The sequence below is a fragment of the Streptomyces sp. NPDC001204 genome (assembly GCF_053598035.1).
Map to the genome: position 1 here is coordinate 1 of NZ_JBSFJL010000020.1, position 53756 is coordinate 53756.

The 53756-nt window shown below is 71.4% G+C and carries 57 protein-coding genes and 6 pseudogenes (1 of these 63 running past the window's edge); 28 read left to right on the forward strand and 35 right to left on the reverse strand.

The annotated features are described in order from the left end of the window. The 3 genes from ACWC91_RS25275 to ACWC91_RS25285 all read right to left on the reverse strand — a co-directional run. On the reverse strand, positions 1–176 hold a 176-nt coding region (locus tag ACWC91_RS25275; protein WP_450726059.1), incomplete at its 3' end, for a GTP-binding protein. Positions 177–182: 6 nt separating this feature from the next. Continuing rightward, complete coding sequence (gene rpmF, locus ACWC91_RS25280; protein WP_141367375.1) at positions 183–353, reverse strand: 50S ribosomal protein L32; 171 nt, start codon at positions 351–353, stop codon at positions 183–185. A 146-nt stretch (positions 354–499) separates the two neighbouring features. After that, on the reverse strand, positions 500–802 hold the full coding sequence (locus tag ACWC91_RS25285; protein WP_225077203.1) for a hypothetical protein: 303 nt from the start codon (positions 800–802) through the stop codon (positions 500–502). A 240-nt stretch (positions 803–1042) separates the two neighbouring features. On the opposite strand from ACWC91_RS25285, the gene ACWC91_RS25290 reads away from it, so the two are divergent. Further along, positions 1043–1684: a superoxide dismutase gene (locus ACWC91_RS25290; RefSeq protein ID WP_450641017.1), complete on the forward strand. Its 642-nt coding sequence runs from the start codon at positions 1043–1045 to the stop codon at positions 1682–1684. Between the two features lie 225 nt (positions 1685–1909). Here the strand turns inward: ACWC91_RS25290 and ACWC91_RS25295 are convergent, their stop codons facing one another. Continuing rightward, a complete protein-coding gene (locus ACWC91_RS25295) occupies positions 1910–2728 on the reverse strand; it encodes an isocitrate lyase/PEP mutase family protein (protein ID WP_450641015.1) in 819 nt (272 codons plus the stop codon). A gap of 180 nt (positions 2729–2908) precedes the next feature. Between ACWC91_RS25295 and ACWC91_RS25300 the strand changes: the two genes are divergently transcribed. Then, positions 2909–3217 (forward strand): hypothetical protein, encoded by a 309-nt coding sequence (locus ACWC91_RS25300; protein WP_450641014.1) that lies wholly within the window; start codon positions 2909–2911, stop codon positions 3215–3217. Continuing rightward, positions 3198–4304 (forward strand): barstar family protein, encoded by a 1107-nt coding sequence (locus ACWC91_RS25305; protein WP_450641013.1) that lies wholly within the window; start codon positions 3198–3200, stop codon positions 4302–4304. The genes ACWC91_RS25300 and ACWC91_RS25305 overlap by 20 nt, the downstream gene beginning before the upstream one ends. 22 nt (positions 4305–4326) lie before the next feature. On the opposite strand, the gene ACWC91_RS25310 is transcribed toward ACWC91_RS25305, so the two are convergent. After that, the gene (locus ACWC91_RS25310; RefSeq protein WP_450641011.1) at positions 4327–5802 is read right to left on the reverse strand and encodes a multicopper oxidase family protein; all 1476 of its coding nucleotides are present in this window, start codon (positions 5800–5802) and stop codon (positions 4327–4329) included. 300 nt (positions 5803–6102) lie between these two features. After that, positions 6103–6588 (reverse strand): carboxymuconolactone decarboxylase family protein, encoded by a 486-nt coding sequence (locus ACWC91_RS25315; protein WP_225077197.1) that lies wholly within the window; start codon positions 6586–6588, stop codon positions 6103–6105. Positions 6589–6716: 128 nt separating this feature from the next. On the opposite strand from ACWC91_RS25315, the pseudogene ACWC91_RS25320 reads away from it, so the two are divergent. Next, positions 6717–6845 (forward strand): annotated as a pseudogene (locus ACWC91_RS25320) (RNA polymerase subunit sigma-24); the annotation flags it as partial. 76 nt (positions 6846–6921) lie between these two features. Then, complete coding sequence (locus ACWC91_RS25325) at positions 6922–7791, forward strand: alpha/beta fold hydrolase (RefSeq protein WP_450641010.1); 870 nt, start codon at positions 6922–6924, stop codon at positions 7789–7791. 91 nt (positions 7792–7882) lie between these two features. On the opposite strand, the gene ACWC91_RS25330 is transcribed toward ACWC91_RS25325, so the two are convergent. The 6 genes and pseudogenes from ACWC91_RS25330 to ACWC91_RS25355 form a co-directional block, all read right to left on the reverse strand. Next, positions 7883–8479 (reverse strand): hypothetical protein, encoded by a 597-nt coding sequence (locus ACWC91_RS25330; RefSeq protein WP_225077195.1) that lies wholly within the window; start codon positions 8477–8479, stop codon positions 7883–7885. Next, positions 8367–9779: an amidase gene (locus ACWC91_RS25335; RefSeq protein WP_450641008.1), complete on the reverse strand. Its 1413-nt coding sequence runs from the start codon at positions 9777–9779 to the stop codon at positions 8367–8369. Before ACWC91_RS25335 ends, ACWC91_RS25330 begins: the two co-directional genes overlap by 113 nt. Next, positions 9767–10324 carry a pyridoxamine 5'-phosphate oxidase family protein gene (locus ACWC91_RS25340; protein ID WP_225077194.1) on the reverse strand — a complete coding sequence of 186 codons (558 nt, stop codon included), beginning with the start codon at positions 10322–10324 and terminating at the stop codon, positions 9767–9769. The genes ACWC91_RS25335 and ACWC91_RS25340 overlap by 13 nt, the downstream gene beginning before the upstream one ends. A 203-nt stretch (positions 10325–10527) precedes the next feature. After that, a complete protein-coding gene (locus ACWC91_RS25345) occupies positions 10528–11487 on the reverse strand; it encodes a DUF5996 family protein (RefSeq protein WP_376499940.1) in 960 nt (319 codons plus the stop codon). Between the two features lie 165 nt (positions 11488–11652). After that, positions 11653–11783, reverse strand: a pseudogene (locus ACWC91_RS25350) (alpha/beta hydrolase); the annotation flags it as partial. 31 nt (positions 11784–11814) lie between these two features. Further along, positions 11815–12261, reverse strand: a complete 447-nt coding sequence (locus ACWC91_RS25355) for an anthrone oxygenase family protein (RefSeq protein ID WP_450641052.1) — start codon at positions 12259–12261, stop codon at positions 11815–11817. A gap of 344 nt (positions 12262–12605) precedes the next feature. On the opposite strand from ACWC91_RS25355, the gene ACWC91_RS25360 reads away from it, so the two are divergent. After that, positions 12606–13262, forward strand: a complete 657-nt coding sequence (locus tag ACWC91_RS25360; protein WP_225077193.1) for a class I SAM-dependent methyltransferase — start codon at positions 12606–12608, stop codon at positions 13260–13262. Between the two features lie 14 nt (positions 13263–13276). Here ACWC91_RS25360 and ACWC91_RS25365 read toward each other — a convergent pair whose 3' ends face one another. Further along, positions 13277–13777 carry a DUF6083 domain-containing protein gene (locus ACWC91_RS25365; protein ID WP_450641007.1) on the reverse strand — a complete coding sequence of 167 codons (501 nt, stop codon included), beginning with the start codon at positions 13775–13777 and terminating at the stop codon, positions 13277–13279. A 372-nt stretch (positions 13778–14149) separates the two neighbouring features. On the opposite strand from ACWC91_RS25365, the gene ACWC91_RS25370 reads away from it, so the two are divergent. Further along, positions 14150–14566, forward strand: a complete 417-nt coding sequence (locus tag ACWC91_RS25370) for a VOC family protein (protein ID WP_225077191.1) — start codon at positions 14150–14152, stop codon at positions 14564–14566. On the opposite strand, the pseudogene ACWC91_RS25375 reads toward ACWC91_RS25370, so the two are convergent. Both ACWC91_RS25375 and ACWC91_RS25380 read right to left on the reverse strand, forming a co-directional pair. After that, positions 14563–14661: pseudogene (locus ACWC91_RS25375) on the reverse strand (IS982 family transposase); the annotation flags it as partial. The gene ACWC91_RS25370 and the pseudogene ACWC91_RS25375 overlap by 4 nt on opposite strands. A 133-nt stretch (positions 14662–14794) precedes the next feature. Beyond that, positions 14795–15232, reverse strand: a pseudogene (locus ACWC91_RS25380) (ABC transporter permease); the annotation flags it as partial. Here ACWC91_RS25380 and ACWC91_RS25385 point away from each other — a divergent pair. Together ACWC91_RS25385 and ACWC91_RS25390 are read left to right on the forward strand one after the other, a co-directional pair. Continuing rightward, a pseudogene (locus ACWC91_RS25385) lies at positions 15202–15444 on the forward strand (winged helix-turn-helix domain-containing protein); the annotation flags it as partial. The pseudogenes ACWC91_RS25380 and ACWC91_RS25385 sit on opposite strands and share 31 nt — an antisense overlap. An 86-nt stretch (positions 15445–15530) precedes the next feature. Beyond that, positions 15531–16592: a sensor histidine kinase gene (locus ACWC91_RS25390; protein ID WP_450641005.1), complete on the forward strand. Its 1062-nt coding sequence runs from the start codon at positions 15531–15533 to the stop codon at positions 16590–16592. A 28-nt stretch (positions 16593–16620) separates the two neighbouring features. On the opposite strand, the gene ACWC91_RS25395 is transcribed toward ACWC91_RS25390, so the two are convergent. Both ACWC91_RS25395 and ACWC91_RS25400 read right to left on the reverse strand, forming a co-directional pair. Then, positions 16621–18111, reverse strand: a complete 1491-nt coding sequence (locus ACWC91_RS25395; RefSeq protein WP_450641004.1) for a glycosyltransferase family 39 protein — start codon at positions 18109–18111, stop codon at positions 16621–16623. A gap of 36 nt (positions 18112–18147) precedes the next feature. Then, positions 18148–19185 carry a polysaccharide deacetylase family protein gene (locus ACWC91_RS25400; RefSeq protein WP_450726049.1) on the reverse strand — a complete coding sequence of 346 codons (1038 nt, stop codon included), beginning with the start codon at positions 19183–19185 and terminating at the stop codon, positions 18148–18150. A 44-nt stretch (positions 19186–19229) separates the two neighbouring features. Between ACWC91_RS25400 and ACWC91_RS25405 the strand changes: the two are divergent. Then, positions 19230–19448, forward strand: a pseudogene (locus ACWC91_RS25405) (response regulator transcription factor); the annotation flags it as partial. Between the two features lie 95 nt (positions 19449–19543). Further along, positions 19544–19975, forward strand: coding sequence for an SRPBCC family protein (locus tag ACWC91_RS25410; RefSeq protein ID WP_225077301.1), 432 nt, complete (start codon positions 19544–19546; stop codon positions 19973–19975). A gap of 60 nt (positions 19976–20035) precedes the next feature. Here the strand turns inward: ACWC91_RS25410 and ACWC91_RS25415 are convergent, their stop codons facing one another. Together ACWC91_RS25415 and ACWC91_RS25420 are read right to left on the reverse strand one after the other, a co-directional pair. Next, positions 20036–20716: a response regulator gene (locus ACWC91_RS25415; RefSeq protein WP_450641001.1), complete on the reverse strand. Its 681-nt coding sequence runs from the start codon at positions 20714–20716 to the stop codon at positions 20036–20038. Then, on the reverse strand, positions 20713–22035 hold the full coding sequence (locus tag ACWC91_RS25420; protein WP_450726051.1) for a sensor histidine kinase: 1323 nt from the start codon (positions 22033–22035) through the stop codon (positions 20713–20715). The genes ACWC91_RS25415 and ACWC91_RS25420 overlap by 4 nt, the downstream gene beginning before the upstream one ends. 331 nt (positions 22036–22366) lie before the next feature. On the opposite strand from ACWC91_RS25420, the gene ACWC91_RS25425 reads away from it, so the two are divergent. Together ACWC91_RS25425 and ACWC91_RS25430 are read left to right on the forward strand one after the other, a co-directional pair. After that, a complete protein-coding gene (locus tag ACWC91_RS25425) occupies positions 22367–22939 on the forward strand; it encodes a GlcG/HbpS family heme-binding protein (RefSeq protein WP_281156690.1) in 573 nt (190 codons plus the stop codon). A gap of 247 nt (positions 22940–23186) precedes the next feature. Further along, the gene (locus ACWC91_RS25430) at positions 23187–23837 is read left to right on the forward strand and encodes an ankyrin repeat domain-containing protein (RefSeq protein WP_281156691.1); all 651 of its coding nucleotides are present in this window, start codon (positions 23187–23189) and stop codon (positions 23835–23837) included. 106 nt (positions 23838–23943) lie between these two features. Here ACWC91_RS25430 and ACWC91_RS25435 read toward each other — a convergent pair whose 3' ends face one another. From ACWC91_RS25435 to ACWC91_RS25450, 4 genes are all read right to left on the reverse strand, one after another. Further along, a complete protein-coding gene (locus tag ACWC91_RS25435) occupies positions 23944–24456 on the reverse strand; it encodes a nucleoside deaminase (RefSeq protein WP_225077184.1) in 513 nt (170 codons plus the stop codon). 9 nt (positions 24457–24465) lie between these two features. Next, entirely contained in the window at positions 24466–24966 is a 501-nt protein-coding gene (locus tag ACWC91_RS25440; RefSeq protein ID WP_450640499.1) for a nucleoside deaminase, read from the reverse strand. Positions 24967–25049: 83 nt separating this feature from the next. Then, entirely contained in the window at positions 25050–25520 is a 471-nt protein-coding gene (gene cynS, locus ACWC91_RS25445; protein ID WP_225077182.1) for a cyanase, read from the reverse strand. 123 nt (positions 25521–25643) lie between these two features. Then, positions 25644–26237 carry a carbonic anhydrase gene (locus ACWC91_RS25450; RefSeq protein WP_225077181.1) on the reverse strand — a complete coding sequence of 198 codons (594 nt, stop codon included), beginning with the start codon at positions 26235–26237 and terminating at the stop codon, positions 25644–25646. 124 nt (positions 26238–26361) lie between these two features. On the opposite strand from ACWC91_RS25450, the gene cynR reads away from it, so the two are divergent. The 3 genes from cynR (at position 26362) to ACWC91_RS25465 (ending at position 28949) form a co-directional block, all read left to right on the forward strand. Further along, positions 26362–27273 carry a transcriptional regulator CynR gene (cynR, locus tag ACWC91_RS25455; protein ID WP_225077180.1) on the forward strand — a complete coding sequence of 304 codons (912 nt, stop codon included), beginning with the start codon at positions 26362–26364 and terminating at the stop codon, positions 27271–27273. 261 nt (positions 27274–27534) lie between these two features. Further along, positions 27535–27828, forward strand: coding sequence for an SCO4225 family membrane protein (locus ACWC91_RS25460; RefSeq protein ID WP_225077179.1), 294 nt, complete (start codon positions 27535–27537; stop codon positions 27826–27828). A gap of 197 nt (positions 27829–28025) precedes the next feature. Further along, positions 28026–28949: a GNAT family N-acetyltransferase gene (locus tag ACWC91_RS25465; RefSeq protein ID WP_450640502.1), complete on the forward strand. Its 924-nt coding sequence runs from the start codon at positions 28026–28028 to the stop codon at positions 28947–28949. Positions 28950–29000: 51 nt separating this feature from the next. On the opposite strand, the gene ACWC91_RS25470 is transcribed toward ACWC91_RS25465, so the two are convergent. The 3 genes from ACWC91_RS25470 to ACWC91_RS25480 all read right to left on the reverse strand — a co-directional run bounded on the left by ACWC91_RS25470 (position 29001) and on the right by ACWC91_RS25480 (position 32150). Further along, positions 29001–30245 carry a vWA domain-containing protein gene (locus tag ACWC91_RS25470; RefSeq protein WP_450640500.1) on the reverse strand — a complete coding sequence of 415 codons (1245 nt, stop codon included), beginning with the start codon at positions 30243–30245 and terminating at the stop codon, positions 29001–29003. Between the two features lie 143 nt (positions 30246–30388). After that, the gene (locus ACWC91_RS25475; protein ID WP_374113962.1) at positions 30389–30562 is read right to left on the reverse strand and encodes a hypothetical protein; all 174 of its coding nucleotides are present in this window, start codon (positions 30560–30562) and stop codon (positions 30389–30391) included. A 100-nt stretch (positions 30563–30662) separates the two neighbouring features. Next, the gene (locus ACWC91_RS25480) at positions 30663–32150 is read right to left on the reverse strand and encodes a peptidoglycan D,D-transpeptidase FtsI family protein (RefSeq protein WP_376499822.1); all 1488 of its coding nucleotides are present in this window, start codon (positions 32148–32150) and stop codon (positions 30663–30665) included. A 416-nt stretch (positions 32151–32566) separates the two neighbouring features. Here ACWC91_RS25480 and ACWC91_RS25485 point away from each other — a divergent pair, with 416 nt between their 5' ends. Continuing rightward, positions 32567–32767, forward strand: coding sequence for a dehydrogenase (locus tag ACWC91_RS25485; protein ID WP_450640495.1), 201 nt, complete (start codon positions 32567–32569; stop codon positions 32765–32767). A gap of 221 nt (positions 32768–32988) precedes the next feature. Here ACWC91_RS25485 and ACWC91_RS25490 read toward each other — a convergent pair whose 3' ends face one another. Further along, positions 32989–34749, reverse strand: a complete 1761-nt coding sequence (locus tag ACWC91_RS25490; protein ID WP_450640494.1) for an MOSC domain-containing protein — start codon at positions 34747–34749, stop codon at positions 32989–32991. 393 nt (positions 34750–35142) lie between these two features. Between ACWC91_RS25490 and rox the strand changes: the two genes are divergently transcribed. Then, entirely contained in the window at positions 35143–36579 is a 1437-nt protein-coding gene (rox, locus tag ACWC91_RS25495) for a rifampin monooxygenase (RefSeq protein ID WP_450640492.1), read from the forward strand. A gap of 113 nt (positions 36580–36692) precedes the next feature. Here the strand turns inward: rox and ACWC91_RS25500 are convergent, their stop codons facing one another. From ACWC91_RS25500 to ACWC91_RS25510, 3 genes are all read right to left on the reverse strand, one after another. Beyond that, positions 36693–37589 carry an RNA polymerase sigma-70 factor gene (locus tag ACWC91_RS25500; protein WP_225077173.1) on the reverse strand — a complete coding sequence of 299 codons (897 nt, stop codon included), beginning with the start codon at positions 37587–37589 and terminating at the stop codon, positions 36693–36695. Positions 37590–37714: 125 nt separating this feature from the next. Next, positions 37715–38920, reverse strand: coding sequence for an NAD(P)/FAD-dependent oxidoreductase (locus ACWC91_RS25505; RefSeq protein ID WP_450640491.1), 1206 nt, complete (start codon positions 38918–38920; stop codon positions 37715–37717). Positions 38921–39103: 183 nt separating this feature from the next. Further along, the gene (locus ACWC91_RS25510; protein ID WP_281154864.1) at positions 39104–39619 is read right to left on the reverse strand and encodes a CGNR zinc finger domain-containing protein; all 516 of its coding nucleotides are present in this window, start codon (positions 39617–39619) and stop codon (positions 39104–39106) included. A gap of 116 nt (positions 39620–39735) precedes the next feature. Between ACWC91_RS25510 and ACWC91_RS25515 the strand changes: the two genes are divergently transcribed. Genes ACWC91_RS25515 through ACWC91_RS25525 form a run of 3 tightly spaced genes read left to right on the forward strand, consistent with a single transcriptional unit; the run spans position 39736 to position 42683 of the window. Next, the gene (locus tag ACWC91_RS25515; protein ID WP_225077170.1) at positions 39736–40392 is read left to right on the forward strand and encodes a TetR/AcrR family transcriptional regulator; all 657 of its coding nucleotides are present in this window, start codon (positions 39736–39738) and stop codon (positions 40390–40392) included. Further along, on the forward strand, positions 40389–41756 hold the full coding sequence (locus ACWC91_RS25520) for an MFS transporter (protein ID WP_450640489.1): 1368 nt from the start codon (positions 40389–40391) through the stop codon (positions 41754–41756). The genes ACWC91_RS25515 and ACWC91_RS25520 overlap by 4 nt, the downstream gene beginning before the upstream one ends. Before the next feature lie 57 nt (positions 41757–41813). Continuing rightward, positions 41814–42683, forward strand: coding sequence for an alpha/beta fold hydrolase (locus ACWC91_RS25525; RefSeq protein ID WP_450640487.1), 870 nt, complete (start codon positions 41814–41816; stop codon positions 42681–42683). 6 nt (positions 42684–42689) lie between these two features. Here ACWC91_RS25525 and ACWC91_RS25530 read toward each other — a convergent pair whose 3' ends face one another. After that, positions 42690–43649 (reverse strand): GlxA family transcriptional regulator, encoded by a 960-nt coding sequence (locus ACWC91_RS25530; protein WP_225077167.1) that lies wholly within the window; start codon positions 43647–43649, stop codon positions 42690–42692. Between the two features lie 115 nt (positions 43650–43764). Here ACWC91_RS25530 and ACWC91_RS25535 point away from each other — a divergent pair, with 115 nt between their 5' ends. The 3 genes from ACWC91_RS25535 to ACWC91_RS25545 all read left to right on the forward strand — a co-directional run bounded on the left by ACWC91_RS25535 (position 43765) and on the right by ACWC91_RS25545 (position 46321). Further along, a complete protein-coding gene (locus tag ACWC91_RS25535) occupies positions 43765–44403 on the forward strand; it encodes an HD domain-containing protein (RefSeq protein ID WP_281154861.1) in 639 nt (212 codons plus the stop codon). A 165-nt stretch (positions 44404–44568) separates the two neighbouring features. Beyond that, on the forward strand, positions 44569–45039 hold the full coding sequence (locus ACWC91_RS25540) for a cation:proton antiporter regulatory subunit (RefSeq protein ID WP_141367452.1): 471 nt from the start codon (positions 44569–44571) through the stop codon (positions 45037–45039). A gap of 4 nt (positions 45040–45043) precedes the next feature. Then, positions 45044–46321, forward strand: coding sequence for a cation:proton antiporter (locus ACWC91_RS25545; protein WP_450640486.1), 1278 nt, complete (start codon positions 45044–45046; stop codon positions 46319–46321). A 399-nt stretch (positions 46322–46720) separates the two neighbouring features. Here the strand turns inward: ACWC91_RS25545 and ACWC91_RS25550 are convergent, their stop codons facing one another. The 3 genes from ACWC91_RS25550 to ACWC91_RS25560 form a co-directional block, all read right to left on the reverse strand. Further along, complete coding sequence (locus tag ACWC91_RS25550; RefSeq protein WP_225077164.1) at positions 46721–47011, reverse strand: DUF3040 domain-containing protein; 291 nt, start codon at positions 47009–47011, stop codon at positions 46721–46723. Between the two features lie 428 nt (positions 47012–47439). Beyond that, the gene (locus tag ACWC91_RS25555; protein ID WP_281154859.1) at positions 47440–47598 is read right to left on the reverse strand and encodes a hypothetical protein; all 159 of its coding nucleotides are present in this window, start codon (positions 47596–47598) and stop codon (positions 47440–47442) included. A 311-nt stretch (positions 47599–47909) separates the two neighbouring features. Continuing rightward, complete coding sequence (locus ACWC91_RS25560) at positions 47910–48659, reverse strand: esterase/lipase family protein (protein WP_450640485.1); 750 nt, start codon at positions 48657–48659, stop codon at positions 47910–47912. 592 nt (positions 48660–49251) lie between these two features. Here ACWC91_RS25560 and ACWC91_RS25565 point away from each other — a divergent pair. After that, positions 49252–50217 (forward strand): nitronate monooxygenase, encoded by a 966-nt coding sequence (locus ACWC91_RS25565; protein ID WP_450640484.1) that lies wholly within the window; start codon positions 49252–49254, stop codon positions 50215–50217. Positions 50218–50404: 187 nt separating this feature from the next. Here the strand turns inward: ACWC91_RS25565 and ACWC91_RS25570 are convergent, their stop codons facing one another. Beyond that, complete coding sequence (locus tag ACWC91_RS25570) at positions 50405–50725, reverse strand: hypothetical protein (RefSeq protein WP_450640482.1); 321 nt, start codon at positions 50723–50725, stop codon at positions 50405–50407. Between the two features lie 365 nt (positions 50726–51090). On the opposite strand from ACWC91_RS25570, the gene ACWC91_RS25575 reads away from it, so the two are divergent. From ACWC91_RS25575 to ACWC91_RS25585, 3 genes are all read left to right on the forward strand, one after another. Continuing rightward, a complete protein-coding gene (locus ACWC91_RS25575; RefSeq protein WP_450640481.1) occupies positions 51091–51588 on the forward strand; it encodes a HupE/UreJ family protein in 498 nt (165 codons plus the stop codon). A gap of 154 nt (positions 51589–51742) precedes the next feature. Beyond that, complete coding sequence (locus ACWC91_RS25580; RefSeq protein WP_225077159.1) at positions 51743–52927, forward strand: acyltransferase family protein; 1185 nt, start codon at positions 51743–51745, stop codon at positions 52925–52927. Positions 52928–53114: 187 nt separating this feature from the next. Then, a protein-coding gene (locus tag ACWC91_RS25585; protein WP_450640479.1) for a hypothetical protein crosses the window boundary here: on the forward strand, positions 53115–53756 show its 5' portion. It continues 579 nt past the right edge of the window; 642 of the gene's 1221 nt are visible here — the first part of the coding sequence; its start codon is at positions 53115–53117; its stop codon lies beyond the right edge, outside the window.

Sequence of the window (53756 nt, forward strand, 5' to 3'; positions counted from 1 at the left end):
AGGGCCGCCTCGCCGCCGCGCACCAGGGCGGCGTCGATGTTGACCTCGCTCATGTCGTTGACGATGACCGCGACGCGCAGTCCCTCGCGGTTGCCCAGGACATGGTTGAGGAGGGTGGTCTTGCCCGCGCCGAGAAAGCCGGACAGGACGGTGACGGGGAGGCGGTCGGAAGCCATGGACGGTCAGCCCTCGGGGCGCAGCAGCCCGCGCTCGTAGGCCTTCACCAGCCGCTGGGGCACGAGGTGCGCGACGCCGTCGACGGTGATCGGGACGAGCGCCGGCGTGGCCGCCTTCCACTGGGCGCGGCGGTGGCGGGTGTTGCTGCGGGACATCTTGCGCTTGGGAACGGCCATGGGGTCCTCCTGGTTCGGTCATCACCTTCGGTGAGCAACCAGGAGGCTACATGAAAACGAATCTCATTACTATTTTGTTGTGAGGTGGGACTTCCGGGGCCGGCGCCCTCGGGAGGTCGCCGGCCGCTCGAGGTCTGCCGGCTGCGTCAGTGGTCGTCCCAGTGCCCCTCGTGGGCGGCGTGGCGGTGTCCGTCGTGCACGTAGTCGACGTGGCCCTCGTGGGGTACGGCCATGTGTCCGCAGCCCTCGCCGTGCTGGTGGTCGTGGTGGGCGTGGGTGGTGTGGCCGGCGGTCACGCACTCGTCGGTGTGACCGTCGTGGGCCTTGTGGAGGTGCCCGTCGTGCACGTAGTCGACGTGGTCGCCGTGCGGGAAGGCGGCGTGTCCGCAGCCCTCGCCGTGGGTGTGGGCGTGGTTGTCATGGGTGCGGTGTTCGGCGGCGGTGGTCATGCGCTGCTCCTGGGGGGTGCCGTTCGGCGACCGGCGGTTGGTCGTGCCGCGGGCCGTGCGTCGTGAAGTCAATATAGGGCGATTCATTCATATCCGCGGGAAATGTCACGGTGGCTGAGGTGTGCGGCCGGCCGTGTCGACGGGTCGCGGCAGCTGTTGCCGGGTCAACACTCGAGCGCATTGTTGCTGCTATTGTGCACTTGCAACTCATGCGCAATAACTCGAAGGATGATGTCGGACATGGCGGTCTACACACTCCCGGAGCTCCCGTACGACTACTCGGCGCTCGCCCCGGTCATCAGTCCCGAGATCGTCGAGCTGCACCACGACAAGCACCACGCGGCCTACGTCAAGGGCGCCAACGACACGCTGGAGCAGCTGGCCGAGGCGCGGGACAAGGAGTCGTGGGGCTCGATCAACGGTCTGGAGAAGAACCTGGCCTTCCACCTGTCCGGGCACATCCTCCACAGCATCTACTGGCACAACATGACCGGCGACGGCGGCGGTGAGCCCCTGGAGAAGGACGGCGTGGGGGAGCTGGCCGGCGCCATCACCGAGTCGTTCGGCTCCTTCGCGGGCTTCAAGGCGCAGCTGTCCAAGGCCGCGGCCACGACCCAGGGTTCGGGCTGGGGCGTGCTCGCGTACGAGCCGCTGAGCGGGCGTCTGATCGTGGAGCAGGTCTACGACCACCAGGGCAACGTCGGGCAGGGCTCCACCCCGATCCTGGTCTTCGACGCCTGGGAGCACGCCTTCTACCTCCAGTACAAGAACCAGAAGGTGGACTTCATCGAGGCGATGTGGCAGGTCGTCAACTGGCAGGACGTGGCCAAGCGCTACGCCGCCGCCAAGGAGCGCGGCGACAGCCTGCTGCTCGTACCGTGACGACCGTCGTGACGACGTAGTCCCGCGGATGTCCTGCTAGTGATCGTCTTCTCACCCGTCACCGGCAGGCGCACAGCGAAGTGCTCCCCCTGGCACGCTGCCCGGGGGAGCACTTCCGCTTCCCCTCAACCGACGAATGTCTCGAAGCCCGAGCCGTCGGAGTGGGACGCCGCACGGGCCTCGGCCCCCGGGTCCGTCCGTTTCCTCACCAGGCCCATGCTGCTGTCAACGGGACCCGGAGAGCAGTGCGTTGAGTTCCGGGAAGGTGATGCCGCCGGACAGGGAGTCGTAGTCACCGGTGTCGAAGAGCTCCCGCGCGGCGCGGCGGGCGGCGGCGTACGCGGCCTGCGCCACGCCCGGGCCGAGACTGACGCGGGCCACACCGAGGGCACCCAGCTCGGCGACGCTCGGGGCGCCGGGGCCGGCCATGACGTTCAACGGCACGGAGACGTCCTCGGCCAGCGCCGCGATCGTGGCGGTGTCGGAGACACCGGGAACGAAGATGCCGTCCGCGCCGGCGTCCACGTACCGGCGCGCCCGGGCCAGGGTCTCCTCCAGCCGGGTGGCCGGGTCCCCGAGCCCCAACAGGTACGTGTCGACACGGGCGTTGAGGAAGAGCTCCACTCCCGCGCGCTCGGCGCTCCGCCGGGCGACGGCCAGCCGCGTCGCGAGCTCGTCCGGGGCTCGGGTGCCGTCCTCGATGTTGACGCCGACAGCACCCGCCGCGAGCACCCCGGTGATGGTCTCGGCGACCTCGGCCGCGTCCTGCCCGTACCCGCCCTCGATGTCGGCGGTGACCGGAACCGCGACCGCGGCGGCGACGCGGGAAATCAACCCCAGTGCTTGATCGCGGGCGAGGACGTCACCGTCCGGCGAGCCCAACGACCAGGCGACGCCCGCACTCGTGGTGGCGATCGCGGAGGCCCCCGCGGACTCGATGACCCGGGCACTCGCGACGTCCCAGGCATTGGCGAGCGCGAGCGGCGTGCCGGGCGTGTGCAGAGAACGGAAGAGCTGGGCTTTGGCCGACTGCGTGGTGGTCATGCACGGAGTCAAACACGCCGGCCGGTCGTTCTCCGGCAAGAAACCGACACCGACGTCGACTCCTCCACCGCCCCTCCGTCCTACGTCGCTTCTGCGCCAGGACGCTTGATGACCTGCTGCTCGTGCCGGATCGAGTCGACGACCCAGGACGCCGAGATCGCGGTTGGGTACCGGCGGGGCATGACGACCGACCCGGCCGAAGCGATATCCGTATCCCCCGGACAGGGGCGGCCGGGCCAGCGGATCGCCAACGTCCTTGCCTGGTGGACCACGCCCGTTCTGGTGGTCGTCCCGGCGATGCTCGTGCGGGCCGGCCTGGTCGGCGACGGGCTGTGCCTGCTGGGGCTGTTCTCGCTCCTGCTTGGTGCCACTGCTCACCAGCGTCCGCGCCTGCGCCGGCGTCGACGGTCGCGGCACGATCTGCGCCACCAAGGCCGCCTCCGCCATTCCACGGTTGTGATGACCGGGCATGATTCCCACCGTGGGTGAGGAACATGAGGAAGAGGACCGTCGCGGACGGGCGCGGTACGCGCTGACGGATACGAAGCACGGCCAGGTCTGGGGTGTCTGCGCCGAGGTGGAGGGACTGTTCGGGGAGCCCCGGCGCGGCACGTACGAACTCTTCGGCTGGGTTCCTGAAGGAGACGAGGTACGTGGCTGGGCCGGCGGGCGGGTATGGCTGGTGCCGGAGGACGAGGACCTCGGGCCCTGGCTCCTCGAAGACGCGGAGAGCCTCGGTCGACACCCCGGGACGGACGGCCTGGTGCTCACCGGTCTCGACGACTGCGAGGGCCCGCCCGTCGGGCACCGGGGTTCCGTCCGACTGCACGACCAGCACCGATGGCTGGGCACCTGCCGGGAGTTCGCCCGTGTCCTGCCGCCCGAGCGGGTCGAACCCCCGCTGGTCCTGCGGGACCTCGTCCCGGGTGAGGCGCTGCGGCGAGCGCTGACGGCGGGGACCCGGCGGGCACTGGACCTGGGGGAGGCCGCCCTGGTGATACGGGACGACAGCGGCGAGCCGCTCGCCCGGCTGCTGCTGTGGACCAGGGTCGACGCGTACCACCCGTCCGCACCCGAGGCGGGCTTGATCGAGTTGGAGCTGGACGGCCGGTTCTTCACGCCCGTGCCCGAACATGCCCGGCCGCTCTGGGAGCAGTGGCTGGCCGGGCCGCCGGAGACACCCGGTGTGTGGGCCGGCCTCGACACCCGGCGGCGCGGGGCCTGGCTGGACGTCGTCCAGGAGCGGGCCTGCCGACGCCCGCGCCCCGACCAGCCGGCCGGTCAGGTGTACGAGCTCGACGGCCGGCACATCACCGACGTCCCGGGGCTCCATCTGGCCCTCGGCGAGGCCGTGAACGGGCCGGGCGGCTACTTCGGCGGCTGCCTGGCCGCCCTCGACGACTGCCTGCGCGGCAGGTTCGGCTACACCTCTCCGGGAAGGCTGCTCTGGCGGGACGCGGCAACCGCGCGCGAGCACCTGTCCCGCATCTTGGCGCCGGACGGACGGCCGTACGACCTGTTCGCCGGAGTGCTCGACACTCTGACCGGGGGCGGGATGCGCGTCGACTTGGCCTGATCGCTGACGGCGAGAGCGCGGGTCAGGCGCAGTGCAGCAGGGTCATGAAGCCGTAGTCCATGTGGAGTTGCTGGTGGCAGTGGAACAGGGACGGGCCCGGCTGGTCGGCGGTGAAGTCGAAGTCGAGGGTCTGGTAGCCGCCGAGCATGACGACGTCCTTGTGCAGACCGTGGGTCGGGGTCCCGGCGATGTGGGTGACTTCGAAGGTGTGGCGGTGCAGGTGCAGGGGGTGGATGTCGTCGGTCGCGTTGCGGAACCGCATCCGGCAGCGGCTGCCGCGGTCGATGTCCAGCACCGGCTTGTCGGTCTCCATGGAGAAGGGCACGCCGTCGAGGGTCCAGATGTTGAAGCCCTTGTCGGCGGCGTTGCGTTTCTCCACCAGCAGGTCGAAGGTGTGGTCGGGCCGCCGGGCGGTGGCACCCGCGCGGGCGAAGGTGCGGTAGTCCCAGGTGGATGTGCGCGGTGCGGTCCACTGCGGGGAGCCGCCTCGGCCGGCGTACTCCACCACGGTGCCCATGCCGTTCTTCCGGTCGTCGTCGGCCAGGTCCCCCAGTACCCACACACCCGGATGGTTCATCTCCACCAGGGCCGAGACGCGTTCGGCGGTGCCGATCCACAGCACCGGCACGTCGGCGCGGCGGGGTACCGGATTGCCGTCGAGGGCGACCACTTCGAAGGTGTGGCCGGGCAGGGCCAGACTGCGGATCTCGGTGGCGCTGGCGTTGAGGACGTGGAACAGCACGCGCTGCCCGGACTTGACCTTGATCGGCGGGCCGTGGCCCAGTTTGCGGCCGTTGACACTGAACGCGGTGTAGCCGACCTCGTAGCCGTGCGGCATCCCCCGGGCCAGTGAGCCGGCCATCGCCTTCTCACCCCTGCGCTTCAGGGCCGGCACCTCGGAGCCGGCCAGAAAGTTCTGGGCCATGTCCCCGCCCTGGCTGAAGGCGGGCCCGAACTCCTTCAGCACCAGGAAGACCTCCTGGTCGTAGGCGCCGGGGTGGGCCTTCGGCTCGATGTGGACCGGGCCTGCCTGACCGGTGTAGGTGCCCAGACTCAGGTCGTCATGTGCTGCCACATGAGTGTGGTAGAAGCGGAAACCGGCCGGTCCGGGCGTGAACGACAGGCGCCGCGTCCCGTGCGCGGGGATGTACGGGGTGCCCTCCTCCGCCGCCCCGTCCACTTCGGCGGGAACCCGCTGGCCGTGCCAGTGGAGCAGCTCGGGGGTGCCGGTGTCGTTGTGGACGTCGACCACGACCGGGCGGCCTTCGGTGAACCGCAGCAGCGGGCCGGGGAACTGTCCGTTGTACGTCGTGGTGGACACGATCGTGTCCGGCGCGAGCTCGACGAGCCCGGTCGCGATCCGCACCGTGTAGTCCGCCTTGCCCGGAGCATCGGGCAGGGCGGACGGCGCCGTGGAGGCGGAAGTCGGCCTTGCGGCGCCACCGGCCAGCAGAGCCAGGCCACCGAGCTTGAGGACGTCGCGACGGGTGATCTGCACGGTCTGCTTCCTTCCTGGTCAGGACCCGAGGAAGCCCCCAGCAGACATCGGGCCCGGATTCGCCCCTTTGTGGCCAGTGTCCGCCTCCATGGAAGTGCCGGGCGAGATCGAGAATCCGGGCCCCCTCCGTCCGGTCTCGCCTTCTGTGTCGCCCGAGCCGCTGCTCTCAGCTGGGGGCCGGGGGCTGTACGGAGTGTCACCGCACCGTCGGGCTTCGGCGTGCGCCGCGCCGCGCTCGGACCTCGGTGGGCCCGGCCCCGGATCGAATGATCCCGGGCCGGGCCCCCATGCGGCCGCAGCTCAGTCGAACGCGGCGGCGAACATGCCGGGCTCGTAGGAACCGCCCTGCTGGTGCACGATCACGGCGAGCCGGTTGGCCGCGTTGATCAGGGCGACCAGGGCGACCAGTGCGGCGATCTGGTCGTCGTCGTAGTGCTTGCGCACCTGGGCCCAGGTCTCGTCGGACACGCCCTGACAGGCGTCGGCGAGCCTGGTTCCCTCTTCGGCGAGCGCCAGGGCGGCCTGCTCGGCTTCGGTGAACACGGTGGACTCGCGCCAGACCGCGACGAGGTTGAGCCGTACGGCGGTTTCACCGGCGGCCGCCGCCTCCTTGGTGTGCATGTCGACGCACCAGCCGCAGCCGTTGATCTGGCTGGCGCGCAGCGCCACCAGCTCCTGCGTGGACCTCGGCAGTGGCGACTGCTGGACCACCAGGCCGGCGCCTGCGAACCGCTTGGCGAACTTGGCCCCGATCTCGTTCTCGAACAGGTTGAACCGAGCGTTCATGATGTCGTCCCCACTCGTCACTCGCTGGTTGTCGTGTTGCGCTGGACGAACACGAGATGCCGGCGACCCGCTCCTTGTGACGGAACGGCGATGTGACGTGCGCCACACATCCGCAGGTCATTGTCTGCCCGGCCCTGATCCTCCGGATCAACGGCGCGCTCGACACCGTCGTGGTCCTGCGCATCGAGGACGGCCTCGTCACCGGGCTCCATGCCGTGCGCAACCCCGAGAAGCTCTCCCGCATGCACCGGGAAACCCCCTGCCCACCGCTGAGCGAGCATGGGCGTGGGGCGGGGTGCGATGAGTTCTGGGCGCCGCGGGGGTCCAACGTTCATGACGAATCGGATCCTCCAGACTCCCGAAGCCGACCTCGCCTACGACGTCCACGGCCCGCTGCCGACCGCCGACGGACGCCCACCGCTGGTCATGATCGGCCAGCCCATGGACGCCGGCGGCTTCCGCACCCTGGCGTCGCACTTCCCCGACCGCACCGTGGTCACCTACGACCCGCGCGGTCTCGGCCGCAGCACCCGCAAGGACGGCCGGGTCGACCACGTGCCCGAGCATCAGGCCGCCGACGTGCACGCCGTGATCGAGGCGCTCGGAGCGGGCCCGGTCGAGATGTTCGCGAGCAGCGGCGGCGCCGTGACCGCGCTCGCCCTCGTGGCGGCGTACCCAGACGACGTGACCACCCTGGTGGCGCACGAGCCGCCGCTCATCCCGGTACTGCCCGACGCCGCGGCCGCCGAGCGTGCCCGGGCCGCCGTCCGGCAGGCGTACCAGGACAAGGGCTGGGGTGCCGGCATGGCGGCGTTCATCGCGATGACCTCGTGGCGGGGCGAGTTCACCGACGCGTACTTCGCCCAACCCGCCCCGGATCCGGCCGCGTTCGGGATGCCGACCGAGGACGACGGCTCCCGTGACGACCCGCTGCTCTCCGACCGGTCCTGGGCGGTCAGCGGCTACCGGCCCGACATCGACGCCCTGAACTCCGCGCCGACGCGGGTCCTGATCGCCGTCGGTGAGGAGACCCTCGACACCTTCACCGGACGCACCTCGGAGGCGGCGGCCGAACTGCTCGGCCGGCAGGCGACGGTGTTCCCCAGCCACCACGGTGGCTTCCTCGGCGACGAGTCCGGCTACGCCGGTAAGCCCGAGGCCTTCGCGCGCAGGCTGCGCGAGGTCCTCGACGACGCTCGCTGACGACCGTCCTCCCTCCCGGCCCGGTGCGACCGGCAACGGGCCGGGGTGAGGCTCCGGGTGTGGCCGCCGCGAAGAGCTCGGGGAAGACCCCTCAGAACTTGCCCGTCTGCCCCGCCGTTCGGTGCCCCAGCCGCCGGCTGAACTCCGCGCTGAAGCCGGCGGAGAGCGGCGGCCATCCCCAGAAGTCGAAAGCGAGGGCGCCCACCGCGAAACCGGAGTCCCACCGCCACTCGGTGACCGGGACCGAGGCACCGCAGGCGGAGCAGGGGACACCGCCCTCACCCGTGTCCTTCCAGGCGGCGATGCCGTCCCTGAACGTGCGCCAGACCTCCTCGTCGGCCTCGAACTCCTCGGGGTAGCCGATGATCACGGTCCTGGTCTCGCACCGAGGGCAGACGGCGTACTCCGCTTCGTCCACTCCCTGACCCCCGCAGTGGTGGTCGCGTCCGACGATCACGGCCACCGGGCCCGGCCGCCAGTCCGGGTCCGAGGAGTCGGCGACGGCCCGCGCCCAGTTCGGGCCCGGCACATGGCCCTCATCCACGTTCAGGCTGTACACCCCGTCGCCGGACGTCTCACGCGTGATCAGGCCCTCGGTGACCAGCCAATCGACCATCCGATCCGCGAGCGGCCCGGCCTCCTCGCCGGTCACCTCGACGTCGACGATCCGCTCGAAGAAATCCCCCATCGCCCCTCCACCCCTCTCGATCGTTGTCCGTCACTGTGCCACCACCCTCTGACAACGCCGCGCCACCGGCGCGGGCGCCGAAACCACCCCCGAGCGACCGGGGGACGGCGCCCAGCCGGGTGGCGCGGTCGGCGACGTCGAGGAGCTGTCGCTCCTCGTGGTGGCGGGCGACGAGCTGGAGACCGACAGGCGCTCCCTGGGCCGTGATCCCTGCCGGAAGGCTGAGCGCTGGATGACCGCTGAGGTTGAACGCCCAGGTCAGGGCGACGCTCATCCGTGCCCCTGGCCCGTCGTGGCCGTGCGGCGGGTGGGGTGTGGTGGGCGTGAGGACGAGGTCGGCTCGCTGGAAGCAGTCGCGCAGTCGCTCCTCGTTGGTGCTGACGACCCTGCTGACACCCTCGGTCGGGGAAGGCCGCCCCGCGCGAAGGGCCGTCCAGGCGGGGGCGGGGTCGGCGAGTGTCAGGCCGGAGTCTTCGGCCAGGGTGATCAGTCCGGCCTCGGCGAGGTTCTCCGCCGAGCGGCGGGCGACGGCCGCGACCGCCGGATCGGTGTCCGCGTATCCCAAAGTGGCCGACCAGACCGCTGGGAGCGGGTACGTGGAGCGGACGTCCGGCACCGGCGACCCGGTCACCGCGGCGAGATGGGCGAGGGCGTCCCGCGGGTCGCCCACCAGGACGCCAGGCGAGTTCAGACCCGCCCGATCACGGGCCGGGAGCAGGCCGTTGGTGGGCTTGAATCCGACGATGCCGCACCACGCGGCGGGGATGCGCACCGATCCGGCGCCGTCGGACCCACTGGCGAGGGGGACGAGTCCGGCGGCGACCGCGGCCGCCGAACCCGCGGACGAGCCGCCGGGCGACCACGCAGGATCGAGCGGGTTGAGGGTGGGACCCCGGTCCGTGTGCCCGTAGGTCTGCCAGCCGCGGCTGGTACGCGGCACCGAGGTCGCACCCACCGGCACGCATCCGGCTCCCACCAGCCGGGTGTTCTGGTGGGAGCCGGGGCCTTCGCTCGCCTTGACGCCGATCGGCACACCCGCGAGAGGCAGTACGGCGCCGCGGGCCAACCGGGCGTCGACGCCGGCCGCGTGCGCGAGCGCCCGCTCGGCCCAGACCTCGGTGAACGCGCGTACGCCATCGTCGACTTCGGCGATACGGGCCAGGGCGGCCTCGACGACGTCGACGGCCGTCATGTCGCCGTGCCGCACATGACGGGCGATGTCCAGGGCGGACAGATCCGCGTACTCGCCGGTGCCGATCACCTGCGTCCTCCCCTGCTCGGACTTGCTCAGAACCTCCACCGCGTATGGGTGTACACCCCGTCGTCCCGGCCGAAGCCGTACGCCGTTGCCGGAGACACCGCGAACACCACCGCGTCCCCCTTCCGGAACGCGTCCCCGATCCCGTGGAAGGTGCCCTCGGGGGAGGTGATGTGCGGCCCGTACTTGGCTTCGTACGCCGCGATCACCTCCTCCAGCAGCGCCGGATCGGCAACCTGTTCCGCCTTGCCCTCGACCACGAGGTCGAGCCCTTCGGTGAGCGAGTTTCCCCCGGTCGTCAGTGCGCAGTGCGCGTCATGAGCGAGGTTCCTCGCCTTCTGTTCCGCCGGGCCGGTGGAGAAGTACAGCACCCCGTCGTGCCAGGCGGCGATCACGGGAGTGACGTGCAGCCGGCCGTCGGGCCGCACCGTGGACACCCAGAAGATCTCGGCGGACTTCAGCAGCCGCTGGGCCTCGGTCCACTCGGTGGCGGCGACCTCCGTGGCACCCGGGCGGGGATTCAGAGCGGAGCTGTAGCGGGCGTCGAACTCGGTCGTGGGTTGCTTTGAGGTTCCCTGTGTCGGCATGGCGGATCTCCTTTCCCTCACCCATAACGACCGGCGGCCCGCGCCGAAATCATCGCTACTCGGCTGCGGGTGCCGCGTGGCTGCCTCATCGAGGTGGGCCGGGCGACGGGTCTGCTCGAGGGCGAGCCGGCGCGCGCCGACGCTTGACAGGAGTGGTGGCCGGGTGGACCCGCCGACGTGCGGCGCGCGACCGCGGCTGAGCCTCAGCCGGAAACGGGGCGGGCCGTGTGGGCCCGCAGTTGCGGGTCCGTCACCCCGCCCGGGCACGCGAGCGAGTCGATCGGCCACCGGGCGCACCGGGCACCGGCCCGGTACGCGCTCTCGTAGAAGGCGAGCACGGCGGCACGCGGGTCGTCCTCGGTGCGGACCTCGTCGTACGGCAGTACGGCCAGGTGACTGTCGATGCGGGCGACCCAGTGCGCCGCCGCGGGCTGGAGCGGCTCCTCGGCCAGGTGCGCCGGCTCGGGAGCGGTGTAGGAGTAGAACGCGGGCGCGGGGAAGGCGTCGTCGCCGAACCAGAAGCCGAAGCTGATCACCTCCCGGGAGTACGCCTCCCGGGTGACCGGGTCCACCTGCCGGGGCTGCTCGATGCGACGGTCGGAGAACCGGGTGTGCGCGATGTCGAAGGTGTGCCAGAAGTGGTGCACCGGGCTCACCTTCCCCGAGTACCCCGCGGCGAATTCCTCCAGCACCGACGCCACCTGGCTGAGCACCCGCCAGTAGCGGTTGGCCTGCGCGGGGTCGTACGTTGCGTGCTCGGTGTCCTCGGCGAACGGCCGGCCGGAGTCGGGCAGGTCGAAGGGCGTGGGCACGTTGAGCCGCACCCGGATGCCCAGCGCGGCCAGCGAGTCCATGACCGCGTCGTGGAAGGACGCGACGGACCGGCCGGCGAGCGGGAAGGAGCTCTCCCGGCCGTCCAGTGTCGAGACGATCAGCCGATGCGCGACGAAGTCGAAGTCCATCGTGAAGATCGGGTTGCCGTCGACCTGTCCCATCGGGCGCGTCGTGATACCGCGCCCCGTGAGGTGGAACGGGACGTTCCACCAGTGGTTGCGCCGGGTGCCGGCGGCGAGGCGGACCTTCCCGACGATCTGCGCGAAGCGGTGGAGCGTCTCTTTGGTGTCGCGCCACTCGGCGAGTGGGATCGGCGGGAACAGTTCCATGGTCATCACCCTTCCCATGCGGCCGACGCTCCTGAGGCCGGACCGGGACCTGGATGACCATGATGGCCACGCCGGGCCGGTGCGGCATCTCGGCAAGACCCCTCTCGACGTCGAGAGTCATCGCCCGGCGGGCGCGAGATCGTCGAGGAAGTCCCGAGTACGAGCCGCGCGGACCCGGACGGGATGCGCGGCGGCGGTGAGCATGGCCGTGTGCCCGCCCAGGGACTGGCCGGCCGGCACCGGCTGTCGCAACGCCGGCAGCCGGTGCCGGCGATGACATCGGTGGCGTACGCGGCACCAGGCCGCGCGGATCTCCCGTCGATCGTCTCAGGGGGTGGAGCGGCCATGCAGGACCAGTGCCCAGGCCAGGCAGCCGAACGCGCCCGTGGAGGTCACGGCGCGGACGATGTTCCAGGCGACCCAGCCGGACTCGAAGCGCTCCCTCACGGCGGCGAGGTCGCCGATGCGGTCCGGTGGGCCGGCCGCGGCCAACTCGTCGTTGAGTGGGACGTTGACCGCCGCGGTGACGACGAACATCGCCAGATACAGTGCCAGCGCGGCGATGACGAACACGAAGACCTTGCGATCGCCGCCGGACCACTGCGCGACGGCGGCCAGCGCGAGCGCGAGGATCGCCCCCAGGAAGCCCGTCATGAACCATCCGTTGAGGATCGCCTTGTTGATCTGCTGCATCGCGGTGACGAACGTGCGGTCGTCACCGCGGCGCAGACCGGGCATGACGGCGTAGGCGAAGGCCGCGAACAGACCGGCCATCAGGCCTGTGGCCAGGGTGGCCGCCAGCAGGGAAGGGGTGGCGAGTGCACTCACGTCATCTCCTCGTGTGGGTGACCGGTGCCGATGCCGACCGGATTCCGTTCGACGCTCGGCTCCCACTCCACGTGAAGTACTTTGCGGCACGCCCGCCGCTCGGACGCTCCGGTCCGCCGGTTCCTGCTCACTCATCCCCCGTTTCAGCACACCATCAGATCAATAGGCGGATCACTCTAGGGGGTGCTTCTGACGAGCGTCAGCAGATCACTTGTGTGGTCTGCTGGGTCGGAACACATGCTCGCGACGACCACCAGGCACCGCCCCTGACACGAAAACGGTGATCCGCCATGGCCCCACAGGTCAGCCACCCCGTCTTCGCCCGCTTCTACGCCCGTGTCGCCGGCCCCGGCCTGGAGAGGGCCGGCATCACGCGGTACCGGAAGCGCCTGGTGGCGGGTCTGTCCGGCCGGGTCATCGAGATCGGCGCGGGCAATGGACTCAACTTCCCGCACTATCCACCCGAGGTGAGACGCGTCCTGGCCGTCGAACCGGAGCCCCGGCTGCGCGCCCTGGCCGCGGAAACGGCCCGCACCGTGCCCGCGGAGGTGGAGGTCGCGGACGGCCGGGCCGAGCAACTGCCGGTGCCCGACGCCTCGTTCGACGCGGCCGTCGTATGCCTCACCCTGTGCTCGGTGGCAGACCAGGCAGCGGCACTGGCCGAGATCCACCGCGTCCTGCGGCCCGGAGGCCACCTGCGGTTCCTGGAGCACGTCCAGGCGGACACACCGGGTATGCGCCGCGTCCAGCGCGCGGTGGACGCGACCTTCTGGCCCCTGCTGTGCGGAGGCTGCCACACCGGCCGCGACACCCGGTCGGCCGTCATCGCGGCCGGGTTCACTCTCACGGAGGCGGAGAGGTTCGCCTTCCCTGAAACCCGCATCCCCCTGCCGTCCGCCGCTCACATCCTCGGCACGGCCGAGCGTCCCCGCGAGGATGAGCACTGAACATGCGCCGCCGCTCATCCGGTGTCGGGCAGGCGCCCGGGACAGCCCGAGAGATCGGCCTTCTGCCGGGCCCGTCGCGCGTTCTCCTCGCGGACCGAGGCCAGCCACCACCACCGTTCGATCTCGTCCGGAGTCAGGCTGGGGCACGCCAGCTGATGGGGGATGCGGCAGGCGGTGCCGGGTGAGGGTTCCTCCAGGCCGCCGTTCCACGCGGTGCCGTCGGTGTCGACGTGCCAGCGGTGGCCGCCGGGAACCAGGTGGGCGGGCACGATGTGCCGGGGTTCGAGCAGGACGTGGTACCCGGTGTACGTGGGGCGGCGTTCTCCCACCAGACCACAGTGCGGGCACAGGGGCGGAGCGGGCGGCTCGGGTCCCGTGGCGCCGTCGCGGGCGGCCTGGGCGCGGTCGACCTTCTCCCACGGCCGGTTGCCGGTGAGTTGTCGTGCGGTGCCATCACGGCCGACGGGCCCGCCCAACAGGGCGAAGGCCGCTTCGTGTGGATCCGGATCCCCCATGGTTCCGAGCGTGCGGCAGGGGATGGGAGCGGGGGTAGGGCGCGCTCCGGTCGCAAAGGGGGCAAACGGGCGGGGCACGCAGGCGCGGCCAGTGACCCCCCGCCGTCCCTGAGGGACACCACACCCGAGGCATCACCGCTGTCCGTTGCCCCGCCTGCGAGCGCGGTGGAGCACTGGCCGGATGCGGGCTCCGATCTGCCGCACGGGATGCCCGAGTGCGTCGCCCATCGTGGCCGGTTCATCGTCCGGTTCGGCGTACCACTCGGTGTCGATCGAGGCACCGCGGTGCGGGCGGCCGACGCGTTCCGGACTTGTCGGACCGGTGGCGAGACCCCATAGGCTGAGCCCCCGTCCGTACTGTCTGGGGGAGTTATGACCAGTAGGTTCACCGAGTTGGTCGTCGACTGTCACGATCCGGAGCGGCTCGCGGCTTTCTGGTGCGCGGTCCTGGACTTCAAGGTGATCGACCGGAGCGAGGGCAAGGTCGAGATCGGTTCCTGGGTACCGACCGTCGAGGAGGTCCGGGCCCGCCAGATGCCGCCGACCCTGATGTTCATCCGGGTGCCCGAGGGCAAGACCGTGAAGAACCGGCTCCACCTCGACGTCAGCCCGATCGACGGAAGTACCGACGACGAGGTGGCCAGGCTGCTCGGCCTTGGCGCCGCCAAGGTGGACGTGGACCAGGGCCCCGGCTGGAGCTGGGTGGTCATGGCCGACCCCGAGGGCAACGAGTTCGACGTCGTGCGCACCCTGGCACCGCCCAACCGGATGATCGATCCCAAGGGTTAGTGGTCGTAGGCGGTCAGTGAGCGCGGGACGGGCTGTCCGCTCTGGTCGTTGTGCCGGATGGCGGTGGTCAGCGTGAGGATGCGCTGCATGACGCGTTGCAGGCGCAGGCACCAGAAGAAGCGGCTGTGGCTGGCGCAGTAACCGCCGAGGGAGTCCAAGTCTGGCGTCACAACCGCACTTTGGACTCCCTCGCCTCATACGCGCAGCCGATCCCTTGGAATCGATCATCTAGGTCGCGGCCAGGGCTTCCGTCGGGGGCAGCCGCGCCGCGCGCAGGGCCGGGTAGAAGCCGGCCATGCCGCCGATGACCAGGGTCGCTCCGATGCCGCCGGCCATCGCCCAGGGAGGTACGACGGAGGGCCAGCCCTGGTAGGCGGCGTAGCCCACGGTGACCCCGATGCCCAGTGCCAGCCCGCCGACGCCGCCCAGGGCGGACAGCAGCAGGGACTCGCACAGGAACTGGGTGCGGATCTGACCGCGGGTGGCGCCCAGGGAACGCCTGAGACCGATCTCGGCGCGGCGTTCCAGCACCGAGATGACCATGGTGTTGGCGACACCGACCCCGCCGACGAGCAGGGCCACGGCGCCGAGGCCGAGGAGCAGGCCGCTGAGGGTGTCGTCGGTGGCCTGCTTGGCGGCGAGCGCGTCGGAGGGGCGGGAGACGGCTCGACCTGTCCCCGAAGGAGTTCGCCGTACTGGAGCTGCTGCTGGCCGCCCGCAGCGCCGTCGTGTCCGCGGAGGAACTCCTCGAACGCGCCTGGGACCACGCGGCCGACCCCTTCACCAACACCGTCAAGGTCACGATCAGCCGGCTCCGCCGCAAGCTGGGGGAACCGCCGGTGATCGAGACGGTGCCCCATGCCGGCTACCGCATCTGACTCCGTGGGCCGGGCGCCGCGCCGTATCCGCTGGACGGTCCGGCTGAGGCTGACCGCGCTCTACGGCGCGCTCTTCCTCGTCTCCGGTGCGGCCCTGCTCCTCAACCTACGTCCTCGTCGCGAGCTCCAGCACCCCACGCCTGTTCGTCTCCACCAGAGCCGGATCGAACGTCCTGTTCCAGGCGGTCGACCCCGACCTTCTGCGCCGGCTGATGGGCACGCGCGCCGCGGAGCAGCGCGAGGCGATGCTGCGGCAACTGCTCACCCAGTCGGCCATCGCTCTCGGACTGATGTCCACGGTCTCGGTGGGCCTGGGCTGGCTGATGGCCGGGCGGGCGCTGCGCCCGGTGCGGATCATGGCCGACAAGTCCCGCCGCATCTCCGAGCGCAACCTCCACGAACGCCTCGCCGTCACCGGCCCGGACGACCAGCTGAAGGACCTCGGTGACACCATCGACGATCTGCTGGGCCGCCTGGACACCGCGTTCGCCGCGCAGAAGCGCTTCGCGGCCAACGCCTCCCACGAGCTGCGCACCCCGCTCACCCTGCAACGGGCGATGATCGAGGTCGCGCTGGCCGACCCCGCGGCGGACGGCGACTCGCTGCGCCGCGTCTGCGAACGGGTCCTGGCCGCCGGCGAACACCAGGAACGCCTCATCGAGGCGCTGCTGATGCTCGCCCGCAGCGAACGCGGACTGGACCGGCGCGAGCCGTTCGACCTCGCCCGGGTCGCCGGAAGGGTCCTGCGCGACGGCGATCCGCGGGCGACGGACGTGGACACGGCTCTCGCACCGGCGCCGGCCTCGGGCGACCCCCGGCTGATGGAGCGCCTGGCCGCCAACCTGGTCGACAACGCCCTGCGGTACAACGTGCCCGGCGGCTGGGTGCGTGTGGTCACCGGAACCGCGCACGGGCGGCCGTTCCTGCGGGTGGTCAACAGCGGACCGGAGATCCCACCGGACCGTATCGGCACCCTGTTCCAGCCCTTCCAGCGTCTGGAGTCCCGGACCGGGAACCCGGACGGGCACGGCCTCGGGCTCTCCATCGTCTCCGCCGTCGCCGCAGTGCACGACGCCGACCTGGCCGCCGAGCCGGGCCCCCGGGGAGGGCTGTCCATCACGGTGGCGCTGCCCGTCGCCAGGAACTGAGGTACCCGGACCCGGACCCGGCGGTGGCTCAGTGGTAGTGGCGCAGAGACGGCCACAGCCTCGACCACGGCGCTGTCGTCCCCGAGCACAGGGCGACCGTGGCGTGCTGTTCCTCGTTGGGCACGCCGTGCCGGTTGTCGACCCGGGCGACCGGGCGGCAGCCGGTGAAGAACTGTTCGACGCCGGAAGCGTTTTGCTGCCGTACGAGGAGTACAGGGCCGTTCGCGGTGTCCGGTGGACGGCGCCAGTCGGCGTAGCTCATGTGCCCCGAGTAGGGCCGGGGCAGGCCGCGTTCGGGGCCGTAGCGGTCCAACGCGCCTGCCTCGCCGTAGTTCTGCGTGAAGACCACGGCACGCGCACGGTCCTCGGCCGGTACGGCGAGCCATGCCTCGCTGACCGTGTCCGCCAGGGCCTGCCAGCCGATCTGCTCGCCCTGCTCCTTGTTCATCGCCAGCGGGACGCCGAGCGCGCTCGGCGGCAGCATTGGCAGCGTCACCATCGCGTTGATCACCGCAGTCACCGCCACGGCGCCCGCCAGGAGCAGGGCGTGCGAACGGGATCGCAGCCAGTCGGCCAGCGGCTCGCAGCCCGCCACGAGCAGCACCACGAGAAGCGGGACCGCGTAGTACCCCTTGCCACCGAGCCCCAGCACCAGCAGACACATCAGCGGATACGCCACCGCGGCCGCCCGGGCCCAGCGCAGCGTCGGATCACGCCACAGCCGCAGCCAGCCGGTGACCCACACGGGCACGAACAACGGCGAGAGATAGACGAGTTGCTGCGGCAGGAACAACAGCCGGTTCTCCGCCCCGTCGTCCTGGCTGATCCCGCCGGCGACGGTCAACTGGGGCCAGCCGTGGTCGACTTGCCACCACAGACCGGGCGAGGCCACCACCAGGGCGACCAGCGCGCCCACCGGCAGCCACCCACTGCGCAGCACCCGCCGTGGCCCCACGGCCAGGATCGCCGCGAGCAGCACGACGACCAGCAGCGCCACCAGGTACTTGTTCAGCAGACCGACGCCGACGGCCGCGCCGAGGGCGAGCCACCACCGCCCGTCGCCGGTGCGGAGCAGCCGCAGCACCAGCAGGCAGATCATCAGCCAGGCGAGCAGATCGAAGGTGGCGGTGGAGAGCATGTGCCCGACGGCGAGCGCCTGAGCGCTCAGACCGGCGAGCCCGGCGGCCAGCGCCTGGGCCGGCCGCCGGCACCCCAACTCCCGTGCGACGAGGGCCGCCACGACGACGTAGGCGGCGAAGGCGAGGGCGGCCGGGACGCGCAGTCCGGCCGGCGTGTCGCCGAAGACGGTTCGGGCCGCGCGGGCCACCAGCGGAGTCAGCGGCGGCTGGTCCACGTATCCCCAGGCGGGATGGTCGCCCGCGGCGAGGAAGTACAACTCGTCGCGGTGATAGCCGTACCGCCCGGACAGCGCGGTCAGCACCGAGGCGAAGGCGACGGCCACCGACAGGACCGGAAGGGCGGCGAACGACGGTAGCGCGCGTTCCGGTTCCGACGTCATCAGACCCCCCTTGGCTCACGGTACTGAAGGGGGCCGTCACCGGTCGAGAGGCCCGTCGCGGTACACCTCACCGGGCCGGGGCCCGGCAGGGGAGAGGAGCCGGGTGACGGTGACGAAGGTGTAACCGCGTTCCTGGAGGCCGGAGATGATGCCGGGTATCGCGGCGACCGTGCCGTTGTAGCCGCGGTTGGCGGCGTCCACCCGGTCGTGCAGCAGGATGATCCCGCCGGGGCCGGTGCGGGCCAGGATCCGGCGGGTGATACGAGCGGAGTCGGTGGTCTCGTAGTCGGACGCGGTGGCGCTCCACAGGATCTGCGCCATGCCGAGCCGCCGGCAGATCGCTGCGACGGCCGGGCTCGTACGGCCCTGCGGCGGGCGCAGCAGGACGGGCCGGCGGCCGATGACCTTCGCCACGGCATCGCGGCCCCGGGTGATCTCCTCGCGCGCTTCGGCCGGGCCGATCCCGGTGAGGATCCGGTGGGACCAGGTGAGGGTCTCCACGTCGTGGCCTTCCGCGGCCATCCGCCGGACCGTTCCCGGGTATGCGACGACGTGGTGCCTGCCCAGGGTGAAGAAGGTGGCGCGCACGCGGTACCGGCGCAGGATGTCCAGGATCCGCGGGGTGCGGACGCCCGGCGAGTCGTCGAAGGTGAGCGCCACGCGTCTCGTCCTGCGGCAGTCGACGGACCCGCCAGGGCTCCGGGCGGCCCAGGTCCCGGCCCCGGTCGCCGCGCCGCTCGCCGACGGCACCCGCGTCATGGCTCCGGCCCGCGGCGCGAGGCTGCCGCCACCGCAGCCGCAAAGGGCCGGCGCCGCCGCGGTCACCAGTGCGGTCGGCGCGCGCCTCCGGTTCGCCGCCCCGGCCTCATTCCGCACACGCATTTGCACGCGGCGATCCCCGTCCGGCGGCGAAGGGTCCGATGGCGCAGGTCCCCGGGCCCGCTCGGGCCGGAAGACATCCCGACGGGATGGGCCGGCCATACGGGGAGCGTAGTCCGGGCATGCACCGCGGGCACCCGGAGCCGGATGCGGCGTGCTTCCGTCAGCGTTCCGCCGGTCGGTGACCGGCCTCATCCGCCGCCGTGGAGCGCTTCGTCCTGCTCGAGGCCCGCCCCGCCGAGAGTGAGCGGCTGTCGCGGCTGACCGAGCGCGAGCGTGAGGTGCCGGCCCTGGTCGCCCGGGGGCTGAGCAACGCGGACATCGCCGCGCGCCCCTTCCTCGGCGAGACGACCGTCAGGACACACCTCGGCCGCCCGCTGTCCAAGCTGGGTCTGCGGGACCGCGTCCACGCGGTCATCTTCACCTACGAGAGCGGCCTGGTCCGGGTGGGCGCCTGACTCGCGGCCGCCCGCTCAGGACCCCGGCCCACCGGAGCGGGGCGCACACTGGAGGCAGAAGGACGCGCGTCGTGAGCCGAACCGTGGAGGTCGCCATGAGCACCCTCGAAGAACACATCGACATCGGAGTCCCCATCGACAGCGCCTGGGACAGCCTTCACCGGGTGGAGAACTATCCCCGCTTCATGGACGGCGTGCGGGACGCCCGTGCGGAGGCCGGGGGCCGTGCCCAGTTGGACATCGAGGCGGGCGGACAGGCCCGGCAGATGGAAGCCGAGGTCTCCGACCGCGCCGGGGACCGCGTGATGGAGTGGCACACCACGGGAGCCCCGGAACTGAAGTGCTCCCTCAGCCTGCACCCCATCGACCAGGGAAACACCCGGATCCAGGCACGGCTGGAGTACGACCCCGACACCGTCCGGGAGGCATTCGGCGGCCCCAGGGGATTCGCCCAGGCCAACGCGATCGAACGGCACGTCCGCAGCGATCTGGAACACTTCCGGGAGTACGCCGAACACAGCCGGTGAGCCGCGGGAAGATCCAAGGAAGCCCCAAGGAAGACCCGTGAGCGAGCCGCGCCGTGGTCCTCAGGGCAGCAGGCGCTGTTCCTTGGCGACGGCCACGGCGCCCGCACGGGTGTCGACGCCGAGCTTGTCGTAGATGCGTCCCAGGTGCGTCTTGACGGTGGCCTCGCTCAGGAAGAGGGCCTTGGCGATGTCCCGGTTGGTCAGCCCGCGGGACAGCTGGCCGAGGATGTCGCGCTCGCGGTCGGTGAGTTTGGGGCGCGGGCTGCGCATGCGGGTCATGACCCGCTGGGCGACGGGAGCGGACAGGGCGGTGCGGCCGGCGGCGGCGCTGTGGATGGCCGTGAACAGCTCGTCGGGGCGCTCGGCCTTGAGCAGGTAGCCGGTGGCGCCCGCCTCGATGGCACGGGTGATGTCGGCGTCGGTGTCGTACGTGGTCAGGACCAGTACATGGACCGAGCCGCCGGAGTCGGCGGTGATACGGCGCGTGGCCTCGACACCGTCCATTCCGTCGCCGAGTTGCAGGTCCATGAGGACCACGTCGGGGCCGAGCTTCGCGGCGAGCGCGACGGCCTCCGCGCCGCTGTCCGCCTCGCCCACCACGTCGATTCCCGGGGCGCTGCCGAGCAGCGCGCGCAGCCCGGCGCGGACGACGGCGTGGTCGTCGCACAGGACGAGCCGTACGGTCGCCGGTTCGGTGTCTTCGCCGGGCCCGGTGGGTTCGGTGGGTTCGGTCCGGTTCATGGAGTGGGGACCTCCGCGGTAGTGGGACGGTGCGGGACGGCCGTGGAGACGACGGTGCCGTCACCGGGCGCGGACTCGATGGTGAGGGTGCCACCCAGCTGGCCGATCCTGGCCCGGATCGCGGGCAGGCCGTGCCCGCGGACCCCGACGGCGCGCTCGGGCAGCGCGGCGGTGTCGAAGCCGCGGCCGTTGTCGGCGATGTCCAGCCGGACCTGGTCCTCCAGGTGGGTGAGGGTGAGGGCGGCCCGGGTGGCGCCGGAGTGCTCCCGGACGTTGGCCAGGGCGCCCTGGGCGATGCGCAGCAGCGCGGACTGCACCCGGTCCGGCAGCCCGTACGGTCCCGGTGTGCCGTCGACGACACAGGTCACGGTGAGTTCGGGCGTGCTCTCGCGGGTGGCCAGGACCCGCAGGGCCGACTCCAGGCCGCCGCCCTCGGCGAGGTCGGCGGGCGCCAGGTCGTGCACGAACCGGCGAGCCTCGGCCAGGCTGGTCTCGGCGATCGACCCGGCGGTGCGCAGATGGGCGCGGGCCCGTGCCGGTTCCGTCTCCCACAGCCGGTCGGCGGCCTGGAGGAGCATCCGCTGGCTGGACAGGCTCTGCGCGAGGGTGTCGTGGATCTCCATGGCCAGCCGCTGGCGCTCGGCGAGAGTGCCCTCGCGGCGCTCGGTGGCGGCGAGTTCGCGGCGGGTGCGCACCAGGTCGCGGATCAGGGCGGCCTGCCGGGTCGACTGCCGGTCCATGTAGGTGAAGACCGCCGTCGCCAGGGCGGCGACGGCCGGGGGACCGATCACCAGGTCCACGTCGAGCCGGTCGGCCAGCCGCAGTTGCGCGACGACCACGAAGGCGGTGAAGAACGTCACCAGGGTGTACGCGGCGGGCGTCGGCAGCGTGCGCAGCGCGGTGTAGAACAGCGGCACCGCGCACCAGGCGAAGCTGGGCGCCAGGGCGACCAGCACGGCCCACACACCGACGAGCGCGCCCAGCCACAGCAGCCCGGTGAGGGGAGGCCGTCCGCGGCCCGCGGAGGCCGAGCCCGGGGCGGAGGGCGAATCCGTCCCGGGGACCGCCGCCGTGCCCGGGGCGGTCGCGCCGGCCGCGGCGACCGCCCTGCGGTGGCCGACGACGTACAGCAGGGCGAGGACGCCGGCCAGGGTCAGGACAGCCGGCACCTGGGGCTGGGCGTTGTGCCGCTGGACGTACCGGAACAGGGCGGAGCCGAGCAGCAGGAAGAACGCCAGGTGGATGACGAACGCGAGCCTGCGTGACTCGTTGTCGGCGGTGGCCGGGCCGGCCGGGGAAGGCCGGTTCCTGGACGGCATGGGCTGTTCCTCCCCGGCCGGGACGTACGGACATGGCTGCGGCTCGGCGGCGGGCAGGCCTCGGCGCGGCCTCGGCGGAAAGGTCCCGAGCTCGGCGAACACTGTCATTGTCGCCCGGGCGGCACGGCAGGGGGTCAACCGATCGGTTGACCCCGACGTCCGCCGTTCCACGCGCCGGGAGCAGCCGGTACGTCGAGGGTCGGGCGTGCCGAGCCGGTCGAGAGTGGAGGCACGGCGCAGGAAGCGCCGAGTCCTCCGACATCCGCTCAGGTACGGCCGATCCGGCGGTCCGGGTGCCGGGGAACGTGACATGACTGGAGAGGTATCCGTGATGCAGCACAAGGCCAAGAAGTTCTCCGCCCGCGCCAAGGCCATCACCTCCGTGGCGGCCGTGGCGGCGGTCGGTGCCGGTGTGGTCGGAGCGGTGTCCGCCTCCGCCGACACCGCGGCCACCGCTCCGGTCGCGGCCGTGGCCGCGGTGAAGACCAAGGCCACGACCACCAGCACCCACCTGACGGCCGACGCCGCCGCCGACGCCGCGCTGGCGGCGCTGAAGGCCGCGCAGAAGGAGGGCCAGCGGGTGACCGTCGCGGTGGTGGACCGCAACGGCAACACGATCGTCACCCTGCGCGGCGACGGTGCCGGACCCCAGTCCTACGACTCGGCGATCAAGAAGGCGTACACCGCCGTCTCCTGGAACGCGCCCACCTCCGAGCTGGTCAAGCGCCTGGACTCGGCACCGACCTTGAAGGACATCCCGGGCACGCTGTTCCTGGCGGGCGGCGCCCCGGTCGCGTACGACAACGCCCCGATCGCGGGCATCGGCGTCGCGGGCGCCCCGTCCGGCGACCTGGACGAGAAGTTCGCCCAGGCCGGTGTCGCGGCGATCAGCAACGGGCGCTGACCTCGTGCCGTAGCACCACCCGAGTGACCGGCGTCGCCGAGTGAGCGACGTCCCCGAACCGGTGGGCACTCGGCCACCGCGGCGCGCGGGGGCATTCGCCCCGCGCGCCGCGGGTTCCGGCTTCCCCTGCCCTCCCGACCCCTCGCCCACCACCCATTTCCGCTCCTCTGCTTTGCTTGTCGTGCTTGTCATCCTTGTCGCCGTCGTCGTCCCGTTGTCCGTCGCCACCCTGTGGAGGAGTTCCGTCGTGGCCAAGAAGTCGCTTTCCCCGACCGACCGCGCCCTGCTGGACGCCGCGCACCACGGTGACGCCGCCGCCGTCCGCGAGGCGCTGGCAGCCGGCGCCGACCGTGAGGCACGTGACGAGCAGGGCCGTACACCCCTGTTGCGAGCGGCCCTCGCCGACGAGGTGGAGGCGGCCCGGGTGCTGGTCGACGCGGGCGCCGACGTGAACGCGCAGGACGACCGCCTGGACAGCGCCTGGCTGGTCACCGGGGTCACCGGAAGCGTGGCGATGATGCGCGCACTGCTGCCCGGCGGGCCGGACCTGAAGCTGACCAACCGGTTCGGCGGGGTGTCGGTGATCCCGGCGAGCGAGCGCGGTCACGTGGCCTACGTACGGGCCGTACTGGCCGAGACCGGCATCGACGTCGACCACGTCAACCGGCTCGGCTGGACGGCGCTGCTGGAGGCGGTGATCCTCGGTGACGGCGGACGCACGCATCAGGAGGTCGTGGAGGTGCTGCTCGGGGCCGGCGCCGACCCGCTGCTGCCGGACGCCGACGGGACGACGGCCCGCGCCCACGCCGAACGCCGCGGCTTCCGCGGGATCGCGGCCCTGCTGCGCGAGGCCGAAGCACGGGCGGACTCGGACCACGGCACGGCCGGGCGGCGATGAGCGTGCATGCCGGTCACCGCGCCCGCACCGCGGTGGACGCGGTACGGGCGCGGTGACCGGACGCGCGCCGGGCATGGACACCCGGCCGCGCCGTCCAACCCCGCTGTCAGGAAGCGGCCGTGCCCGGCCGGCCGACGCGGAAGGCGCGGTGCAGTTCGCGCAGACGGTCGGTCAGGGCCGGTACGGGGCCCTGCACCGTCAGGCCGGGCACGATGTCCTGGATCGGCAGGCAGCGCACCGGGGACGGCGGTACGCCCAGTTCGGCCAGCCAGTCGGTCAACTGGGCGGCCGAGTGGGCGTAGACGATACGGCCGAGGCCGGCCCAGCCGTGGGCGGCCGCGCACATGGGGCAGTGCTCCCCGGAGGTGAAGACGGTGGCCTCCGCGCGCTGCCGCGCGGTGAGATGGGCGGTGGCCCAGCGGACCAGCTCGAACTCCGGATGCCGGGTGTTGTCGTCCAGACTGTGCACCCGGTTGCGGTCCTCCGCCAGGACCTGCCCGTCGGCACCGACCAGGACCGAGCCGAACGGCTCGTCCCCGGCCCGCACCGCCTCGGCGGCCAGCTCGACCGCGCGCTCCAGATGCCGCAGCTCGGCGGCGTTCGGTTCGATGAGGGACATGGCTGCTCCTCAGGCCGCGGTGGGGGCGCCGGGGACACTGCGCTCGCCGCCGTTGTGCTCCTGCCAGAGCTGGTAGACCTCGACCGCGGTGTCGCGCGGCTCGTAGCGCATCGGCAGCCGGCGCTCGTCCCAGTTCTTGGCGAACTCCTCGTAGAAGTTGTCCAGTTCGAAGTACTTGCGGTCGTCCACGTAGTGCGGCTCGTAGGCGTCCCGGGTGGTGAGGAAGACCACTTCGTCCGGTGAGCAGTAGTAGAGCGACCCCAGGCACATCGGGCACGGTTGGGCGAGCACGTAGATCGTGGCGCCGACGAGGTGCTCGGTGCCGAGCTTGGTGCACGCCTCGCGAATGGCGAGGATCTCGGCGTGCGCCGTGGGGTCGTTGGTCTGGGCGACCCGGTTAGGGCTCTCGGCCAGGATCTCGCCGTCCTTGACGATGACGGTCGCGAACGGGCGGCCGCCCTCGGCGACGTTGCGGCGGGCGATGTCGATGGTGCGCTGTGCGAAGTCCATCAAGGGTGTCCTTCCGTAGGAGGAGGAAGCCGGGGCGGACGGGCGGGCCCGCACCGCCCCGGAGCCGGTCCGATGGGTACGGATCAGAAGGGCTTGGTGGGCAGGTACTTGCCGTCCAGGGTGATCACCGCGCGCTCGCCGCCCTCGGGGTCGGCGACCTTCTTCACGTCCAGCTTGAAGTTGATCGCGGAGATGATGCCGTCACCGAACTGCTCGTGCACCAGGGCCTTGAGGGTGGTGCCGTACACCTGGAGCATCTCGTAGAAGCGGTAGATGGTCGGGTCGGTCGGGATGCCGCCGGGGATCGACCCCCGGGTCGGGATCGTCTGGAGCAGCGCGACCGCGTCGGCGTCCAGGCCGAGCAGCTCGCCGACGGCCTGGGCGGCCGGCTCGGGCAGGGCGTGCTGGCCGAGCACTGCGGCGGTGGTGAAGGCCACCGACAGGCCGGCCGCGTCCGCGATCTGCTGCCAGGTGAGGTCCTTGCGGATCTTGGCCTCGACGGCGGTGATGGCGATGGCCTGCCGGGCGGCGGGGTCGAACTGGGCGTGCGGCATGGGGGGTTCCTTTCAGGGATCAGGGTCAGGGGGTGGGGGACACCCTGGGGGACACCCGGTCGGTCCACTGCGACGTGGCAGGCCGGGGCGATGGGGGGCCGAGGGCCGTGGGCCGGACCGCCGTCAGGCGGCGGACGCGGTCGCCTGTGGTTCGGCGCCGACGTTCTCGACGCCCCCGGTGGCGATGTCGTAGACCCAGCCGTGCAGGGTGAGGGCGCCTTCGGTCAGACCGCGGGCGACCGAGGGGTGGGTGACCAGGTTCGCCAGCTGGGCGAGCACGTTCTGGCGCACCAGAGCGGCGACGTCGCCGCGGACGGCGGTACGGGCGCGGGAGGCGTCCGCGTGCCGCAGCCACTGGGCGACCGCGGGCACCCCGCGCAGGTCGTGGGCCTCGGCGAGGGCCGTCATGGCGCCGCAGCCGGAGTGCCCGCACACCACGATGTCGGACACGCCGAGGACGGCCACGGCGTACTCGATCGCCGCCGCCACGGCGTCGGGGCCCGGCGTGTGGGACGGGACGAGGTTGCCCGCGGTGCGGACGACGAACAGCTCGCCCGGTTCGCTGGCCGTGATCAGCTCCGGGACGACGCGGGCGTCGGAGCAGCCGATGAACAGCGTGTGCGGCGTGTGGTTCTCGGCGAGGTGGGCGAACAGGTCCGCCTTGGCGGGGTGGACGTCCCGCTGGAAACGCGTGACGCCCTGGGCGAGGTCGCGCATGAGTCACTCCCTTCGTTGGGTTCCGGCCTGCCGGACTCGGTGAATCCACCATGCATGACCTGGTCCTATAGAGTCCAAGACGCAGTACCCATGTCTCCCATTGCCCGTATCTATAATCGTTCTCATGGCTCTGGAACTGCGTCACCTGCGCTATCTGCTCGCCGTGGCCGAGCACGGCAGCTTCACCCGCGCCGCCGAAGACCTGCGCATCTCCCAGCCCACGCTTTCCCAGCAGGTCCGGCAACTGGAACGGACCGTGGGGGTACCGCTCCTCGACCGCAGCGGCCGCAGCGTGCGACTCACCGACGCGGGCGAGACGTACGCGCGCCACGCCCGCCGCGCCCTGCGGGACCTGGAGGCAGGCCGGCGTGCCCTCCAGGACGTCCAGGACCTGACTCGGGGCCACCTGCGCCTGGCCGCGACGCCGACGTTCACCTCCTATCTGGTGGGCCCCCTGGTCGCCGAAATGCACGCCCGCCATCCCGGCATCACCCTGGACGTCAAGGAGATGACCCAGGACCGTATCGAGTCGGCCCTGCTCGCCGACGACCTCGACCTCGGCATCGCCTTCTCCGGCTCCCACCTCCCCGGCGTCGTGGCGCAGACCCTGTTCACCGAGACCCTGAGCCTCGTCACCGGCGCCTCCGACCCCGAGGCGGGTCCGTCCCGGCCACTGCCGGTGGACGAGCTGAGCAATCAGCGACTCGCGCTGCTGAACGGCGACTTCGCCACCCGGAGCCATATCGACGCCCACTTCGCGACCCACAGGGTGCAGCCCCGCATCGTGGTGGAGGCCGACTCCGTCCAGGCCCTCGTCGAGATCGTGCGGCGCACCCCGATCGCCACCGTGCTTCCCGACGCCATCACCCACGACCACCCGCACCTGCGCCCCGTCCCCCTCGAACCCGCCCTGCCCGCACGCACCGTCACGCTGCTGCGGCGCGGCAGCAGCTACCAGAGCGCCGCCGCCCGCGCCTTCACCCGTCTCACCCAGGACCTCGTCCGGGCCCGCGGCTACACCGACGCCCCGCAGTGACGTCCGGGGCCCGGTGTCCCGTACCGCACAGGAGCGGCGGACCCGCTCCCCGCTCCGAAGCCCACCGACCGCCGCGGCATCGGCACCGAGGACGCCGGCCGGAACCCGCACACCTCGGACCGCCGGGCACCCGTTGCCCGAGGGTGGGGTACTCAGGCAGAACTGAGTAGGCGTACCGAGGCCGGGCCGTCCCCTCCGGCGTGATCCTTGGACCGCGGGAGATCCACGGGGGACCCCGCCACGGCAGTGAGGAGACGCACCATGACGGTGGCATTGCAGGGACCGGCCCGCTACGAGCGAGGGCGCGTCGCGGCGTGGCTCGCGGGCGGCTACGCGGCGACCATCGTCGGGTTGGCGCTCTGGATCGAGGCGCTCGTCCTGTTCGGCGACCCGGGGTTCTCGGGCGTCTGGCTCATCTGGGCGGCGCTGCCCCTCTCCGTCCCGATCACCGCACTGCCGGTCACGGGCGGGGCGTACCTCCTGCTCCTGACGGCAGGGGGTCTCGTCCAGGCCTGGGTGCTGTGGAGGGTGCTGCGGGGCAAACAAGTGAGGTGAGCCGAGGCGCGGTCGGACGCTACAGTCGAGCCCCCACCACAAGGGTGGGGGACCACGACAGCGAAAGGAGGGACAAGCCCATGATCGCCATGATCACCGCGCTTGAGTCCTCCCGGGGCGCGGACCAGCTCTGACCCCGGAGCGGACGGGCGCCTTCACCGGAGCGTGCCTTGACCGTGCATCAGAACGACCTGACCATGCGTCCGATCAGCGGACGCGAAGAACTCGACCTTTTCTGCCGACTGCCCTACAACCTCAACGAGGAACTGGCGGACGACCTCGCCGCCGGCCGCCGACGTCCGGAATGGATGTGGGTCGCCGTGCACGGCGACCGCCTGCTGGCCAGGGCGGCCTGGTGGAGCCGTTCAGGCGGCGACGCACCACTGATCCTGGACGTCCTCGACATCGACGACAGCATCCCGGGCCCCGATCGTGTGGACACCGGGGTGCGACTTCTGCGCACCGCGATGGCGGCCACCCTCCCGGACGGGTCGCGTCCCCCCGAGTACAGCCGCTTCATCCCGCCTGACTGGCGTGAAAAGGCGCTGACCAGGCAGGTCATCGAGGAGCGCATGACGGTCCTGGAACGCACCGGTGCGCGGCTCTTCGTCGAACGACTGCGCCTGGAATGGCGTCCCGGATCGCCCGTTCCCGGGCCCGGCGGCCGCCTCGCGTTCCGACCCGTCCACGACGCCGGGGAACTCGTCGCCCTGATGACCTCGGTCCTGGACGGGACGCTGGACGCACACGGCCGGGACGACCTGACCCGGATGTCCGCCCACGAAGCGGCCGTCAAGCACTACGAGGACGAACTCGCCCGCTACACCAGCCCGCGGGACTGGTGGCGCGTCGCGACCCTGCCCCACGGAGAGCCGGTGGGATTCGTCGTCCCGGCCCACAACGGCTACAACCCCATCCTCGCCTACATCGCGGTCCTGCCCGCCCACCGCGGCAACGGCTACATCGACGACATCCTCGCCGAGGGCACCCGTGTGCTCGCCGAGCAGGACGTCCCCCGCATCCGGGCGTCCACCGACCTCGGCAACACCCCCATGGCGCAGGCCTTCCACCGCGCCGGCTACGTCAATTTCGAACGCGAGATCAACATGACCTGGAGCTGACCTGGGCGGGGGCACCTACGAGGGTGCCCCCGCCCCACTCGTCCAGCTCACTCAGCCGATGGAGACGACATGCGCCCAGCGCGGCGGGGCCTCCGGGACGTAGGCGGGATTCTCCTCGTTCACGGCGCGGGCGGGACGGGGGAAGAGACCTACGACGGTACGGCAGGGCGGCTGCGCGGAGGGCCACGGCGTCTGGCCATCCGTCAGGGCGACGATCACGTCCGGGCGGGGCCGGGAGCGCAGCGCCCGCGCGAAACCGGAGCGCAGATCCGTTCCCCCGCCGCCGATCAGTTCCACGTTCTCGGCGCGGCGGAGCGGGACGGCGATCCCCGCCGCCGCGTCGCAAGAAATCACCGAGACCAGATCGCGCCGTCCGCTCACCGCCCGTGAGATCGCCGCCACCTCCAGCAGCGCGCTGCCCAACTCGGCGTCGCTCACCGACCGGGAGGTGTCGATCACGACGCAGACCCGGGGCGGCGTACGGCGCAGGCTCGGCAGCAGCACCCCGGGGACGGCGGCCGAGCGCCGGGACGGACGCCGGTAGCTGTGGTTCTCGCCCACCCCCGGCGCACCCGCCGCCGAGCGGACCGCCGCCCCCAGCAACTGCCGCCACGGCTGCGGCGGATGGAACGCCTCGTCCGCCCACCGGCGCCACCCGTCCGGCGCGTTGCCGGGCCGGCCCCTGATCCCCTCCGCGACCCGGAAGCGGACCGCGTCCCGCTGCTGCCTGCTCAGTCCGTGCGCTCCGTCGGGTCCCAGCTCCCACGGCCGGGCTTGCCCGTCGGCGCCACTGCCGCAGTCCAGCCAGGCGAGGTCCGCGGTGAGCCCGGACATCGACGCCGTCCGCAGGTACTCCTCCATCAGCAGCCCGTCGGGCAGTCGCAGCAGCGACGGCAGCACCGCCCCGGCGGGCAGGGGCAGACCGTCACCGTAGATGTCGTCGTTGATCTCGAAGTCGGCGGCGATGTTCCGCCGCAGCCTTCCCCAGCCTTCGGCCGGGGGGACCCCCGTCTCGCTTCGCTCGCGCGGCCCGTGCTCCTCGTGCTCCCGCGCGTACCGCTCGCCCCGCCCGTGGTGGTCCCGCAGCAGATGGGAGACCTCGTGCACCCAGACGCCCGCCAGCTCCTCCACCGGGGTGCGCGCCACGAAGCCGGGGGAGACGTAGCAGCGCCAGTGCGCGTCCACCGCCATCGTCGGCACCGACCGGTCCTCCACCACGTGCAGCGCGAAGAGCGCGGCGGCCAGGTAGGGGCGGACCTTCACCGCGTGCAGCCGGGCGGCCAGCAACTTCTCCATGTCCAGCGGGAGTCCGGTCCGGCCGGCCCGACCGCCGGAGCCGGCCGGCGGCTCCGGCACGGTGGCCCGCACGGGGCGCGGCGGCGCGGGCCGGGACATCGGGAGCGGCCGTGGGCGCGGCGCCGGGCGCTTCGCGGCCCCCGTCATCGGCTCGCCCCCGCCGCACGCCCGGCGTCGGCCGGCGTCGCGACCCGTCCCACCGACCGGTCGGCCCGCCGGGCGAGACCGACCACCCCGGCCAGCCGCTCCACGGCCTCCGGTACCTCCCAGTCGTCGCGCCGGGTGCGTGCTCGGGCGGCAGGACCTGCGGAGGCCATGCAGTTGTTCGTCACCATAGTGCCCGGTGCGGCAGGGGAGGTGTCTGACCGTTGCTGATCAGACACCTCATCCTTGCATGCCCGGCCGGGTGCGAGCCCTCTACTGCTGCAGTACTGCCTTCATGACGCTGCGGGCGATGGGAGCGCCGAGTCGGCCGCCGGAGATGTCCTGGCGGGAGATGTCCATGTCGGTGGGGTCGATGAACACGGCGACGGCGACCGAGGCGCCGTCTGGCCTTTTGCCGTAGGAGACGAACCAGCCGTAAGGCACTTCATCGGCGACGTTCACGCCTCGCTGCGCGGTGCCCGTCTTGCCGCCGACAACGATGCCGTCGATCAGCGCGCGCTGGGCGCTGCCTTCTTTGGCAGTGTGCTCCATCATCTGCTGCACCTTCTGGGCGGTGGCGGCGGAGACGGCCTGGCTCATGACGGCCGGCTCAACCTTCTCCAGGGTGCTCAGGTCGGGTCCGCGGATCTCGTCGACGATGTAGGGCTGCATGAGTTTGCCGTCGTTGGCCAGGGCCGCAGTGACCATGGCCATCTGCATGGGGGTGCTGGTGAGGCTGCCTTGCCCCATGCCGGTCAGAGCGGTTCCTGGCTTGTCCAGGTCCTGCGGATAAATACTCTTCGTGGCGCGCAGGTCTCCGAAGTCCGTCGAGTAAACGTCCTCATTGAACCCGAATTTCTCCGCCGTCTCGCGCATTCGGTCCGCCCCCAGCTTGGCGGCGGCGTCGAGGAAGACGTTGTTGCAGGAGTACTGCATGGCGGTCTTCATGGAAGCCTTGCTGCAGACCGCGTCGCCGGCCTCGCTGCCGATCCGGTTCGTCGACTGGGGCAGCTTGTAGGGGGATTCCGCCTCGCTCGGGGCGTCGATGTCAGTGACCACGCCGTGCTCAAGGGCCGCGGCGGCCGTGAGGATCTTGAACGTGGATCCGGGCGGATAGGTTTCCCGCAGCGGCCGGTTCGCCAGCGGCTTGCGCTTGTCCTTGTCCAGAGCCACGAACCTATCGGACTCCTTGAAGGTGTTGCCCGCGAACACCGACGGATCGTAGGACGGCGCCGATGCCAGGGCCAGCACCTTCCCGGTCTTCGGATCCAGAGCGACCACAGCCCCCCGTGCACCCTTCAGACCAGTCAGCCCCTCATAGGCCGCCTTCTGCGCCCGCGGGTCGATCGTGGTCACCACGGCCCCTGTGCCACGGTCCTTGCCCGTCGCCACGTCCAAGAAGTGCTGGAACGCCAGACGGTCGTCCTGCCCTGACAGGATGCCGTCATAAGTCTTCTCCAGCAGCGACATGCCCTGCGCCTGCGACGCGAAGCCGGTCACCGGCGCGTACATCGGTCCATTGACGTAGGTGCGCTTGTATTTGAGCTCCCTGCCCGCGACCGCCTCGGACCCGGTCACCGCCTTGCCACCGACAATGATGTCACCCCGCGGAGAGGCGAACCGTTCGATCAGCACGCGGCGATTATTCGTGTCCGACGCCAGCTCCTCAGCGTGCACGTACTGCAGCCAGTTCGCCCGTATCAGCAAGGCCAGCATCAGCAGGCCGCAGAAGACAGCAACCGCCCGCAAAGGCCGGTTCATGGCCGGCCTCCAGCTGCGAGTCCCGGCAACGTGGCCGTAGTCAACTGAGCAGATCTCAACTGGAGTCTGATGGATATGAGGATAGGTAGCGCCATGCGAGCACCATAGCCCCACAACTCGCACGTGAGTTCGGGCTCCCCTGTCGCTTCCCGCGGGGCGCCGACCAGGGCTGATGTACGCAACGCGCCGTACCCCGGCTACCACGGACTTCACCACGTTGCCAGACCAACTGGTCGACGGCCACGGCAGGTTGGAAAAGGCTCAGTGTCTAACTGGGTGACGAAGCAGGCGGACAGCGGCGGACCGGCGCGGACGCCTGCGCACCATCACACCAGGCGAGAGGAACTCCGGCCCGAGGTTGGACGCCCAGCCAAGTTGCTTCGGGACGAAGCGGTCGCTCCGTTGAGGTGCGCGGCATGACCGACAACGCCCCGGCCTGTCCCGAGTGCGGCCAGCCCATGAAGTTCGGTGGCTACGTCCTGGCCGAGCGGGAGGACGATGGCCGGCGGACCTGCCGGGCGCTGTGGAGGTGTGCCGGTCGGCATGTCTGGTGGCGCTGGGCCGACCGGCCGGAGGAGCCTTTGGAGACCTGCCCGGTGCCGGAGCTGTTCCGCTGACATTCAACGCTGACATCAACGACCCCGGACGGCGGCGACACACAGCAGCCACGTATGGCACCGGTTCACGAGGCGAGCCCCGACCAGGCCAAGGGAAGATCGAACTCCTAAAGCGGGTGTCGCAGGTTCTCCTCCCGCTCCCGTGACAAGTGGCCCCCTTCGTTCAGCACCGAACACTAGGGCACCGCCCTGACCAGCTCACTCGACCCATCGGACAGGCCCTAGAGGTCGAGGACGACTTCGGTGGTCGGGCTGCTGCAACAGACGAGGACGGTGCCGGCTTCGGGGAGTTCGAGGGGCGGGGTGGTGTAGGTGACGTCGCCCGCCATGAGGTGGGTGACGCAGGTGTGGCAGACGCCGGTGCGGCAGGACCAGCGGGTGGGGATGTCGCAGGCTTCGGCGAGGTCGAGCAGTGAGGCGTGGGACGGTGACCACGGGGTGCTGACGCCGCTGCGGGCGAAGGTGATGAGGGGGCCGGTGCCCTTGGGGCCGGGCGGCTGGTGCGGCCGGACGGCGGCGGTGGGCGTGACGCCGGGGTTGATGGCGGGAAGGGCGCTGAACTGTTCCGTGTGGATCCGCTCCGCGCGCAGGCCGTGATCCCGCAGGTAACCGCCGAGGTCCTCCATGAAGGCGGTGGGCCCGCAGAGGTAGGCGTCCGCGTCGGTGGGGATGTCCAGGGCCGTGAGCGCCGGGGCGGTCGGGCGGCCCCGGGTGATGTGGCACTCGCCCGGGGGCGGGGCTTCGGAGGTGTAGTAGATGTGCTCGTGGGCGTCGGGGAGTTGTGCCAGGAGGGCGTGGGACTCGTCCGCGAACGCATGGTGGACGCGGTCGTGCGCGGTGTGGATCCACCAGACGGGGCGGGGGTCCCGTGCGGAGGCGAGCCGGTGGAGCATGGCGAGCACGGGAGTCGCGCCGATCCCCGCGGAGATGAGGGCGATAGGGCGGGTGCCCGCTTCGAGTACGAACGTTCCTCGGGGACTTGCTATGTCCACGAGGTCCCCGGGGCGCAGCGTGGCACGGATGTAGCCGCTGACCTTCCCGCGGGATTCGTGCTTGACGCTGATGCGGTAGGTGTGGGCGGTGGGAGCGGAGGACAGGGAGTAGCTGCGCACCGTGGGGACGGTGTCGCCGACGGCGAGCCGGATCGAGAGGTACTGGCCGGGGCGGGCCTCGGGCAGGGGTGTGCCGTCGGCGCTGTCGAGATAGACCGACGAGACGTCGGGGGTCTCGGGGACGATGCGGGCGACGCGCATGGCCCTGAAACCCGGCCACCCCGGCTCTTGCCTGGACTGCTTGGTGCTCGCGCGTTCGCCCGGCCATCCGGGTTCCTGTGTAGGCTGCTGGGCGGCGGCGAGTTCGCGGAAGGACTGCTGCCATCCGGGGCTCAGGGCGGGGATGTTCAGCGCTTTGCGCAGCTTCGCGGGGTCGCGGTCGGGGAGGTAGAGCAGCGCGTCGGTGTCGGCGACGCTGAGTTCCTCGGGACCCTTGCGGGTGAGGGTGATCTCGTCGCCGGCCTGGACGTGCCCCTCGGTGAGCACGCGCAGGTAGAAGCCGGGGCGGTGGTGGGCGACCAGCAGGGACGCCATGGTGGGCTCGCCGAGGCGCATGCCGACGCGGTAGCAGGTGACGCGGGGCTGGGTGACCTCGAATTCGGCCTCGCCGATGCGGTACCGGTCGCCGATGCGCACTTCGTCGTCGGGCAGTCCGTCGACGGTGAAGTTCTCCCCGAACATCCCGAAGGCCAGGTCGTCGCGCCCGAGCTGCTTTCGCCAGTACCGGTAGGACTCCGACTGGTAGACGAGGACGGCACGGATCTCGCCGCCGTGCCCGGCCAGATCTCCTTGGCCGTCTCCGTCGACGTTGAGCCTTCGGACCATGCGGGGACCCTGGACGGGGGTCTTCCAGGCTCCGGTGTGGACGGTCCTTCCCTGCCATGAGACGTCGGTGGGCATCCCCACGTTGACGGACAGCAGCGTCGCCATCGCGGACCTCCTGCGGGGTGGTCGGCCGGGGCGGCCGGAGCAGCCCCTCATGGCGCTGTGATCTGTGCGCTGGGATCGATCCTAGTTCTTGGGCCGGCAGGGGGCGCGTTCGTCCGCGGTGACGGGGCGCGTTCGTCCGCGGTGGACGGCGAAGCACACAGCCAAAGACAAAGGCAAGGAGCACCCACTCCTTGCCACTTTCAACCTATAGCGCACCAGGGGCCTTGCGGCAAGACCCGGGTCGTGCCGCAGAATCTCCACTCGAAGCCAGAACCTGCGGAAACAAGTGATTCGCGAAGTGTGAGTGCTTTGCCGGCATGCGGGTGTGCGCGCCGCCGGGCCGCGCGGGGCGGCCGGCCGGCGGAAATCCCATCTCCTTGAACGGGCGTTTTGATGATTGACGTGATCGTGGTCGGCGGCGGACCCACCGGCTTGATGCTGGCCGGCGAGTTGCGGCTGCACGGTGTACACGTGGTCGTGCTGGAGAAGCTGACCGAGCCGAGCGGGCAGTCCCGCGGGCGCGGCCTGCACACGCGCAGCGTCGAGATGATGGACCAGCGCGGTCTGCTGGACCGGTTCCTCGCGGTCAGTGAGAAGTTCCAGTCCGGCGGTTTCTTCGGCGGCATCCACAAGCCGTGGCCGGACCGGCTGGACACGGCACACCCGTACGGCCTCGCCGTCCCGCAGCCGGTCACCGAGCGGCTGCTCAACGAGCACGCCCTCGAACTCGGTGCCGAGATCCGGCGCGGACACGAAGTGGTCGGGCTGAGCCAGGACGAGGACGCGGTGACCGTCGGACTGGCCGACGGCACGCACCTGCGCTCGCGCTACCTCGTCGGCTGCGACGGCGGACGCAGTACCGTGCGCAAACTGCTCGGCGTCGGCTTCCCCGGCGAGCCCGCCAAGATCGAGACTCTGCTGGGCGACATGGAGGTGACCGAGGATCCGGCGACGGTCGCCGCCGTCGTCACGGAGGTCCGCAAGACACAACTGCGGTTCGGTGCCATTCCCGATGTGGACGGGCAGGCGGGGGTGTACCGCATCGGCGTGCCCGCGGACGGCGTGGCCGAGGACCGCGCGACCGCGCCGACCCTCGAAGAGTTCAAGAAGCGGCTCCGGGCGGTCGCGGGCACCGACTTCGGGGCGCACTCGCCGCGCTGGCTGTCCCGGTTCGGCGACGCCACGCGGCAGGCCGAGCGCTACCGGGTGGGCCGGGTACTGCTGGCCGGCGACGCGGCGCACATCCACCCGCCGACCGGCGGGCAGGGGCTCAACCTCGGCGTGCAGGACGCGTTCAACCTGGGCTGGAAGCTGGCCGCCGAGGTCAACGGCTGGGCGCCGGAAGGACTGTTGGACAGTTACCACGCCGAACGGCACCCGGTCGGCGCCCGGGTGCTGGACAACACCCGCGCGCAGATGACCCTGCTGGGGACCGATCCGGGTGCGACCGCGCTGCGGGAGCTGTTCTCGAAGCTGATGGACTTCGAGGAGGTGAACCGGTACGTGACCGGGATCATCACCGCGGTCGAGGTCCGCTACGACTTGGGTGAGGGCCACGAACTGCTCGGCCGGCGGCTGCGGGACGTGCGGCTGAAGCGGGGGCGCCTCTACGACCTGATGCACGGTGGACGAGGGCTGCTGCTCGACCGGACCGGCCATCTTTCGGTGGCCGGTTGGGCGGACCGGGTCGATCATGTCGTGGACGTTTGCGAGGAGTTGGACGCGCCCGCGGTACTGATGCGGCCCGACGGCCATGTGGTGTGGGTCGGTGAGGAGCAGCGGGATCTGCTCCGCCGGCTGCCCAAGTGGTTCGGCGCGGCCGCCGTTTGAGCGGCGCGCGCTGACACGATGGCGCTGATCCTGGAGGCAAGGGGGACGACGCCCGAGCCGTCGTCCCCCCGCCTGATGCCACCTGGCCGGGCGTGGCAGTCGCCCACCGGTCTTCAGCGCAGGGTGAGCGGCGTCTCGGATTCGACGCGGGACAGCTTCTCCGGGTTGCGGACGTAATAGAGGCCGGTGATGCGGGCGTCCTCGACACGGGCGGCCATGATGCCGTCGATCTCGCCGTCCAGGCGTACGAAGAGCGCCGGGCCGCCGTTGACCAGCGTGGGCTCGATGGTGAGCGTGCCCCGGACCTTGCCGGCGCCGCCGACGAACATGCGGACCACCTTCTCGGCGCCGACGACCGGCCGCAGCGCGGCGTGCTTGACGCCGCCGCCGTCGCTCATCAGGACGACCTCGGGCGCGAGCACGTCGAGGAGTCCCTGCAGGTCCCCGGTCTCGAACGCGCGCTGGAACGACTCCAGGGCCGCTCGGGTCTCGCCGGGGGAGACCACCTTGCGCGGGCGGCGGGCGTCCACGTGCCGGCGAGCGCGGTGCGCGATCTGGCGGACGGCCGCGGGGCTCTTGTCGACGGCCGCCGCGATCTCGTCGTAGCCGACCTCGAAGACCTCGCGCAGTACGAAGACGGCGCGCTCCGTCGGCGACAGCGTCTCGAGGACCAGCATCAGCGCCATCGACACGCTCTCGGCGAGTTCGACGTCCTGGGCCACGTCCGGCGCGGTGAGCAGCGGCTCGGGCAGCCAGGGGCCGACGTACGCCTCCTTGCGGCGCTTCATCGCGCGCAGCCGGTTGAGCGACTGCCGGGTGGTGATCCGGACCAGATAGGCGCGTTGGTCGCGCACCTGCGCCAAGTCGACCTCGACCCACCGCAGCCAGGTCTCCTGGAGGACGTCCTCGGCGTCGGCAGCCGATCCGAGCATCTCGTAGGCGACGGTGAAGAGCAGGTTGCGGTGGGCGATGAACGCTTCGGTCGCGAGGTCGGTGGCGTGGTCGCTCATGCGTCGACCCTCTCCTTCGCGGACGGCCTTGTCACGGGGGCATTCAAGCGTGCGTGCACAGCACGGTCCCTTTCGTCGGTGGCCGTACGATCCGGCCGGCCTGTTCGGTGCCCACACGTGCCTGGCTAGGCTGCCCGTGCGCCGGTGGCCGGCGCCTCGCCGCGCCGGCCCTCCAGCAGCTCCCGGCGCTTGGCGCCTCCCGAGACGCGGTGCAGGCCGTACGAACCGGGCTTGCGCGCCTCGTCGGCCAGGTGCTTGACGATGCCCCTGCACACGAACTCCTTGACCTTCGCGCCGGCGCGACCGCCGATGTGGAACCACAGCGCGACATCGTGCCTGTGGGCGAACTGGAAGATGCCTGCGCGTCGGCCCAGGCTGACGCACTGGCCGGCGAACACCTGGTTGAGGGCCGAGGGCCGCTCGCCCGTGATCCGGCTGAGCACCGTGTCGGCGGCCCGCGCGCCCAGAGGAATCGCGGCCTGGCAGCTCATCCGCAACGGCAGGTCCGACGGTGCCGCCGAGTCCCCGGCCGCGACGACACGCTCGTCGTCCACGCTCGTCAGCGTCTCGTCCGTGAGCAGGCGGCCCAGGGCGTCGGTGCTCAGCCCACTGCGCGCGGCCAGGTCCGGCACGCCGAAGCCGGCGGTCCAGACGGTCACCCGGCTCGGCAGCTCGCGGCCGTCACCGAGCTGTACGGCATCGCGGGTCACCGCCGTCACCTCCGTGCCGGGACCGTCGAGCACGGTCACGCCCAGCGCCGCCAGCCGCCCCGCCACCGAGCGTCGGCCCCGGGGGTGCAGGTACGGGCCGAGCACCCCACCGCAGACCAGGGTCACGGTGCGGCCGGCCTCCGCCAGCTCGGCGGCGGTCTCGATGCCGGTGGGACCCGCTCCGACGACCGTCACGGTGTCCGTCGCGGTGGCGGCGTCGACGATCGGCCGCAGCCGCTGCGCCTCCTCCAGGGTGGCGATCGGGTGGGCGAACTCGGCCGCACCGGGCACGCGCGGGTCGGCGCTGCCACTGCCCACCGCGTAGATCAGGTAGTCGTAGCCGACCGCGCCGCCCGACGCCAGCGTCACGCGGCGCGTGGCCGCGTCGATCCGTGTCGCGGAGCCGACCACCAGCCGGACGCCGTCGGCCAGGACGTCCCGGTAGTCGACGACGGCGTCGTCGGTCCCGCCCACCAGCTGGTGCAGGCGGATCCGATGGACGAAAGTGGGGCGCGGGTTGATCAGCGTCACCGTCACGTCGTCGCGCAGCGTCAGGCGGTTGGCGGCCATGACGCCGGCGTATCCGCCACCGATCACGACGACGTCCGTGTTCTCCACCATGGTGTCTCCTCCGTTTCCAGGGGTTCGGCCTCAAGACACCGCGTGAGGGACCGCTGTGACAGCATGTGAGGCGAATCACTGCGCGGACGTGGGACCGCTCCGGGACACGCGAGAGAAGCCGCGGACGGGCGGCAGGCGGCAGGCGTCGGGATCCGAGCCGCTCGGCACGCGGGCGAGCAGGTGTTACTCGGTGGCGGCGTCGCGGGTGCGCTGGTAGTGGCGCCGTGCCTTCATACGGTTGCCGCAGACGGCCATCGAGCACCAGCGGGCCTTGTTGGTCTTGCTGCGGTCGATGAGGAAGCGCCGGCACTCGGGGTTGGCGCACGGCCGCAGCCGCCCTGGGATCGTCCGCTCAAGCGCGCTCCACGCCAGGACCGCTTCCACCGCCATCCGGCGCTCCGGAGGGGTGTCCAGCTCCCACGACACCCCCGCGGGCGACATGCGCGGGCGGGAGGTGACGCCCTTCAGGAGCGGGGCCAGCGACGTGGCGGGCCGGGTACCGCGCACCACGTCCTGGAGGGCGTCCCGCGCCTGTACGAGGCCGCGCAGCTCGTCCTCGGTTCCGCTGCCGCCGTGGGTCTGCTGCCAGGACCTGGCCGCTTCCGGATCCGCCAGCCGGTCCTGGACGACACCGTTGACCACCGGCGTGCTGTTGAGGAGTTCCAGCAGCGCGTCCTGCCGCTCCCGCTCGGTCGCCATCGCACCACCTAACCGAATCAGCTCGCTTGACAGGTTACACGCACGAATCACATCGACCAGCCCTCGACCGGCCAAGGCGAGTAGACACTGTCTACGCCTGCTGGTAGACAGTGTCTATGAGTGAAGAGGGCTCCCTGCGGGAGCGGCTGATCGATGCCGGGGTGGATCTTGTGCTCACCGAGGGCTCCGCGTCCGTGGGCCTGCGGGAAACGGCCCGTCGAGCGGGGGTGTCGCACGGGGCGCCGCGCCGTTACTTCCCCACGCACCACGCGCTGCTGTCCGCCATCGCCCTGCGCGGCTTCGAGGACCTCGGCGCCCGGTTCGAGGCCGCGATCGCCGGGGCGACCACGCCGCGCGCCCAGTTGGAGGCCGTCGCGCGGGTGTACGTCCGGTACGCGCTGGAGTGCCGCGGCATGTTCGAGCTGATGTTCCGGCACGATCTGCTCGACAGCGGGCCGCAGGCACCGGACCGGCCCCGGCTGCGCCGGACGACCCTCCCGCTGTTCGCGCGCATCACCCAACTCGTCGCCCGGTGCCGGTCGGAGCGCGATGCCGCGCAGGGCGCCGACGAGCCGGACGAGACAGCGCCGCCGCCTGCCGTGACTGCCGCCGCCCTGTGGTCGAACCTGCACGGAACAGCCCAGCTGTGGGCCTGGGGCAGCCTGCAACTGGCCCTCGGGGAAACGCCGTTGGGCGGAGGTCCCGCTGACGATCAGTGCGACCGGCTCATCGCGGCCGTTCTGGCCGCCCACCTCGGCCCGGTGACGTCGTGACCGCCCCCTTCCAACGGCGGCTCGCGCTTCTGGTCAGCGTGGCCGGCGCGGTGATCGTCGCGCTGGACGGGACCATCCTGCTCGTGGCGCAACCCGGCCTCCAGCGTGATCTCGGCGCGAGCATGGCCCGGATCCAGTGGACGAGCACCGGCTACCTGGTCGCGGTGGCCGCGTTACTCGTGATCGCCGGGCGCCTCGGGGACCGGTACGGACATCCGCGCCTGCTGTTCGTCGGCGTCCTCGGTTTCGGGGCCGCCTCGGCCGGGATCGCGCTCGCGCCGACCGTCGGCTGGGTGGTGGTCCTGCGCGTGGTGCAGGGCGGGTTCGGGGCGCTCCTGCAACCCGCGACGCTGGCGCTGCTGCGGCTGATGCATCCCCCGGAACGGCTCGGCACGGCGATCGCCGTCCGCACCAGTGCGATCGCGGTCGCCGCGGGGTCCGGTCCCATTCTCGGCGGCGTTCTCGTGGCGCACTGGGGCTGGCGTGCCGTGTTCTGGATCAACGTGCCCGTCGCGTGCGTCATCGCGGCTCTCGTCCTCGCCGTGCGGACGCCGCCACCCGAACGTGCCGACTCCTCGCGGCTCAACCTCCTCGGTGCGGGCCTGCTCGCGATCGCGCTCGTGGTCCTGGTGCACGCCCTGACCGGTGTGCCCGCGCGGGGGTGGACCGCGGCGCCGACGCTGCTCGAACTCCTCGCCGTCGCAGGCGTCGTGGCGCTGCTCGTCCGGCACGAGCGGCGCGCCGCACACCCGATCGTCCCGCCTGCCGTGGCGCGGTCCGTACCCGTGACGGCCTCGATGGCCATCCTGCTGGTCACGTCCGCCGGCCTGTTCGGCACGCTGTTCAGGGCCACGTTCCATCTCCAGGACGGACTTGGCCTCGATCCGCTCACCTGCGGTCTGCGCGTCGTGCCGCTGACCGTGTTCATGGTCCTCGGCTCACCCGTCGCGGACGCCGCGCTGCGCCGGTACGGTGCGCGGCGCACCGCGATCGCCGGCACGGGCCTCGTCGTGGCCGGCATCGCCGGGCTGTCCCGGCTCGACGCGACCGGTCCGTGGACGGTCATGGGCGCGGCCTTCGCCGTCATGGGTGCCGGGTTCGCCACGGTGATGGTCACCGCCACCGGGACCGTCGTCGGCGACGCGCCGCCGGGGTACGCGGGGGTTGTCGGCGGGCTCAAGCAGACCGCCATGAACATCGGACCGACCCTCGGTATCGCCGTCGCGGCCGGCGCGACCGGGTCCGCCGTTCCGGCGATGGGTTCCGCCCTGCCGGCCCTGGCCGCACTCACCGCCCTCGGTCTGCTGCCCGCCTGGCGGCTGCCCCGCCATGACCTAACCAGTAAAAGCGTCTTGACTGGTTAGGTAGAAGGTGTTCGACTGGATACATCACCACTGATGTTCGAGAGACGGGTGAGAGGCATGGTCCACGCAGTCCACCACCGCACGGCCACCGTCAACGGTCTCGAGGTCTTCCACCGGGAAGCCGGCGATCCCCAGGCGCCCCCGGTCGTGCTCCTGCACGGCTTTCCGACCAGCTCGCACATGTTCCGCCACCTGATCCCGGCGCTCGCGGACCGGTACCGCGTGATCGCCCCCGACCACATCGGGTTCGGCCAGTCGGCGATGCCCTCCCCGCAGGACTTCCCGTACACCTTCGACGCCCTCACCGAGATCACCTCAGGGCTGCTCCGGCAACTGGGCGTCGACCGGTTCGCGATGTACGTGCAGGACTACGGCGCCCCCATCGGCTGGCGTCTCGCCCTCCAGGCCCCGGACCGCGTCACCGCGATCATCACCCAGAACGGCAACGCCTACGAGGAAGGCTTCGTCAAGCCCTTCTGGGACGGCGTCTTCGCCTACGCCAAGACACCCGGGCCGGCCACCGAAGCCTCCATGCGAGGCGCCCTGACGCCCGATGTCACACGCTGGCAGTACGTCAACGGGGTCGCCGACCCCACCCTGGTCAGCCCCGACAACTGGGTCCACGACCAGGCCCTGCTGGACCGGCCGGGCAACGACGAGATCCCACTCCGGCTCTTCCGCGACTACCCCTCCAACGTGGACCTTTACCCCGAGGTCCAGCGGTACTTCCGCGACTCCCGGGTCCCGCTGCTGGCGGTCTGGGGAGCCAACGACGAGATCTTCGGCCCCGACGGCGCCACGGCGTTCGGCCGGGACCTGCCCGATGCCGAGATCCACCTGATCGAGTCCGGGCACTTCGCTCTGGAAAGCCACCTCGACGCCATCACCGGGCACATCCGCGACTTCCTCGCCCGCGTCCTCGCCTGACGCGGACTACCGCTGTTCGCGGGTGGTGGCGAAGCGCCTCCGGTAGTGGGTCGGCGTGGTGCCCAGATGGCGGGCGAAGGCGCGGCGGAGGGTCTCGTCCGTGCCGAGCCCGCTGTGGTGCGCGGCCGAGGTCACGCTGTGGCCTTCGAGCAGCAACTGCTGGGCGCGGTCGAGGCGGACCCGCTCGACCCAGCGTGCTGGCGTGGTGCCGAGCTCGGCGCGGAACAGCCGGGCCAGATGCCGAGGGCTGACGGCGACGGACGCGGCCATGGCGGGCAGGCTGTGGTCGGCGGCCGGATCGGCGAGCACGGACGCGATCAGCGGGCGGAGCAGGTCACCGCGGGGAGGCGGGGTCGTGATGGCCGTGGAGAACTGCGACTGCCCGCCCGGACGTTGCATGAAGACGACCAGTTCACGCGCGACGTTCCTCGCCACGTCGGCGCCGTGGTCGTCCTCCACCAGGGCGAGCGTCAGGTCGATGCCCGCGCTGATGCCCGCGGAGGTGACGTACCGCCCGTCGCGGATGTGCATGGCGTCCGGTTCGACGCGCACACGAGGGTAGCGGCGGGCGAACGCGGCCGCGTGCCGCCAGTGCGTCGTCGCGCGGCGGCCGTCCAGCAGGCCCAGTTCGGCCAGGACGAAGGCGCCGGTGCACACCGAGGCGACCCGTGGCGCCCGCGCGGTGAGGGCGCCCGCCGCGGCCAGCAAATCCTCCTCGATCGGCTGCTGGGCCAGCTGATCGCCCCCGGCGACCACGACCGTGTCGACCGGGCCCGCGTCGGCCGCCGGGACCGTGCCGGTCAGTGCCGGCCCGGCGGAGGTGGTGACGGTCCCGCCCCGTGGAGAGACCAGCACCAGCTCATAGCCGGGGGCGAGCCGACCCGCCTGATGGAGAACCTCCGACGGACCGCTGACATCGAGCATGGTCACCCCCTCGAAGACGACGAAGCCAACCCGATGCGTCATGTCCGAATCCGTGGTTCTCCTGGCAGTAATGACATGGCCCAGCCTACGTCGTCCGGTGAACCCTGGAGGCGGATCACCGATCCGGGCAAGGCCGGGCGAGAAAGGCGGACGAACGATGAACGAAGTGATCGCAGGAGTGCGGATCCCTGACACCACCCTGGTACGGGAGGCGACCGAACTGGTCCGCGACGTCGCCCCGCCGCTGCTCTTCCACCACTCCCGGCGGGTCTTCCTCTGGGGATCGCTGCGCGGCCGGGAGCAGCGGCTCGACTTCGACCCCGAACTGCTCTACGTGGGCGCGATGTTCCACGACCTCGGGCTCACGAAGCGTATGCGTCGCACCGACCAGCGCTTCGAGATCGACGGCGCCGACGAGGCCCGCCGCTTCCTGCACGCCCACGGCATCACCGGCGAGCCGGCCGACCGTGTCTGGGCGAGCATCGCCCTGCACACCACCCCGGAGATCCCGCTGCACATGGCACCCGAGATCGCCCTGGTGACCCGCGGGGTGGAACTGGACGTCCTGGGCATCGGCTATCACACGGTCTCCGACGAGGAGCGCGCTGCGGTCGTCTCCGCGCACCCGCGCCCGGATTTCAAGAACCGGATCCTCGCCGCCTTCACCGAAGGCGTCGAGGAACGCCCCGATACGACCTTCGGGAACGTCAAGGCCGACGTCCTGGCATACTTCGTACCCGGCTTCCGGCGCACCGACTTCGTCGAGGTCATCAAGAACTCCGACTGGCCCGAATGACCAGCTCCACCCCCGCTGGATTCCCTCTCCGACGCTCCCGATTGAGACGCAGCTGACACCGTCCGCAATTCCCTGCGCATGACACGACTCGATAGGGTGCCGTTAAAGGTTGCCTAAAGAAACCGCCAAGTCGGACAGGGAGAAACAACTGTGGGCGCTGCGCGCATGAGTGGTACGCCGTTGCCGGGAATCGGGGTCCGCTACGACCTCAGCACGCGAGAACAGCGCCGTCTGTCCGTGGTCGCGCACCGGGACGGATCGCGGACCCTGAGCGCGTACCGCGAGGACGATCCCGACGCCTGCGCTCTGTCCGTGCGGCTGACCGCCGGGGAGGCGGCGGCCGTCATCGACGCGCTCATGCCGGCGCATCACAGCCCCAACCTCCTGTCGACGACCGAGTTGGGGCTGGTCGCGGAGCGCGTCGAACTGTCGGCGACCTCGCACTGGAACGGACGGCTGCTGGGCGAGACCCGGATGCGTACCGAGACCGGTGTGTCGATCGTGGCGGTGCTGCGACGGGCCGAGGCGATCCCGTCCCCCGGGCCGGACCTCCGGCTCGCGGGCGGGGACACGCTGATCGTGATCGGCACGCGCGAAGGCGCCGATGCCGCCGCTGCGATTCTCGGACGGGAGTGATCGCGTGCATTCGTCTGCGGTCTTCCTGATCGAGTTCGGCGCGATCATCCTGGGCCTGGGGTTGCTGGGCCGGTTCGCCGGGCGCTTCCAGTTCTCGCCCATCCCCCTGTATCTGCTGGCCGGACTCGCCTTCGGCCAGGGCGGACTGCTCCCGCTGGACACCAGTGAGGAGTTCGTCGCCATCGGCGCCGAGATCGGCGTCATTCTGCTGCTGCTCATGCTGGGGCTGGAGTACACCGCCAGTGACCTGGTCTCCAACCTCAAGACCCAGTACCCGGCGGGGCTCGTCGACGCCACGCTCAACGCCCTGCCCGGCGCCGCCATGGCGCTGCTGCTGGGCTGGGGACCGGTGGCAGCGGTCGTCCTCGCGGGGGTGACCTGGATCTCCTCGTCCGGTGTGATCGCCAAGGTCCTGGGCGATCTGGGACGGCTGGGCAACCGGGAGACCCCGGTGATCCTCAGCATCCTGGTCCTCGAGGACCTGTCCATGGCCGTGTACCTGCCGATCATCACCGCCCTGCTGGCCGGCGCGGGCCTGGCGGCGGGCAGCGTCACGCTGGCCATCGCCCTCGGGGTCGCCGCCCTGGTGCTGCTGGTGGCGGTGCGGTTCGGCCGGCACATTTCGCGCTTCGTCTCCAACGACGACCCCGAGAAGCTGCTGCTGGTCGTGCTGGGCCTGACCCTGCTGGTCGCGGGGCTCGCACAGCAGTTGCAGGTCTCGGCCGCCGTGGGCGCGTTCCTGGTCGGCATCGCCCTGTCCGGCGAGGTGGCGGAGGGCGCGCACAATCTCCTCGCCCCGCTGCGTGACCTGTTCGCCGCGGTGTTCTTCGTGTTCTTCGGACTGCACACCGACCCCCAGAGCATTCCGCCGGTGCTGCTGCCGGCGCTGGCCCTGGCCGTCGTCACCGCGATGACCAAGATCGCCACCGGGTACTGGGCAGCCAAGCGGGCCGGTATCTCCGTCAAGGGACGCTGGCGCGCGGGCGGCACGCTGGTCGCCCGGGGCGAGTTCTCCATCGTCATCGCCGGGCTCGCCGTCACCGCCGGGATCGAGCCCGACCTGGGCCCGCTGGCCACGGCGTACGTGCTGATCCTCGTCATTCTCGGCCCGCTCTCCGCTCGCTACACCGAACCGGTGGCGCGGCGTCTGACGGGCCTGTTCGGCAGGACCGCACCGGCCGGCGGCGCACCGGCCGAGGGCTGGGCACCAGAATCCGGGCCGCAGGAGACGGCGAGCGGCCAGGAGACGGTGACCGATCAGGGCACGGTCGGCCGGTCTTGATTGGGACGGTCTGCGGATCAGGGCACGGTCGGCCGGTCTTGATTGGGACGGTCTGCGGATCAGGGCACGGTCGGCCGGTCTTGATTGGGACGGTCTGCGGATCGGGACACGGGTCGGCCGGTCTTGATCGGGACGGTCTGCGGATCGGGACACGGGTCGGCCGGTCTTGATCGGGACGGTCTGCGGATCAGGGCACGGTCACCGGTCGTGATCGGGATGGTCTGCGGATCAAGGCGCGGGTCGGCCGGTCGTGATCGGGATGGTCTGCGGGTCATGAGTGACACAGCCGGCGGATCATGAGTGAGGACGGCCGGGTGGCACTGACGGAGCACCACACGGTCCCGCTCCTCGCCGTCCCGGCCGTCCACCGTGGTGCGGCCGTCCGGCGGGCCGTCGCGGTCAGGACCGGGGTGGGGGAGTCCGCTGTCTGCGCGCGGTGCGCTGGGGGTCGCACAGTTCCGCGGCCATTCCGGCCAGGACCAGGCCGGTGACGATCAGCAGCCCGTGGGCCAGAGCGACACCGGTGCCCAGCGCCACCAGGGCGAGGGCGAACAGCGGCCAGACCCGGGTGCGCCGGTATTCGCGCGGCGGGCAGGGCCGTCCGGCCCGGAGGGCGCGGGCGAACCGGGGATCGTCCCGGTACACGCGAGCCGCGATCTCGCTGAGCAGCTTGTCATCGGTTCCGGGCATGACGCGCTCCTCTCGGCACGCGGCGGCGGGCAGGCGCCACAGTCGGCGGTCCGGGCCGTGCGGGCGGGAACCCGCGTGCGACCAGGTCGCCGTGGCACTGCCGCCATCCGTGCCGGGCTCCTCTCGTGACTCGACGGACTCGCGGCTCTCTCCCCCTCTCAGGGGCGCCGCGGCCCGCACCCGTGCCCGGGCAGGCGGCAACGTCATGCCGCACGCCGGTACGACCGTCGAAAGGGGGTTTGACTCCACCTTCACCCGTCGCCGGGGGCCGTCGCCATCGGGTCCAACACCCATTTACGTGGGGCTCGGACCCCCAGGAACGGCACCGAATGGGTGCCGGACCCGATGGACCCGGCCCGTATGCCGCCCGCACCAGGCCCGTAGGCAGCCCGTACCAGGCCCGGAAACCGCCCGCATCAGGCCCTGCATCACGCCCTGACCCACCGCCGGACCAGCGCAATGAACGCCGCCTCCTGCACCTTGACCTCGGCGAGGTCCTTGAAGGTCACCAGAGCCCGGTCGCCGGAACGCCACCGCATCAGGCCGCTGTCGTCGTCGAACGTGAACGAGGCGGCGTCGTCCTTCACCTTCGCGCCCCGGTGGAAGACGAGTGACGTCCCTGGACCTCAACTGGAAAGTCACCCGGTCGACACCGCCGTAGCAGAAGCTCGGCGCCTTCCACTTCACCTGCTCGGTGATCAGCGGATCGGCCCGCAGGATCGCGGCGCGCAGGTACTCGACCGCTTCCCTCTGCGGATGATCGACCGTCTCCATCAGCTGGTCGACCTCACCACCGCGGGCAGTCGTCATCCGGCTCACCCCTCCTGGCGGTTGACCGCGGGAACCTCCGCGCGTCACCAGAGTGGCATGCGGCAGTCGTTCGCAGGGTCGCCGCGGCTCAAGCCGCGGCCAGGGGCTCGGCGACGCGCGCATCGCGGAGCACGCGGCAGACCTCACCGACGACCCTGCCGTGCAGCGGCAGCGAGACGTGGCCGACGGCCCGCACAGGGACGTTGCGTATCCGCAGGTCGGGGTGGACCAGCCGGGCGTTGGCGGCGGGAACGATCAGCTCGTCGAGGTCGCTGTGGAATGCCACGAAGCGGGTCTGACAGCCGGGAGCGGGCTCGGCGAGCTCCGTGAGCACGTCGCTGCCCGGCCGGAGCTGCCGGATCGCCCGAAGCGGCAGAGGCACGGCCGCGGCCAGCGTGCCGTGGTGCGGGGCGCCCAGGGTGACCAGAGTGTGCACGCGGGCGTCGCCGCCCATGCGCTGCGCGTAGTAGCGGGCGACCACCCCGCCGAGACTGTGGCCGATCACGTGGACACGCTCGTGCCCGCTGTCCTCGCAGATCCGCTCCACCTGCTCCGCCAGCAACCGCGCGGCGCTGCGGACGTCGTTGCTCAGCCAGCTGTAGTTCAGCACGGCGACCCGGCGAAAACCCGCCTGCCGCAGGCCGCGTCCCATGACGTGGAAGATCGCCCGGTTGCTGAACAGACCGTGGACCAGCAGGACCGGGCGGTCGGCGGAGACGGCCGGAAGGGCCACGGCGCCGTCCGACGGCGCCGCCCGCCGGGATCCGGGCCCGCGGTGTTCCCCGCCCTCGCCAAGACCGGACGGGTAGAGGGCCAGTGCCGCGACGATCGCGGCCACCTCCACGGCGGCGCCGAAGACGGCTCCGGGAAGTGAGCGGACCGGGAGCAGGCTTCCGCGGGAAACCGGTGGCTCGGCCGGGCCAGGAGGTGTCACCCCAGCGCTACGACATCTGGAAGGTTCCCGTCCGGAAAGAATCATGGCTCGACTCCTCACGCCGCCAGGGGTGCGCGCTGCCGGGAACCACGCGGTGGAGCACGCCCCGCCGCACGGAGGAGGCTCCGGTCCGAGCCCGCGCCCGAGGGCCGCCGCCGAACGGAAACCGGCTGGTGACGCCCGTCCGCTCCAACGGATTGCGGGGACGTTAAGCCGAAGTTTCCGCTGTCGGCAATGGTTAGGTGGCCCACCTCACACGCGGTTCACGAGCGGCGACCGGACGATTCCGGTGAGACATCGATTCGGCGGGATCGTGTCATGCGAGGGCGCTGCGCCCACCGACATCAGGGCCGTCAAGGGCGTCCGACCGATGGCCAAGTTCGCCGAGCGGCTCCGGCACCGCCGGTCCGCAATCCGTGCGTATCGCTGTGCGCAGGGCGAAGGAGTCCGTCGATCGCACTGCGACCGGCACCGCGCGTGGGTGAGGATTGCGGCCATGGGATTGTCGACGGCGTTCACGGAACTGTTCGGTGTGGAGCATCCGATCGCCCTGGCGCCGATGGGCGGGTCCGCCGGCGGTGCCCTGGCCGCGGCGGTCTCGCGCGGCGGCGGGCTCGGACTGCTGGGCAGCGGGAACGGGGACCGGGAGTGGCTGGCACGCGAACTGCCCGTCCTGGCCCGCGAGTGCGCCGGAAAACCCTGGGGCATCGGCTTCCAGACGTGGGCGATCGACGACGGCGCGATCGCGTGGGCACTGGAGCAGAGGCCGGCGGCGGTGATGCTGTCGTTCGGTGACCCCGGTCCGTTCGCGGAGCGTGTCCGAAACGCGGGTACGGCGCTGATCCTTCAGGTCACCGACCTGGAGGAGGCCCGCAGAGCGGTGGATCTCGGTGCGGACGTGATCGTGGCGCAGGGCACCGAGGCCGGCGGGCACGGTGCCCGGCGCGGGCGGTCCACGCTGCCGTTCGTGCCCGTCGTGGCGGACCTGGCGGCGCCGGTGCCGGTGCTTGCGGCGGGCGGGATCGCCGACGGCCGGGGCGTGGCGGCCGCCCTGGCGCTGGGGGCCGCCGGAGCACTGCTCGGCACCCGCTTCCAGGCCACGACCGAGGCCCTGGTCGCCCCGGCGACCGCCCGGGCGATCGTCGAGGGCCGCGGGGAGGACACCGAGCGCAACAGGGTGCTGGACATCGCCCGTGGTTCGCGCTGGCCGGCGAAGTACACCGCGCGCACCCTCGGTCACCCTTTCCTCGACGCATGGCGGGGCCGGGAGGAGGAACTCGCGGCTGCCCCGCATGCGCGGCAGGCGTACGAGGACGCCGTCGCGCGACGCGAGATCCCGGCCCTGCCGCAGTGGGCCGGCGAGGGGGTCGACCTCATCGACGACCAGCCGTCCGCGGCCGGTCTGGTCGGTGCTCTGGCCGCCCAGGCGGAGGAAGCGCTGGCCCGAGCCGCCAGGCGCTGACCGCGCGATCACCGGGGAGCGGCGATCACGGCCGTTCGGCAGGTCGCGCGCCGGCGGTTCACGGCCGAAGGGCCGAAGACCGCACGTGCGGTCCTCGGCCCTTCGGCGCAGCGGTCATACCGGCTGTGACAGCGGTGTCAGAGAGTGGCGGTCGGCCTCCGCGGCACAGCGCGACCTCCGAGGCGCGTCAGCGACGGCCGGGGAAGTGGGGACGGTCGCCGTACCAGCCGTGGTGCCGGTCCCAGCCGTGGCGCCGGTCCCAGTGCCGGTTGTTGTACCAGCCGTGGTGGTGCCAGGCCCGGTACGGGTAACGGTCGCCGAAGTGACCGAGGCGCCCGTCGAAGTCGTGGTCGAACCTGCCCTCCGCGGGGCGGCTGTGCGGGAAGCTCCTTCCGTTGTCGCGGTCGTGGTTTCCTGCGGCCATGGACGGCAGGGCGGCCGCACCGACGAGGGCGCCCGAAGCCACACACGTGGCGAGCAGGCGGAGCGCCGTACGAGAAACAGACATGAATCCCCTCACGGTCGTGCACCCCCACCGGTCAGGTGGGGCGTGCGATCCGATTCCCGGCTCTGTGCCGAGGCGCCACACTGTGGCCCGCTACGACGACAGCAGATGACCAAAAGGATTCGTGTTACGAAACGCGGATATATCCGTAACTCTCCCTTGTACGGACCATCGATCCGGGGAGAGCGCGGGCCGCCAGCCCCCTCCCCGCCCCGAACCGCCCCGCGATCTGGGGGAAAACAGCTGACGATTCGTAACGCTCCTGGCGGTCTCGCCGCCTCGACTCCCGCGAATGGCCGAATGGCCTTCGTAACAGCGGGGGTGCGTCCTATCGGGGGACCCGCGGACGGCGGCGATCCGGCCGGTCGGTGGCGAGGCGCAGGTCTGCAAGGTGCAGTCCCGGCTCACGAACGCCCGGCGCCGGAAGCCGGCCCGCGGCGCGCTTCTCCCGTGCCGGCCGCCGACCCGGTGCGGAGGACACGCGGTGCCGCGGCCGGGACCGGGAGAAGCGCTGGGGGCGGCTCACCGGCGGCGAGGGACTGGACCTGGCGACCGAACTCTCCGGCATCCACAGCGTCACGTTCCTGCTGGCGGCGCTCGGAGTGGTGGAGGTGCGCGGCGCCCTCGCCGAGCCGGTCATCGCGGCGACGATCATCGTCGTGGCGGCCGCCAACCTCCTCGGAAAGGGTGAGGACAGGTTCGGCAAGTGGCGGCTTCCGGTGGTCTTCGCCTTGCTGACCCTGGTCCACCGGACACCCGCGGCCCGCTGGGTGGCGGTCGCGCTGACGACAGCCTTCGTCACGATCGGCCTGTACTGGTTCCTGGACCGCGTCTGCGGCGCCGCGGGTCCGATGGGCTCCGCCTGAAGTCTTGGAGAACCCTTCGGATCGGCCCGGTGAGCATCGCGGCAACTTCGGTTCACCCTCTGCGCTTTTGTGGCGGGGGGCGGCCGGGAGGCCCGTAACGTGAGGCGTCCGTGATCTTCCAGCAGTGGTTCTTACTAAGGGGGGTTGAGTGCCGATGCGTGACGCGCGGGGCACATTGTCCATACCTGTACCGGGGATCGCGGCCGGGACCGGCCGACCGCCACGGCCCACCCGGCCGCGCGGGCCCGCCATTTCGGTACGAACCGGCCCCCGCCTGTACGCCATCGACGCCATCCGCCTGCTCGCCGCCCTGATGGTCGCCGTGCACCACTACGCGGGCACGCGCCGCGTCGACCAGCCGGGCAACGCGATATGGGACCGCCCTGTCTCCGACATCATGCCGACGGTGTTCCACTTCGCGACGTACGGCTGGATCGGCGTCGAGATCTTCTTCGTGATCAGCGGCTTCGTGATCTGCATGTCGTGCTGGGGCCGCACTCCTCGCCAGTTCTTCGTCTCGCGTGTGATCCGGCTCTACCCGGCGTACTGGTTCGCGATCGTGTTCACGACGGCCGTGCTGGCGGCCCTGCCGGGCGTCTGGGAGCGTCTGCGGCCGCGTGACGTCCTGCTCAACTTCACCATGCTCCAGTCCGGTTCGGGCGTGCAGAACGTGGACGGCGTGTACTGGACCCTGTGGGCGGAACTCCGCTTCTACCTGCTCTTCCTGCTGGTGGTGGTCACCGGGCTGACGTACCGCAAGGTCGTTGTCTTCTGCTGTGTGTGGGGCGCCGCCGCGATGCTCGCGCCGGTGGCCTCGTTCCCCCTCCTCGATCTGCTCGCCGGCCCCGACGCCGCCTGGTACTTCATCGCCGGCCTCGCGCTCTACCTCATGCACCGCTTCGGCCAGGACCTGCTCCTGTGGGGCATCCTGGCCATGTCGTGGCTCATGGGCCAGCGGGAGCTGGGGCAGCGCATCGACGAGGTCGAGCACGTCTCCAGCTGGCGGGGCGCCGTGCTCCTGTACACGGTGTTCCTGCTCGTCATGATCGCCATCGCCCTCGGTCTGACCGACCGCATCCGCTGGAAGTGGCTGGTCACGGCCGGGAGTTTGACCTACCCGCTCTACCTGATGCACTACGCGGCCGGTACGACGCTGATCAACCGACTGCGGGACACGATGGACGCCCGGCTGCTGGTCGCCTCGCTGCTCGCCTGCTTCCTGGTGCTGAGCTACCTGGTCCACCGCTGCGTGGAGCGGCCCCTGGCAGGAGCGCTGAAGGGGGGCCTGGACACGTCGTTCGCCCGGATGCGGAACGCGGGACGCGCCGACCGGGAGTGACAGCAGCGGCGCAGGACCGAAACCTTCGTCGGGACGGGGTTCGTCACCGCACCGAGGGGCGGTGACTGTCCGGTTCCAGACATGCCGGTTTCGGACAGTAAACGACCGTTCAACAATTGGTAGTTGGGCTTACAGACTGGGCGACGCCCGCGGATGCCTCACCAGGCACCTCAAAGAAGGAGTCCCCGTGAAGAAGGCCCTTTCCGTGGCGGCGAGCATGGCAATCGCCGCGACCTGTGCTTTTGGCATGGCGCTTCCCGCGCATGCCGCCGATACGACCGGGACCACGACCGTCGCGAGCCGGCCGCTGCAGTCGGCCGTCGACACCTCGGCGATGGCCCCGCAGACCAAGGCCCTCGCTGACAGGATTCTGGCCAAGCTGCCCGCCGACTGGGAGTCCCGCGTCGACGCGGCCCGTGCCAAGTACGGCCTGAACGAGTCACAGTGGAGCGAGATCCGCGACAGTGCGATCAACCCCGGCGACTACCAGTGCCAGCGCACCGAACTGACGACGTACGCCAACACCCTCCTCGACGGCGTCGAGGACCCGTTCACCCTCCTGATTCTCCAGCTCTTCGGCGGCTTCGATCTCCCGACCTACGACGCGCTGATCTTCGGCTCGGAGTCGAAGGCGAACACCTTCGGCGTCAACGGCGAGTACACCCACAAGCTCACCGCCGAGATGAAGAACCTCAAGCGCTTCTGGGACATCGACTCGGCGGGCATCGAGCTGATTCCCATGCACGGGGCCGACGTCTTCTCCAGCCCCGACCGGCTCGCGCGCACGCTCGCCGTGCTGTACGGCGGGACGCCCGAGGACAACCTCGAC

Coding starts and splice junctions, on each gene's coding strand:
- ACWC91_RS25435 (WP_225077184.1), bottom strand. CDS start 24,456: ATGTCCCTCATCGAACCGAACGCCGCCGAGCTGCGGCATCTGGAGCGC.
- ACWC91_RS25355 (WP_450641052.1), bottom strand. CDS start 12,261: ATGGCCGGTCTGTTCGCGGCCTTCGCCTACGCCGTCATGCCCGGTCTG.
- ACWC91_RS25365 (WP_450641007.1), bottom strand. CDS start 13,777: ATGGGGGATCCGGATCCACACGAAGCGGCCTTCGCCCTGTTGGGCGGG.
- ACWC91_RS25440 (WP_450640499.1), bottom strand. CDS start 24,966: ATGGACTTCGCACAGCGCACCATCGACATCGCCCGCCGCAACGTCGCC.
- ACWC91_RS25325 (WP_450641010.1), top strand. CDS start 6,922: ATGACGAATCGGATCCTCCAGACTCCCGAAGCCGACCTCGCCTACGAC.
- ACWC91_RS25470 (WP_450640500.1), bottom strand. CDS start 30,245: ATGGAGAAGTTGCTGGCCGCCCGGCTGCACGCGGTGAAGGTCCGCCCC.
- ACWC91_RS25490 (WP_450640494.1), bottom strand. CDS start 34,749: ATGGCGACGCTGCTGTCCGTCAACGTGGGGATGCCCACCGACGTCTCA.
- ACWC91_RS25485 (WP_450640495.1), top strand. CDS start 32,567: ATGACCGACAACGCCCCGGCCTGTCCCGAGTGCGGCCAGCCCATGAAG.
- rpmF (WP_141367375.1), bottom strand. CDS start 353: ATGGCCGTTCCCAAGCGCAAGATGTCCCGCAGCAACACCCGCCACCGC.
- ACWC91_RS25295 (WP_450641015.1), bottom strand. CDS start 2,728: ATGACCACCACGCAGTCGGCCAAAGCCCAGCTCTTCCGTTCTCTGCAC.
- ACWC91_RS25410 (WP_225077301.1), top strand. CDS start 19,544: ATGAGCACCCTCGAAGAACACATCGACATCGGAGTCCCCATCGACAGC.
- ACWC91_RS25305 (WP_450641013.1), top strand. CDS start 3,198: ATGATTCCCACCGTGGGTGAGGAACATGAGGAAGAGGACCGTCGCGGA.
- ACWC91_RS25515 (WP_225077170.1), top strand. CDS start 39,736: ATGAGTGAAGAGGGCTCCCTGCGGGAGCGGCTGATCGATGCCGGGGTG.
- ACWC91_RS25425 (WP_281156690.1), top strand. CDS start 22,367: ATGCAGCACAAGGCCAAGAAGTTCTCCGCCCGCGCCAAGGCCATCACC.
- ACWC91_RS25340 (WP_225077194.1), bottom strand. CDS start 10,324: ATGCCGACACAGGGAACCTCAAAGCAACCCACGACCGAGTTCGACGCC.
- ACWC91_RS25415 (WP_450641001.1), bottom strand. CDS start 20,716: ATGAACCGGACCGAACCCACCGAACCCACCGGGCCCGGCGAAGACACC.
- ACWC91_RS25460 (WP_225077179.1), top strand. CDS start 27,535: ATGACGGTGGCATTGCAGGGACCGGCCCGCTACGAGCGAGGGCGCGTC.
- ACWC91_RS25300 (WP_450641014.1), top strand. CDS start 2,909: ATGACGACCGACCCGGCCGAAGCGATATCCGTATCCCCCGGACAGGGG.
- ACWC91_RS25510 (WP_281154864.1), bottom strand. CDS start 39,619: ATGGCGACCGAGCGGGAGCGGCAGGACGCGCTGCTGGAACTCCTCAAC.
- ACWC91_RS25330 (WP_225077195.1), bottom strand. CDS start 8,479: ATGGGGGATTTCTTCGAGCGGATCGTCGACGTCGAGGTGACCGGCGAG.
- ACWC91_RS25550 (WP_225077164.1), bottom strand. CDS start 47,011: ATGCCCGGAACCGATGACAAGCTGCTCAGCGAGATCGCGGCTCGCGTG.
- ACWC91_RS25565 (WP_450640484.1), top strand. CDS start 49,252: ATGGGATTGTCGACGGCGTTCACGGAACTGTTCGGTGTGGAGCATCCG.
- ACWC91_RS25290 (WP_450641017.1), top strand. CDS start 1,043: ATGGCGGTCTACACACTCCCGGAGCTCCCGTACGACTACTCGGCGCTC.
- ACWC91_RS25525 (WP_450640487.1), top strand. CDS start 41,814: ATGGTCCACGCAGTCCACCACCGCACGGCCACCGTCAACGGTCTCGAG.
- cynS (WP_225077182.1), bottom strand. CDS start 25,520: ATGCCGCACGCCCAGTTCGACCCCGCCGCCCGGCAGGCCATCGCCATC.
- ACWC91_RS25540 (WP_141367452.1), top strand. CDS start 44,569: ATGAGTGGTACGCCGTTGCCGGGAATCGGGGTCCGCTACGACCTCAGC.
- ACWC91_RS25400 (WP_450726049.1), bottom strand. CDS start 19,185: ATGAGGCCGGTCACCGACCGGCGGAACGCTGACGGAAGCACGCCGCAT.
- ACWC91_RS25395 (WP_450641004.1), bottom strand. CDS start 18,111: ATGACGTCGGAACCGGAACGCGCGCTACCGTCGTTCGCCGCCCTTCCG.
- ACWC91_RS25345 (WP_376499940.1), bottom strand. CDS start 11,487: ATGGAACTGTTCCCGCCGATCCCACTCGCCGAGTGGCGCGACACCAAA.
- ACWC91_RS25480 (WP_376499822.1), bottom strand. CDS start 32,150: ATGAACCGGCCTTTGCGGGCGGTTGCTGTCTTCTGCGGCCTGCTGATG.
- ACWC91_RS25530 (WP_225077167.1), bottom strand. CDS start 43,649: ATGACGCATCGGGTTGGCTTCGTCGTCTTCGAGGGGGTGACCATGCTC.
- ACWC91_RS25505 (WP_450640491.1), bottom strand. CDS start 38,920: ATGGTGGAGAACACGGACGTCGTCGTGATCGGTGGCGGATACGCCGGC.
- ACWC91_RS25450 (WP_225077181.1), bottom strand. CDS start 26,237: ATGCGCGACCTCGCCCAGGGCGTCACGCGTTTCCAGCGGGACGTCCAC.
- ACWC91_RS25370 (WP_225077191.1), top strand. CDS start 14,150: ATGACCAGTAGGTTCACCGAGTTGGTCGTCGACTGTCACGATCCGGAG.
- ACWC91_RS25285 (WP_225077203.1), bottom strand. CDS start 802: ATGACCACCGCCGCCGAACACCGCACCCATGACAACCACGCCCACACC.
- ACWC91_RS25475 (WP_374113962.1), bottom strand. CDS start 30,562: ATGGCCTCCGCAGGTCCTGCCGCCCGAGCACGCACCCGGCGCGACGAC.
- ACWC91_RS25360 (WP_225077193.1), top strand. CDS start 12,606: ATGGCCCCACAGGTCAGCCACCCCGTCTTCGCCCGCTTCTACGCCCGT.
- ACWC91_RS25420 (WP_450726051.1), bottom strand. CDS start 22,035: ATGCCGTCCAGGAACCGGCCTTCCCCGGCCGGCCCGGCCACCGCCGAC.
- ACWC91_RS25570 (WP_450640482.1), bottom strand. CDS start 50,725: ATGTCTGTTTCTCGTACGGCGCTCCGCCTGCTCGCCACGTGTGTGGCT.
- ACWC91_RS25580 (WP_225077159.1), top strand. CDS start 51,743: ATGCGTGACGCGCGGGGCACATTGTCCATACCTGTACCGGGGATCGCG.
- ACWC91_RS25315 (WP_225077197.1), bottom strand. CDS start 6,588: ATGAACGCTCGGTTCAACCTGTTCGAGAACGAGATCGGGGCCAAGTTC.
- ACWC91_RS25535 (WP_281154861.1), top strand. CDS start 43,765: ATGAACGAAGTGATCGCAGGAGTGCGGATCCCTGACACCACCCTGGTA.
- rox (WP_450640492.1), top strand. CDS start 35,143: ATGATTGACGTGATCGTGGTCGGCGGCGGACCCACCGGCTTGATGCTG.
- ACWC91_RS25500 (WP_225077173.1), bottom strand. CDS start 37,589: ATGAGCGACCACGCCACCGACCTCGCGACCGAAGCGTTCATCGCCCAC.
- cynR (WP_225077180.1), top strand. CDS start 26,362: ATGGCTCTGGAACTGCGTCACCTGCGCTATCTGCTCGCCGTGGCCGAG.
- ACWC91_RS25465 (WP_450640502.1), top strand. CDS start 28,026: ATGCGTCCGATCAGCGGACGCGAAGAACTCGACCTTTTCTGCCGACTG.